Origin of the sequence: Deinococcus malanensis, assembly GCF_014647655.1 — a bacterium.
Lineage (GTDB): Bacteria > Deinococcota > Deinococci > Deinococcales > Deinococcaceae > Deinococcus > Deinococcus malanensis.
This window is the reverse complement of the sequence record NZ_BMPP01000001.1, coordinates 146,495-203,142: the sequence shown is the minus strand read 5'-3', so window position 1 is coordinate 203,142 and position 56,648 is coordinate 146,495. Positions and strand designations below refer to the sequence as shown.

51 protein-coding genes and 1 tRNA gene (2 of these 52 running past the window's edge) are annotated in these 56,648 nt (G+C 64.7%); 31 read left to right on the top strand and 21 right to left on the bottom strand.

Translation table 11 applies throughout. The features are described from left to right. From lipA to mntB, 3 genes are all read left to right on the top strand, one after another. A protein-coding gene (lipA, locus tag IEY49_RS01085; RefSeq protein ID WP_189003708.1) for a lipoyl synthase crosses the window boundary here: on the top strand, positions 1 to 833 show its 3' portion. 148 nt of this gene lie to the left of the window's left edge; only the last 833 of its 981 coding nucleotides appear in the window; its start codon lies off the left edge, out of view; the stop codon is at positions 831 to 833. A 110-nt stretch (positions 834 to 943) separates the two neighbouring features. Then, a complete protein-coding gene (gene mntA, locus IEY49_RS01080; RefSeq protein WP_189003706.1) occupies positions 944 to 1,666 on the top strand; it encodes a manganese ABC transporter ATP-binding protein MntA in 723 nt (240 codons plus the stop codon). A gap of 2 nt (positions 1,667 to 1,668) precedes the next feature. After that, positions 1,669 to 2,478, top strand: a complete 810-nt coding sequence (gene mntB, locus IEY49_RS01075; RefSeq protein ID WP_189003704.1) for a manganese ABC transporter permease MntB — start codon at positions 1,669 to 1,671, stop codon at positions 2,476 to 2,478. A gap of 348 nt (positions 2,479 to 2,826) precedes the next feature. On the opposite strand, the gene IEY49_RS01070 is transcribed toward mntB, so the two are convergent. The 3 genes from IEY49_RS01070 to IEY49_RS01060 form a co-directional block, all read right to left on the bottom strand. Next, a complete protein-coding gene (locus IEY49_RS01070; protein ID WP_189003702.1) occupies positions 2,827 to 3,297 on the bottom strand; it encodes a transcription elongation factor GreA in 471 nt (156 codons plus the stop codon). A gap of 416 nt (positions 3,298 to 3,713) precedes the next feature. Further along, on the bottom strand, positions 3,714 to 4,790 hold the full coding sequence (locus tag IEY49_RS01065) for a phosphohydrolase (protein ID WP_189003700.1): 1,077 nt from the start codon (positions 4,788 to 4,790) through the stop codon (positions 3,714 to 3,716). Further along, positions 4,783 to 5,580: an enoyl-CoA hydratase/isomerase family protein gene (locus IEY49_RS01060; RefSeq protein WP_189003698.1), complete on the bottom strand. Its 798-nt coding sequence runs from the start codon at positions 5,578 to 5,580 to the stop codon at positions 4,783 to 4,785. The genes IEY49_RS01065 and IEY49_RS01060 overlap by 8 nt, the downstream gene beginning before the upstream one ends. A 580-nt stretch (positions 5,581 to 6,160) precedes the next feature. On the opposite strand from IEY49_RS01060, the gene IEY49_RS01055 reads away from it, so the two are divergent. The 3 genes from IEY49_RS01055 to recJ all read left to right on the top strand — a co-directional run bounded on the left by IEY49_RS01055 (position 6,161) and on the right by recJ (position 9,928). Continuing rightward, positions 6,161 to 7,366 carry an S-layer homology domain-containing protein gene (locus IEY49_RS01055; RefSeq protein WP_189003696.1) on the top strand — a complete coding sequence of 402 codons (1,206 nt, stop codon included), beginning with the start codon at positions 6,161 to 6,163 and terminating at the stop codon, positions 7,364 to 7,366. A gap of 76 nt (positions 7,367 to 7,442) precedes the next feature. After that, entirely contained in the window at positions 7,443 to 7,790 is a 348-nt protein-coding gene (locus IEY49_RS01050) for a lipopolysaccharide assembly protein LapA domain-containing protein (RefSeq protein ID WP_189003694.1), read from the top strand. A 71-nt stretch (positions 7,791 to 7,861) separates the two neighbouring features. Then, positions 7,862 to 9,928, top strand: a complete 2,067-nt coding sequence (gene recJ, locus IEY49_RS01045) for a single-stranded-DNA-specific exonuclease RecJ (RefSeq protein ID WP_229780587.1) — start codon at positions 7,862 to 7,864, stop codon at positions 9,926 to 9,928. 276 nt (positions 9,929 to 10,204) lie between these two features. Here recJ and IEY49_RS01040 read toward each other — a convergent pair whose 3' ends face one another. Together IEY49_RS01040 and IEY49_RS01035 are read right to left on the bottom strand one after the other, a co-directional pair. Then, positions 10,205 to 11,224, bottom strand: a complete 1,020-nt coding sequence (locus IEY49_RS01040) for an SIS domain-containing protein (RefSeq protein WP_189003690.1) — start codon at positions 11,222 to 11,224, stop codon at positions 10,205 to 10,207. Between the two features lie 181 nt (positions 11,225 to 11,405). Next, positions 11,406 to 11,482: transfer RNA gene (locus IEY49_RS01035), tRNA-Arg, on the bottom strand. 40 nt (positions 11,483 to 11,522) lie between these two features. On the opposite strand from IEY49_RS01035, the gene IEY49_RS01030 reads away from it, so the two are divergent. The 3 genes from IEY49_RS01030 (at position 11,523) to IEY49_RS01020 (ending at position 15,267) form a co-directional block, all read left to right on the top strand. Further along, on the top strand, positions 11,523 to 13,412 hold the full coding sequence (locus tag IEY49_RS01030; protein WP_189003688.1) for a peptidylprolyl isomerase: 1,890 nt from the start codon (positions 11,523 to 11,525) through the stop codon (positions 13,410 to 13,412). A 77-nt stretch (positions 13,413 to 13,489) separates the two neighbouring features. Continuing rightward, on the top strand, positions 13,490 to 14,488 hold the full coding sequence (gene trpS, locus IEY49_RS01025; RefSeq protein WP_189003686.1) for a tryptophan--tRNA ligase: 999 nt from the start codon (positions 13,490 to 13,492) through the stop codon (positions 14,486 to 14,488). Next, complete coding sequence (locus IEY49_RS01020; protein WP_189003684.1) at positions 14,488 to 15,267, top strand: segregation and condensation protein A; 780 nt, start codon at positions 14,488 to 14,490, stop codon at positions 15,265 to 15,267. The genes trpS and IEY49_RS01020 overlap by 1 nt, the downstream gene beginning before the upstream one ends. A 49-nt stretch (positions 15,268 to 15,316) precedes the next feature. Here IEY49_RS01020 and argC read toward each other — a convergent pair whose 3' ends face one another. The 3 genes from argC to argF are packed head-to-tail and all read right to left on the bottom strand — an operon-like array spanning position 15,317 to position 17,840. Further along, positions 15,317 to 16,243 carry an N-acetyl-gamma-glutamyl-phosphate reductase gene (argC, locus tag IEY49_RS01015; RefSeq protein WP_189003682.1) on the bottom strand — a complete coding sequence of 309 codons (927 nt, stop codon included), beginning with the start codon at positions 16,241 to 16,243 and terminating at the stop codon, positions 15,317 to 15,319. Next, the gene (locus IEY49_RS01010) at positions 16,240 to 16,755 is read right to left on the bottom strand and encodes an NUDIX hydrolase (protein ID WP_189003680.1); all 516 of its coding nucleotides are present in this window, start codon (positions 16,753 to 16,755) and stop codon (positions 16,240 to 16,242) included. The genes argC and IEY49_RS01010 overlap by 4 nt, the downstream gene beginning before the upstream one ends. 29 nt (positions 16,756 to 16,784) lie before the next feature. Further along, the gene (gene argF, locus IEY49_RS01005) at positions 16,785 to 17,840 is read right to left on the bottom strand and encodes an ornithine carbamoyltransferase (RefSeq protein WP_189003678.1); all 1,056 of its coding nucleotides are present in this window, start codon (positions 17,838 to 17,840) and stop codon (positions 16,785 to 16,787) included. Between the two features lie 112 nt (positions 17,841 to 17,952). Here argF and IEY49_RS01000 point away from each other — a divergent pair, with 112 nt between their 5' ends. From IEY49_RS01000 to IEY49_RS00965, 8 genes are all read left to right on the top strand, one after another. Then, a complete protein-coding gene (locus IEY49_RS01000; protein ID WP_189003676.1) occupies positions 17,953 to 18,858 on the top strand; it encodes an EamA family transporter in 906 nt (301 codons plus the stop codon). A 10-nt stretch (positions 18,859 to 18,868) separates the two neighbouring features. Then, a complete protein-coding gene (gene hisJ / locus IEY49_RS00995) occupies positions 18,869 to 19,654 on the top strand; it encodes a histidinol-phosphatase HisJ (RefSeq protein WP_189003674.1) in 786 nt (261 codons plus the stop codon). Beyond that, entirely contained in the window at positions 19,647 to 21,353 is a 1,707-nt protein-coding gene (locus IEY49_RS00990; protein ID WP_189003672.1) for a DNA polymerase/3'-5' exonuclease PolX, read from the top strand. Before hisJ ends, IEY49_RS00990 begins: the two co-directional genes overlap by 8 nt. A gap of 153 nt (positions 21,354 to 21,506) precedes the next feature. After that, on the top strand, positions 21,507 to 22,673 hold the full coding sequence (locus IEY49_RS00985; RefSeq protein ID WP_189003670.1) for an ABC transporter substrate-binding protein: 1,167 nt from the start codon (positions 21,507 to 21,509) through the stop codon (positions 22,671 to 22,673). 95 nt (positions 22,674 to 22,768) lie between these two features. Beyond that, a complete protein-coding gene (locus tag IEY49_RS00980; RefSeq protein ID WP_189003668.1) occupies positions 22,769 to 23,743 on the top strand; it encodes a branched-chain amino acid ABC transporter permease in 975 nt (324 codons plus the stop codon). 51 nt (positions 23,744 to 23,794) lie between these two features. After that, positions 23,795 to 24,724, top strand: a complete 930-nt coding sequence (locus IEY49_RS00975; protein WP_189003666.1) for a branched-chain amino acid ABC transporter permease — start codon at positions 23,795 to 23,797, stop codon at positions 24,722 to 24,724. Then, positions 24,721 to 25,488: an ABC transporter ATP-binding protein gene (locus IEY49_RS00970; protein WP_189003664.1), complete on the top strand. Its 768-nt coding sequence runs from the start codon at positions 24,721 to 24,723 to the stop codon at positions 25,486 to 25,488. The genes IEY49_RS00975 and IEY49_RS00970 overlap by 4 nt, the downstream gene beginning before the upstream one ends. Before the next feature lie 2 nt (positions 25,489 to 25,490). After that, positions 25,491 to 26,201, top strand: a complete 711-nt coding sequence (locus IEY49_RS00965) for an ABC transporter ATP-binding protein (RefSeq protein WP_229780566.1) — start codon at positions 25,491 to 25,493, stop codon at positions 26,199 to 26,201. A 329-nt stretch (positions 26,202 to 26,530) separates the two neighbouring features. On the opposite strand, the gene IEY49_RS00960 is transcribed toward IEY49_RS00965, so the two are convergent. Further along, positions 26,531 to 27,754, bottom strand: coding sequence for a tetratricopeptide repeat protein (locus IEY49_RS00960; protein ID WP_229780565.1), 1,224 nt, complete (start codon positions 27,752 to 27,754; stop codon positions 26,531 to 26,533). Between the two features lie 394 nt (positions 27,755 to 28,148). On the opposite strand from IEY49_RS00960, the gene coaE reads away from it, so the two are divergent. The 4 genes from coaE to IEY49_RS00940 all read left to right on the top strand — a co-directional run bounded on the left by coaE (position 28,149) and on the right by IEY49_RS00940 (position 31,558). Further along, complete coding sequence (gene coaE / locus IEY49_RS00955) at positions 28,149 to 28,787, top strand: dephospho-CoA kinase (protein ID WP_189003663.1); 639 nt, start codon at positions 28,149 to 28,151, stop codon at positions 28,785 to 28,787. A gap of 35 nt (positions 28,788 to 28,822) precedes the next feature. Further along, on the top strand, positions 28,823 to 29,851 hold the full coding sequence (locus IEY49_RS00950; protein WP_189003661.1) for a PIN/TRAM domain-containing protein: 1,029 nt from the start codon (positions 28,823 to 28,825) through the stop codon (positions 29,849 to 29,851). 65 nt (positions 29,852 to 29,916) lie between these two features. Continuing rightward, entirely contained in the window at positions 29,917 to 30,972 is a 1,056-nt protein-coding gene (locus IEY49_RS00945) for a CobW family GTP-binding protein (protein WP_189003659.1), read from the top strand. A gap of 127 nt (positions 30,973 to 31,099) precedes the next feature. Next, positions 31,100 to 31,558, top strand: a complete 459-nt coding sequence (locus IEY49_RS00940; RefSeq protein ID WP_189003658.1) for a GNAT family N-acetyltransferase — start codon at positions 31,100 to 31,102, stop codon at positions 31,556 to 31,558. Positions 31,559 to 31,567: 9 nt separating this feature from the next. Here the strand turns inward: IEY49_RS00940 and IEY49_RS00935 are convergent, their stop codons facing one another. Together IEY49_RS00935 and IEY49_RS00930 are read right to left on the bottom strand one after the other, a co-directional pair. Continuing rightward, positions 31,568 to 34,693 (bottom strand): DEAD/DEAH box helicase, encoded by a 3,126-nt coding sequence (locus IEY49_RS00935; RefSeq protein WP_189003656.1) that lies wholly within the window; start codon positions 34,691 to 34,693, stop codon positions 31,568 to 31,570. Between the two features lie 80 nt (positions 34,694 to 34,773). Further along, the gene (locus tag IEY49_RS00930; RefSeq protein WP_229780564.1) at positions 34,774 to 35,658 is read right to left on the bottom strand and encodes an ATP-binding protein; all 885 of its coding nucleotides are present in this window, start codon (positions 35,656 to 35,658) and stop codon (positions 34,774 to 34,776) included. A gap of 69 nt (positions 35,659 to 35,727) precedes the next feature. Between IEY49_RS00930 and IEY49_RS00925 the strand changes: the two genes are divergently transcribed. Together IEY49_RS00925 and IEY49_RS00920 are read left to right on the top strand one after the other, a co-directional pair. Beyond that, on the top strand, positions 35,728 to 35,871 hold the full coding sequence (locus IEY49_RS00925) for a PAAR domain-containing protein (RefSeq protein WP_229780563.1): 144 nt from the start codon (positions 35,728 to 35,730) through the stop codon (positions 35,869 to 35,871). Between the two features lie 193 nt (positions 35,872 to 36,064). Beyond that, a complete protein-coding gene (locus tag IEY49_RS00920) occupies positions 36,065 to 37,204 on the top strand; it encodes an NAD(P)/FAD-dependent oxidoreductase (protein ID WP_189003654.1) in 1,140 nt (379 codons plus the stop codon). A gap of 83 nt (positions 37,205 to 37,287) precedes the next feature. Here IEY49_RS00920 and IEY49_RS00915 read toward each other — a convergent pair whose 3' ends face one another. The 3 genes from IEY49_RS00915 to IEY49_RS00905 all read right to left on the bottom strand — a co-directional run bounded on the left by IEY49_RS00915 (position 37,288) and on the right by IEY49_RS00905 (position 39,311). Then, positions 37,288 to 37,911: a histidine phosphatase family protein gene (locus tag IEY49_RS00915; protein ID WP_189003652.1), complete on the bottom strand. Its 624-nt coding sequence runs from the start codon at positions 37,909 to 37,911 to the stop codon at positions 37,288 to 37,290. A 95-nt stretch (positions 37,912 to 38,006) separates the two neighbouring features. After that, positions 38,007 to 38,462, bottom strand: a complete 456-nt coding sequence (locus tag IEY49_RS00910; protein WP_189003650.1) for a TlpA family protein disulfide reductase — start codon at positions 38,460 to 38,462, stop codon at positions 38,007 to 38,009. A 57-nt stretch (positions 38,463 to 38,519) separates the two neighbouring features. Next, positions 38,520 to 39,311 carry a MerR family transcriptional regulator gene (locus IEY49_RS00905; RefSeq protein WP_189003649.1) on the bottom strand — a complete coding sequence of 264 codons (792 nt, stop codon included), beginning with the start codon at positions 39,309 to 39,311 and terminating at the stop codon, positions 38,520 to 38,522. Between the two features lie 169 nt (positions 39,312 to 39,480). Here IEY49_RS00905 and IEY49_RS00900 point away from each other — a divergent pair, with 169 nt between their 5' ends. Continuing rightward, a complete protein-coding gene (locus IEY49_RS00900) occupies positions 39,481 to 40,194 on the top strand; it encodes an AzlC family ABC transporter permease (RefSeq protein WP_189003647.1) in 714 nt (237 codons plus the stop codon). Further along, entirely contained in the window at positions 40,191 to 40,487 is a 297-nt protein-coding gene (locus tag IEY49_RS00895) for an AzlD domain-containing protein (protein ID WP_189003645.1), read from the top strand. Before IEY49_RS00900 ends, IEY49_RS00895 begins: the two co-directional genes overlap by 4 nt. 57 nt (positions 40,488 to 40,544) lie before the next feature. Here the strand turns inward: IEY49_RS00895 and IEY49_RS00890 are convergent, their stop codons facing one another. Then, positions 40,545 to 41,252 (bottom strand): histidine phosphatase family protein, encoded by a 708-nt coding sequence (locus IEY49_RS00890; protein ID WP_189003643.1) that lies wholly within the window; start codon positions 41,250 to 41,252, stop codon positions 40,545 to 40,547. 180 nt (positions 41,253 to 41,432) lie between these two features. On the opposite strand from IEY49_RS00890, the gene IEY49_RS00885 reads away from it, so the two are divergent. Both IEY49_RS00885 and IEY49_RS00880 read left to right on the top strand, forming a co-directional pair. After that, positions 41,433 to 43,121, top strand: coding sequence for a PASTA domain-containing protein (locus IEY49_RS00885; RefSeq protein WP_189003641.1), 1,689 nt, complete (start codon positions 41,433 to 41,435; stop codon positions 43,119 to 43,121). Positions 43,122 to 43,173: 52 nt separating this feature from the next. After that, the gene (locus IEY49_RS00880) at positions 43,174 to 44,307 is read left to right on the top strand and encodes a cysteine desulfurase family protein (protein ID WP_189003640.1); all 1,134 of its coding nucleotides are present in this window, start codon (positions 43,174 to 43,176) and stop codon (positions 44,305 to 44,307) included. Between the two features lie 247 nt (positions 44,308 to 44,554). Here the strand turns inward: IEY49_RS00880 and IEY49_RS00875 are convergent, their stop codons facing one another. After that, positions 44,555 to 45,325: a hypothetical protein gene (locus IEY49_RS00875; RefSeq protein ID WP_189003638.1), complete on the bottom strand. Its 771-nt coding sequence runs from the start codon at positions 45,323 to 45,325 to the stop codon at positions 44,555 to 44,557. Further along, complete coding sequence (locus IEY49_RS00870) at positions 45,325 to 48,546, bottom strand: hypothetical protein (protein ID WP_189003636.1); 3,222 nt, start codon at positions 48,544 to 48,546, stop codon at positions 45,325 to 45,327. The genes IEY49_RS00875 and IEY49_RS00870 overlap by 1 nt, the downstream gene beginning before the upstream one ends. A 594-nt stretch (positions 48,547 to 49,140) precedes the next feature. On the opposite strand from IEY49_RS00870, the gene IEY49_RS00865 reads away from it, so the two are divergent. Beyond that, positions 49,141 to 49,743 carry an HD domain-containing protein gene (locus IEY49_RS00865; protein WP_189003634.1) on the top strand — a complete coding sequence of 201 codons (603 nt, stop codon included), beginning with the start codon at positions 49,141 to 49,143 and terminating at the stop codon, positions 49,741 to 49,743. Positions 49,744 to 49,804: 61 nt separating this feature from the next. On the opposite strand, the gene IEY49_RS00860 is transcribed toward IEY49_RS00865, so the two are convergent. From IEY49_RS00860 to IEY49_RS00845, 4 genes are all read right to left on the bottom strand, one after another. Beyond that, positions 49,805 to 52,567 (bottom strand): valine--tRNA ligase, encoded by a 2,763-nt coding sequence (locus tag IEY49_RS00860; RefSeq protein ID WP_189003632.1) that lies wholly within the window; start codon positions 52,565 to 52,567, stop codon positions 49,805 to 49,807. After that, entirely contained in the window at positions 52,551 to 53,069 is a 519-nt protein-coding gene (locus tag IEY49_RS00855; RefSeq protein WP_189003630.1) for an NUDIX hydrolase, read from the bottom strand. Before IEY49_RS00855 ends, IEY49_RS00860 begins: the two co-directional genes overlap by 17 nt. Before the next feature lie 547 nt (positions 53,070 to 53,616). Beyond that, on the bottom strand, positions 53,617 to 54,351 hold the full coding sequence (locus IEY49_RS00850) for a hypothetical protein (RefSeq protein WP_229780562.1): 735 nt from the start codon (positions 54,349 to 54,351) through the stop codon (positions 53,617 to 53,619). Positions 54,352 to 54,432: 81 nt separating this feature from the next. Beyond that, positions 54,433 to 54,954, bottom strand: coding sequence for a DUF4388 domain-containing protein (locus IEY49_RS00845; RefSeq protein ID WP_189003628.1), 522 nt, complete (start codon positions 54,952 to 54,954; stop codon positions 54,433 to 54,435). Between the two features lie 66 nt (positions 54,955 to 55,020). Between IEY49_RS00845 and IEY49_RS00840 the strand changes: the two genes are divergently transcribed. From IEY49_RS00840 to IEY49_RS00830, 3 genes are all read left to right on the top strand, one after another. Beyond that, positions 55,021 to 56,013 (top strand): ADP-ribosylglycohydrolase family protein, encoded by a 993-nt coding sequence (locus tag IEY49_RS00840; RefSeq protein WP_189003627.1) that lies wholly within the window; start codon positions 55,021 to 55,023, stop codon positions 56,011 to 56,013. 93 nt (positions 56,014 to 56,106) lie between these two features. After that, entirely contained in the window at positions 56,107 to 56,325 is a 219-nt protein-coding gene (rpmE, locus tag IEY49_RS00835; protein ID WP_012692645.1) for a 50S ribosomal protein L31, read from the top strand. 202 nt (positions 56,326 to 56,527) lie between these two features. Next, on the top strand, positions 56,528 to 56,648 hold the 5' end (the start) of the coding sequence (locus tag IEY49_RS00830; protein ID WP_189003625.1) for a thymidine kinase. Its footprint extends 488 nt past the window's final position; the window shows 121 of its 609 coding nt (coding positions 1-121); its start codon is at positions 56,528 to 56,530; its stop codon lies beyond the right edge, outside the window.

Sequence of the window (56,648 nt, the reverse complement as noted above, 5' to 3'; positions counted from 1 at the left end):
GCCTGCACACCGTGTGCGAGGAAGCGATGTGTCCGAACATCGGTGAGTGCTGGTCCCGGGGCACAGCGACCTTCATGCTGATGGGGCATATCTGCACCCGCGCCTGCCGCTTCTGCGCGGTAGATACCGGCAATCCCATGGGCAGGCTGGACCTGGACGAGCCCCAGGGTGTGGCCCAGAGCGTTCAGCTGATGGGCCTGAAGTACGTCGTGCTGACCAGCGTGGACCGCGACGATCTGCCGGACGGCGGCGCCTACCACTTCGCCAAGACGGTGCAGGCCATCAAGCGCCTGAATTCTGGGACACGGGTCGAGGCGCTGACGCCCGACTTTGGGGGCAATACCCACTGCGTGGATCTGGTCCTGGACAGCGGCGTCGACACCTACGCCCAGAACCTGGAGACGGTGCGCCGCCTGACCCACCCTGTACGCGACATCCGAGCCGACTACGATCAGACGCTGGCTGTGCTGGCGCATGCCAAGCAGGCACGTCCGGACGTGATCACCAAAACCAGCATCATGCTGGGGCTGGGCGAGACCCGCGAGGAAATCAGTGAGGCCATGCGCGATTGCCGCGCCGCAGGCGTGGACGTTTTGACCTTCGGGCAGTACCTGCGGCCGACCATGCATCACCTGCCGGTGGAACGCTACGTCTCCCCTGCCGAGTTCGACGAAATCCGCGAGGAAGGCATGCTTCTGGGTTTCATGGAAGTTGTTGCCGGCCCCCTGGTGCGCAGCAGCTACAAGGCCGAGCAGATCGTGATGGACAAGCCGGGCAATCTGCCCGAGCATCTGGCTCACCTGGATGCCGGCAGCGAACTCAGCCTGATCTGAATACAGCGAGCAGTCGCGGCCAGGATAACAATCCTGGCCGCTTTGCTTTGGGTCCCGAAAATTTTGATTCCGCACTCGCATTATCACCTCGTGGCGGGTATGCTCCCTGGGTGCTTGGCGTGCAGAACCTCACCGTCCGCTACGGAACGCACGTCGCGCTACAGGACGCGACGGTACGCTTCGAGGCAGGGTCCTTCAGTGCCATCATCGGGCCTAACGGAGCTGGTAAAAGTACCCTTCTCAAAACCCTGGTGGGCCTGCTGCCTGACACAGATGGCCGGGTGACCTTTGACGAGGGCCATTCCGCCCGTCAGTGCATTTCCTATGTGCCGCAGCAGCAGACGCTGGACTGGGGTTTTCCGGTCACGGTGTGGGACGTCGCCATGATGGGCCGCACCGGACGGCTGGGCTGGCTGCGCTGGCCTTCGAAACGGGACCGCCAGCTGGTCGAGGACGCCCTGAAGGAAACGGGCGTCTATGAACTGCGCCACCGGCATATCGGGGCGTTGTCCGGAGGTCAGCGTCAGCGCGTGCTGCTGGCCCGTATGCTGGCGCGCCAGGGGCACCTGCTGCTGCTGGACGAGCCGCTGACCGGAGTGGACAGTGCCACCCAGGAACAGCTGATGGCCCTGTTGAAAGCGCAGGCGGCCAAGGGCCGTGCAGTGGTCATGGTGACCCACGACCTGGAGCAGGCCCGGCGCTGGTGCGATCACCTGCTCCTGATCAACCGCCGCATCATTGCCGACGGCTCGCCGGAGCAGGTCTACACTCCGGCCAACATCGAGGCCACCTTCAGCACCAGTCACCTGGGCCATACCCACGCGGAAGCCTGAACGTGGACTGGCTGACCGACCCCCTGCAATTCGATTTCTTCCGGCGTGCGCTCGCGGCCGTGGGGCTGGTCAGTGTGCTGTGTGCTCTGGTGGGTGCCTGGGTGGTGCTGCGCGGGCTGAGCTACATCGGGGACGCCATGAGTCATGCGGTGTTTCCAGGAATCGTCGCCGCCTTCCTGATAAAAGGCAATCTGCTGGTAGGCGCGCTGCTGGCCGCCGTTCTCACGGCACTGGGAATCGGCGTGGTCAGTCAGCGCAGCGGGCTGAAACAGGACAGTGCCATTGGCATCGTGTTCGTGGGGATGTTCGCTCTGGGGGTGGTGACGCTCTCCCGCGCACCAAGCTTTACCACCGACCTGAGCAATTTCCTGATCGGCAACCCGCTGGGCGTAACCCCAGCCGACCTCTGGGGCGCCCTGCTGGTCACAGCGCTGGTCGGCGGCCTGCTGACCGCCATTCAAAAGGAACTGCTGCTGGCCAGTTTTGATCCAACTGAAGCACGCGCCATTGGCTTGCCGGTCCGGCCACTGGAAAGCCTGCTGCTGATCCTGATCGGTCTGGTCGTCGTCCTGACTGTGCAACTGGTCGGCACCACCCTGAGCGTGAGCCTGCTGATCACGTCAAGCGCCGCCGCGCGATTGCTGGCCCGCAGCCTGAAAAAGATGATCCTGCTGGCAGCTCTGCTGGGCGTTGTGGGCGGCATTACCGGGCTCTACCTCAGCTATTTCCTGGACACCGCGCCGGGCGCGACGATTGTGCTGGTCAACACGGCACTGTTCCTGCTGGCCCTGACCTTCCGCCGCCGCGAGTAGGAGAGTTCCAGAGGCTCAGGGCACGTCTCAGAAAGCACAGAGCCCCCGGTGGGGACTGCTCCACGCATCTGGGCGCGCCTGACTGGCATGAGAGCCCCTGATGTGCAGGATGGCTGAACAACTGACATGAGTACCGCCTCCTAGCAATGCGATGTTGTTCCACCAGATGGTGTCTCATCCTGATGGAACTGGCTCAGGGATGGCCAGTTTTCAGATTGGTCCTCTGCCCCCAACTTTTCTTATGCCGTCAGGCGGCACCAGATCTAGGAACTTCTGCCGCGTCTGTGAATTCTGTGCAAAAAAAGGAGCGACGGAATTGTCCGTCACCCCACTGGTCCTCACTGACGCTCAGTCGTATTCGACGGCCAGAATCTCGAAGCGAGATGTTCCTTTCGGCAACTGCACACTCACACTTTCACCCGCGTGCTTCCCGGCCAGCGCCTTGCCGATGGGGCTGGCGTCACTGATCTTTCCTTTCAGGATGTCGACCTCATAGGTACCCACCAGTTCAAACTGATGCTCCTTGCCTTTGTCATCCTTCACCCTGATCCTGGCACCAAGGCCCGCGCCCCCGCCGGCATCTTCGGCAATGATCTGTGCGTGCTCGAGCTGGTACTCGATTTCTGCGATGCGCGCCTCGTTCTCACTCTGCTGCATACGCGCTTCGTCATAAGCTGCACTTTCCCGCAGGTCCCCGTCGGCGATGGCCTGGCCCATGTACTCGCTGATCTGTTCGCGGCGGGTGGTCTTAAGATGGTCCAGCGTCTCTTTCAGCTTGTCGTAACCGCGTTGGGTCATGGTGGGGCGGGGCTTGGTCATAGACAGTCAAGTATAGTCTTCGCCTCAAGCAATTGCTCTTCATGTGAGGCAGATTCCGGCACAATTACGGGTATTCCTGTCATCAGGATAGATCGAACCCCGATTCGGCAGGCACTCAGGGGACTCGTCGCGGGCTCCCGGGTTGCGGGGGCCCCGCTCCGGGTGCTGCCGCCGCTTAGAGTCCATGTATGTAGACGCTTTGAAAGCCCGGCAACAGCGTGATAAGACCACGGCTGCCACAGCGTCTTGGAGTCACAAGATCAACACCAGTGGTTTGTCAGGTGGCAGGTCGGTGCTGCACCATTCTCCGGCACAACGAAGCGCTCCCGGATTGACAGGATGCCTGACTCAGGGCGAAGTGACGCCCGACAAACCGTTCAGCATGTGCCATCCGGGCACACCTGCCGGCCCTCCACTCAGCGGCTGTCGTTCCCGATACCCAGGTTTTCAATAATGGCTTCCTGACTCTGTTTCTGGCTGTCCTTGACCTCCACAGCCACCTGTCCGCCCCCATCCAGATCCATCACAAAGGCGTCCCCTTCCAGGCGTACCCGAGACAGAATCTGCTCTTCGCCCGCTTCGCGCATGCTGGCCCGCAGTTCGACAAACCGGCGCAGGGGCGTGCGGATGACTTTCGGCGCCAGGATCTCCTCCACCTGAAAAATCCCACCTGAGTTGTTCATGGTCACGTTGATCAGCACTGGCTTGCTCTGCCCACGCTCGATCACGACCTCATCGACAGCCAGAGCGCTGATGCTGTGAATATCGACGCTGCCCAGCGAGAAGGCCTTACGTCCACGACCCTTGGTGATGTCCGTGCCGTCAGCCACCGCCGTGATGCCGCCCTCGATGGTCAGAGGCACCGGGTTCAGGTCGTGGCAGTTGATACAGCTCAGAATGAACGAGCGCACTTTGGTGCGCTTGAAAGGATCCGGATAGAGCGGCGCCATGATCCGGTCGATGATCGGAAGGGCCAGCCGGACCCCATGCTCCTCGTGGGCCACCCGGTGAACCTGATTCCCGATGTCGTGCAGCATGGTGCCCAGGATGACGACCAGATGAACGTCATCGGCGTCGCCAATCCCTGAATCCATCAGATCAGGTTTAACGCCTCCCTCAAGCAGCAATTCCGTAATGGCCAGACTGGCCGCGCCGGTGATGAAGGCATGAACGCGGCCGTGGTCGTTGTAGCCCAGCTTGCGCATGGTGATGTAGTTGGCCATGTCCCAGTGGGCCAGCGCCTCAGGATCATTGTGCAGGGCGGCGAAAGCCGCCATCGCGCGCGGATATGCCCTGAGATCGGTGCGAATGGCCTGACTCGCTTCCTCAATCAGCTTGGCGCGTGGTGTGGCGTACTCCACCACGCGCTGTGCGCCCTCGGGCTCCGGAGCTGCCGCATCAGCCTGGAGTCCGACGTCGCTGACATTTCCGTCCTCGACGCTGAGGCGGAACTTCTGCCCACCTTCGAGCGGTATGCGCTCTTCGTCACTCACCCTTGAACTCCGGGCGGCGCTTGCCCAGGAAGGCGGCGGTCCCCTCCTTGAAATCCTGCGTGGACATGGCCATACCAAACAGATCTGCCTCGACTTCCAGCCCGCCTTCCAGCGAGGCGTCCATGCCCCGGCGCACAGCTTCCTTGACCAGAGACAGGGCGATGGGTCCGTGGCGCAGCATGGTCTCGGCAATTTCGCGGGCTTTGCTCAGGGCATTGTCCGCCACGTAATTCACCAGACCCAGTTGCAATGCCTCCTCAGCGCCCACCTGACGCGCAGTCAGCATCAGGTCCAGTGCCCGGCCGACCCCGATCAGGCGAGAGAGCCGCTGCGTGCCGCCGTAACCTGGCAACAGCCCCAGCGTCACTTCAGGCAGGCCCAGGCGTGCTCCAGCCGACGCGACGCGGATGTCACAGGCCAATGCAAGTTCGAGCCCGCCACCAAGTGCGTACCCATTGATCGCGGCAATGACCGGAATGGGTAGGCTGCTCAGCTGATGCATCACGTCCTGACCCGCCAGTGAGGCTTCACGGCCGGCGTAGACACCGTCCAGAGCGGCGAGTTCCGTTATGTCAGCCCCAGCAACGAATGCCTTGTCTCCGGCACCAGTGACGATCAGCGCACCGATTTCGGCATTGTCCATAATCAGGTCGATGGCTTCGCTGATTTCACCGAATGTCTGTGCACTCAGGGCGTTGAGCGCTTTGGGCCGGTTGACCGACAGGACCGCCAGCGGACCGTGCTGGTCAATCTGGATGGTTTCGAATTCATGTTCATCGAGATATGTCATGGCCTCATCCTGACACGTCTTTTTCGCGTCCCATATCTGGAAGCATACGCAAACAGCGCTTAGGCCTGTCATTGACGGCTGTCCGGTGTAGGAGGGCTTCGCAGTGCGCGTAGCGCAAGGCGAGTCACATCCTCTGCCTGAGATGAGACCAGAACACACAGTCAGGAGGTCGCTAGTCCATCAATCACCACGCTGCCAAATGCCTCATCTCAGATGGACTGATGATGAGAGTGTGCCAGGAAACCCGGGAAGCCCGAACCTGATGCTCAACTGCGGCAAGTCCGAAGATCATATTCATGAGTTCTCACTCATGAGGAAGAAACATAAACCCTTCCTGGTGTTTCACATAATTACGCTGAAAGATACTTTCCTGACAGCACCAAATCCCCACATCCAAAAGCGGTCTTTCTCATAAGATATCCATTTAGAGGTTCTTTCAAGCAGGATTGCGAATCCTCATCCAAAAATAAATATGTCTTGGCATCACAATTCACAAGACCCTCACTGAGCCTGCCTACGTTGGCTGTAGGAAAACGGGAAGGCAGTTACAAACCACCCGTGCCGCTTCAAAGGAGAAACCATGCGCAAGTCCATGATGTTCGCATCCACCGTCGCTCTGATTATCGGCGCCGCTGGCGCACAGACCACCACGACCACCACCACGACCACGGCCGCCACTGCGACCCAGGTGACCCTCAATGACGTGCCCGCCGGGCACTGGGCGAAAGACGCTGTTGACCGTATTGTGCAGTGTGGCCTGATCCAGGGCTTCCCGGATGGCACTTTCCGCGGCAACGAAAACCTGACCCGTTATCAGGCTGCCCTGATCTTCTACCGTCTGCTGCAGACCGGCACGCTCAGCAACTGTGGGCTGAGCCAGACCGACATGACCGTCGTTGCCCGCGGCATGGCAGAAGTCAGCACTGAACTGGCTGCCATTGCCAACCGCGTAACCGACCTCGAGCGTCTGAACGCTGAGCAGCAGGCCCGTATTACGGCCCTGGAAGAACGCATCAACGCCATGGGCACCGGTGGAGCTGATGTCGCCGCCCTGAACGCCCGCATCGACGCGCTGGAAGCTGCTATCCGCAACATTCCTGCTGGCCCCGCTGGTCCTGCTGGTCCTGCTGGCCCCGCTGGTCCTGCTGGCCCCGCCGGTCCTGCTGGCCCCGCCGGCACCAGCGCCACCGTGGTAACGCCCCCTCCCGCACCTGCCCAGACGACCACTGTGGTCATCGGTGAGCCCGTAGTCAACGAGCCTGTTCGCAGCAATCTGTACGCTGGTATCAGCGTGGGCGCTGCAGGTACCAGCACTGACATTCCCTGCTACCAGGGGAATGCCTCTTCTGGCCGGACCACCAGCTACTGCGTAGCGGCCGGCGCCATGATCGGCAGCAAGAACATCCTGGGTCCCGTAGGCGCGCGCGTTGCGGCCGAATACGCTCCTGGCAAGAACGGGTTCAATGCCGATGTCACCGCCACTTACCACCTGGAAACCGGCAGTGCCATCACTCCTTACGTGGGCGCTGGTCTGGGTCTCAGCAGCAGCACTGGCCGTACCCGAAACGCCAACGGCACCGTTACCGGCTTTGCTGGTAACGCCACCGATACCTACGTGAACGTGCTGGCTGGTGTGGACTTCAACATCACTGACAGCATCGCTGCTTATGTGGAAGGCAATGGCCGCTACTACATGACCAACAACGGCACCGGCACCGGTCTGGCGAACACCGCCCGTAACGGCTTCAATGTCGCTGGCAAGGTCGGCCTGAAGTTCTTCTTCTAAACCCTGTCGTACTGGAGGGCCCCTTGATGGGGCCTTTCTTCGTTTTTTGCTGCGGGCGAAGGCGTAGACTGACTTGATGCGGCTCCTATCCTTTATTCAGGTACTGCTGCTGCTGGGCCTGACGGCCTACGTCCTGTTGGTGTCGTTGGAAAATCCAGCCCTGGTCCGCTTGCCCCTCCCGGGAGGCCGTGCCGAGCTGTCCCTCAGCCTGGGAATTGCAGTCGGGGGCTTTCTGCTGCTGGGCGGGGTGTATACCGCATTTCTGGTCCTGCCCATCTGGTGGCGCGAACGCCAGCGCCGCCAGCACGAAAGGCGACTGCGCCAGGAGCTTGAACGGCGCCTGGCCGACACCCTGCAGGCCCGGCTGGGGGCTGTGGGTGCTCCACCTGCACTGCTTCGCCAGAATCAGGAGGGAAGTCCGTGAGTCGCGGTGATCTTACAAAGACACAGTGGCTGCTTGCCCGACCGGCCAGTCGTGAGGCACTGCTGGAGACCATGCGCACCTGGGGCGTTTCTCCCCCGCTGGCGCAGGTGCTCTACGGGCGTGGTCTGACGCCTGCACTGCTGGACCCCCCACTTGTCCTGACGCCCAACCCAGCCCTGCGCGAGGCTGCCGGGCGCCTGGTTCAGGCGATCAAGGCATGCAAACGCATCCGGATCCACGGCGACTATGACGCGGATGGAGTCACCGCGACAGCGGTTCTGGTTCTGGGACTGAGGGCGCTGGGGGCAGACGTTCATGGCTTTATTCCGCACCGTCTGAACGAAGGGTATGGACTGCACCCCGACAAGATCGAAGAACACGCTGCCTCCTGCGATGTGCTGGTCACCGTGGACTGCGGTGTGACGAACCTGGAGGAGGTGCGGGAGCTCGTGGCAAGGGGCGTGGACGTGATGGTCACGGACCACCATGCACCCGGCCCGGACTTTCCCACTGCTCTGGTGGTCCACCCGCACCTCACGGATAATTACCAGCCGGATCTGCACAATCTGACGGGCGCCGGCGTGGCCTATCACCTGTTGTGGGCCATTCATCAGGTGCTTGAGCTTCCCGCTCCACAGGAACTGAGCGCCCTGGCGACCCTGGGAACGGTGGCAGACGTTGCCCCTCTGATTGGCGAGAACAGGGCGCTGGTCCGCGCTGGACTGCAGGCGATGGCCAGCACGGACCAGCCGGGCTTACGCGCGTTGCTGGATGCTGGACGTGTCGCGCGCCCGACTGCCCGTGATGTGGCGTTTATCCTGGCGCCCCGAATCAACGCGGCGGGACGAATGGGAGAGGCCGATGTGGCACTGGACCTGCTGACGACCGGCAGCACCCATGACGCGCGGCGCCTGGCGGAATACCTGGAAATCCGGAATCTGGAACGCCGCAAGCTGCAGGATGTGATGTTCGACCAGGCCCTGGCCATCGCGGACCCGTCGCATCCGGCCCTGGTCGTCACGCACCCGGAGTGGCACGCCGGGGTGATGGGCATCGTGGCCAGCAAACTGCTCGAGACGTATCACAAACCAGTGTTCATCATTGCCCAGGGCAAGGGCTCCGTGCGCAGCACGCCTGGAATCAGCGCGGTGGAGGGCCTGCGCTACAGTGCGGATCTGCTCAAACGGTTTGGGGGACACCCTGGCGCGGCGGGGTTCTCAATCCATGAAGAGCACGTCGACGCCTTTCAGAACCGGATTCATACCTTCGCCCGGCAGTTTCCGGTGCCCCGCCCACAGGTCCGGCTGGACGCCCCCCTGCCGACGCTGGGCGCGACGCTGGACCTGCTGACCGAAGCAGCGGCCTTCGAGCCGTTCGGCCAGGGTCACACTCCCCCTCTGTGGCATGTCCGAGACGTCCTGGCCGAAACCCGGCTGGTGGGCAAACGGGGCGACAGCCTGCAGTTCAAGGTGGGGCCATTGCGGGGGATCAAGTACGGAGAACGGGACGCCACTTCCGGCGAGCGTGACCTGGCCACGCACCTGACGGCCAGCGAGTGGCGAGGTCAGACACGGCTGGAATATCACGGGCAGGCTCTGCGCTCGCCTCAGGCCCTGCAACTGGAAGGAGCGGACATTCCAGGACCGCATCTGGCACGCCTGAACCCTAAGGCGGCAATGGAGCATCTGCGTGCTGGGGCCAGTGCTTTTGCAGACGGCGCGGTTGCGGCCTATCTGCGCGACAACGTGCCTGGGCTGACCCTGGTTCAGCCGGGCGAGGCCCACCCTGGTGGCGAGCTGATTCTGTATGCCCTGCCGTCTGAGGCGGACCTGCGGCGCTGGTTGGACGCAGGCAGGGTGGCCTTTGCCTTCGGACCCAAGACCCTGGCCGAACTGGAGGGCAGCCTGACCCGCCACCATCTGTCTCCCCCTCAGGTGACCCCTCTGACGGGCACGGACTCTGCTCAGATGCAGTGGGCTGCCGACGCCTACCGCAACTGGCAATGGGCCCACCACCACCGCACGCTCGATGATGCCGGCTGGACTGCCAGTGTGTATGCCATGCTGGGCCTGCCGGTCCCCGAAGCAGCGTTATTGGGTGTTGAAAACTCAGTACAGCCGGAAACTGTGTCTGCCTGAGCACACTCTTACGACACCACCGGACCCAGAACCAATCTTCAGGAATGGCGACACCAGCAGAAAACTACACTGTCACCAGAGACGAATCACAGCTCATGGGCGTGAATGACGGTTACGAACGCTCTTCGGTTGCACAGCCAGTGCCGGTGCATATTTGCCCGTGAGAGTTCTCAGACCTGCCAGCAGGCTCTTCTGCAGGCAGCGTCTTTCCTGGTCGTATCCCGACACCGTTCTGCTGCAGGTTTTCAGACAGAGCCCAGCTTGCCAGCCTGCCTTTCAGCGGTCATCAAGGTCATCGTCATCGCTGGCATCGAAAACTTCTTCAAGCTCCGCGTCTTCCCCGTCATCCTGCCAGCCACCGACCACGTCGGTGCGGCGCAGGTCATCCCGGCCCGCGTTGAAGTTCAGCCGGTCACTGTCCTCGCCGCTCAGAACCGCCTGTGCCAGCCCCAGGACCGCCGGGTCTGCGGGGTCAGTGTTGTAGCGCTCTGCCAGGTAGGCGGCGACCCACGCCCCGAAGTACCACAAGGCCAGTTGAGCGGCATAGCTGCTGGCGGCTCCTTCCAGGTAAGCCACATGAATCACTTCATCGACGCGGGTTTCCAGGATTTCACGTGTCAGGAGCAGGGCGGGGTCGGGATCACCCAGGAGCACCGCGACCTTGGCGTCGCCCTTCTCATGCTGCGCTTCGAAGGCACTGCTGACCACCGGCAGAGGGTCACCCAGAACCGGAATCGCCAGGGTTTTGCCCACGCGGGCCAGCAGGGCCTGCCAGGCATGCGGCAGCGCATCGGCATCCGGCGCCGCGAGCAGCAGCGGCATACGCCCCCACAGACTCCAGGCAAGGTCACGGGCGGGGTTGCCCTCTTCAATATGGGGCGCGCAGCGGGCGGCAAGATCGGTCATCAGGCTGTCGGCCGCCTGCGCCTGATCCCCGTGGCCGGTGGCGTGCGCGACATACTGGGCGAAATGGTAGGTGGAGAGCGGGCCGCCAGGCACCAGCACGTCAATTTCGCCTGGCGCCCCCCCGGTGCTGACGCGGCGTGTGCTCGCGCCGGCCACCTCGGCCAAGTCGCCGTAATCGGTGGCCGCGGCCTGGGCGTCAGGGCTACTCAGCACCAGCTGGGTACCACTGCGCGCCAGGACCTGCGGCGCAAAACCCTGGGTCAGGTGGGCGGCCAGTGTGCCCTCGCCTACCCCGACTACAGCGTGGGGGGCCTCTTCCGGGCGGGTGGGGCCGGCGTAGCTGCCGGGCAGAGCCAGCAGCAGGGACAGCAGGGGCGACGAAGTGCTCATGCGCCCAGGGTAACGCCCCGGCTGCAAACCCGGGCCCGGACAACAGGGGAATTGCGGCCCAGTGGTCATTTTTGCTTCACGCTGCTTTAACCTGACATGCTAGACTTCTGCGCGTGCGCTTCCGGACAACCCCCCCATGCGCGGGACAACAAAACGCCACCCCGTGGGGTGGCGTGTGGTGTGGTGCACTCGACTGGACTCGAACCAGTGGCCTTTGGCTCCGGAGGCCAACGCTCTATCCACCTGAGCTACGAGTGCAAAGCTCCGGTAACCTAGCACTTCGCCCCAAGGAGATCAAGTGAAGAAAAAGAAGGTCGTGAACGGTCTGTTGATCGTTCTGGCATTACTGCTCGTGGTAGGCATGGCCTACCAGTTCACCCCGTCGCTGGGATCGCTGTTCAGTTCACAGAACAAGGGCACCCCTGCCCTGGTCGTGAACGGCCGGACCGTCACTGCCGAGGAGCTCGACGCCGTGCGCCGCAGCAACCCGGTTCTGTCCAGCACCGACACCGGTATCCTGGGCGACGACTTCAAAACCTTTACCGTGACCCAGAAGGTCCGGCAGGTCCTGGTGGCCCAGGCGGCCAGCGATATCAAGGTCAGCCGCGACGATGTCAGCGCCGAAGTCAAGAAGATCCGCGAGGCCAACAACCTCACCGACAACAAAGCCTGGACCGACGCGCTTCAGGGCGTGGGCCTGACCGACGCCACCTACCGCGCGCAGTTGCGTGAGCAGCTGGCGGTCAACCGCAAGATCGAGGAACTGCGCAAGGCGGTGCCGGCCGCCACCGAGGCTGAAGCCAAGCTGCATTACGACCTCAACCCCGAGAAATTCCAGAGTGAGGCCCGCATCGTGGGCCGGCAGATTGTGGTGGCCAAGGAAGCCAAGGCCAAGGAACTGCTCGCCCAGATCCGTGGCGGCGCCGACTTTGCTGCCGTGGCCAAGGCCAACAGCACCGAGTTCGCTGACCGTGGCGGCTCGCTGGGCCCTATCGAGAACGGCAAGCCGCGCCCCGTGGCGCAGGTGGCCCTGCCCGCCGAGGTGGGAGCCGCGGCCTTTGCCCTGACCAAGGGTGGCGTAACGGACGTGGTGGCCAGCGGCGACAAGTTCTACATCGTCAAGGTCGAGCAGTATCTCGCGCCGGCCACCAAGCCCTTTGCTGAGGCCAAGGCGGACGCCGTCACGGCCGTCAACGAGCAGAAGAAGAACGCGGCCCTGGAGGAGTGGGTGGAGGGCCTGGAGAAAGGCGTCAAGATCGAGGTCAAGGACCCCAACTGGCGCACCGTCAACCCCACCGTGGCGACTGTCGGCGGTCAGAACGTCCGCCACTCTGACGTGATCGGACAGGTTGTGGGCAATGAACAGTTCGGGCAGCTGCTGCAGCAGGTCCCCGGGGATCAGGCGGCGCAGCTGGTCAACGGCATGCTCAAGCCCCAGGTGACCCAGCAGCTGATTTCCAGCTACGCGGCACCTCAGATTGCCCGCTCCCTGAAGCTGCCCGTCACCGGCACGCGCCAGGAGAAGGCAGCGGCCATCGCAGCCTACGGCTCGCGGAACGTCAAGGTCACAGACGCCGACGTGCAGGCCTTCTATGCCCAGAACCGGGCCCAGTTCGAGAGCCCGGCCACTGCCACGGTGGACGAGGCCAGCTTCAAGGACCGCAGCAAGGCACTGGTTTTTCGCAACAGCTGGAATGGTCAGGGCAGCTTTGCCTCGGCGGCCAGCAAGCAGGGAGGCACCGTCAGCGAGCGCGGCAGCGTGACCGCTGGTGACGGCAAGCTGGGTCAGGAGCTCAATGCCGCCGTGTTCAGCGCCCGCAACCTGAAGAGCGCCGGGGAAGGCAGCCTGAGTGACGTGATCAAGGTCGGCGAGCGCTACAGCGTGGCGTACGTGACGGACCTGAAGCCGGCCGCCACCCAGCCGCTGAGCGCCGTGCGTGACCAGATCGAATCCCAGGTGCTGGCCACCAAGCGCAATGCTGCTGGTCAGGAATTCCTGGCCAAGCAGGTGGCGAACCTGAACCCGACTGACAAGCTCAAGGAGGTCCTGGCGGCCCAGGAGAAGCGTGTGGCTGCCGCCGCCCCCAAGGCAGCTCCCAAGACCGACAGCAGCGCTCCCGGAACCGGGACGCCCGGAACAACCCCGGCAACAGGGTCGGACAGCGAGGCGCCTCCAGCCGAGAAGTAAGCACCTGCATTCCCCAGGCGGTCTCCCTTACCGGAGACCGCTTTTGTGTGGGTCCGGGCCGCTAGAATCCTGGGGTTATGCCACGCGTGTTTTCAGGAATCCAGCCGACCGGCGAGCCCCACATCGGCAACTACTTCGGGGCCATGCAGAACTATGTCAAGCTGGGCAACCTGTACGGCAAGAACAGCATCTACTGCGTGGTGGACCTGCACGCCCTGACCAGCCCTACGTCCTTTGACCGTGAACTGCTCTCCCAGCGGACCTTCGAGATGGCGCTGGCCAATTTTGCCGTGGGCCTCGACCCGCAGCAAGTGACGTTTTTCGTGCAGTCACACGTGCCGGAGCACCAGGAACTCAGCTGGATCTTTACCAACATCACGCCAGTGGGTGACCTCGAGCGCATGACCCAGTACAAGGACAAGACCGAGAAGCTTGAGAGCATCCCGGCCGGACTGCTGATGTACCCGGTGCTGATGGCCGCCGACATCCTGCTGTACAAGGCCGACACTGTGCCGGTGGGCGAGGACCAGACCCAGCACATCGAACTGACCCGCGAGATCGCCAGGAAGTTTAACCATGCGTTCGGCGAGACCTTCCCCGAGCCCAAGGCGGAATACAACCGCCAGGCCCTGCGCATTCCGGGTGTGGACGGCAACGGCAAGATGGGCAAAAGCAAGGGCGAGAGCAGCACCATCGGCCTGCTGGAGCCGCTGGACAGCATCTGGCAGAAGCTGCGGGTCGCGCCGACGGACCCGGCACGTGTGCGACGCACCGATCCTGGTGACCCCGACAAGTGCCTGATTGGCGACTACCACAAGCTGTTTTCCGACCTGCCCACCATTGACCTGGTGTATCAGGGCTGCCGCACGGCCGGGATCGGCTGCGTTGACTGCAAGAAGCTGCTGCTGCAGAGCATGACCGGGCACCTGACGCCCATTCAGGAGCGGGCCCAGGAACTGCGCGGCGATCCGGATTACGTGCGTGACGCGCTGGCCCAGGGAGCGCGTGAGGCGCGGGCCATCGCCGCACCCATTATGGAAGAGGTGCGCACGAAGGTCGGCTTCCTGAAACTCTGATGCACCTGCTCCTGACGGCGCCTCCGCCGGTCCCCGTCACTTCAGGCTCCGGATTTACCGTGCGCCTGGACGCCTTCGAGGGCAGCCTGAGTGAGCTTGCCAGTGCGCTGCGCATGGGCCGCCTCATCCCTTCCGAGGTGCCGTTGCTGCGGCTGACGCGTGAGGTGCTGGCCTGGGTTCAGGAGGTCACCGGGCAGAATCCGGCCTCGTTCGCCGAAACCCATCCGGACCTGCTGCCGACCCTGGCGAACGTGATAGCGCTGAAAGCCCGCCTGCTGCTGCCACAGCCAGAGCCGGACCCGGACAACGACCCTTTCGAAGACGCGCCCGACGACCCCTTGGACGACCTGCTGCAGGGAGTGGAGGCACTGGCGCAGCTCGACGCCCTGGTGGGCTTCCTGGCGGTAAGGCGGCGGGAGCGCGAGGGCATCATGCCCGCCCGGCCCGCCCCACTGAACCTGCCTCGCCGTGAGCGCAAACGCAACCCACAGGGCAGCCTGGCCAGACTGGTCAAAGCGGCCCAGAATGCGGTCCGGCAGGTTGAGGTGCCACTGCTGGCCCGTGACCGCCTGACCCTGGCGGACGCACTGGGGGCCCTGAAGGCCTTCGGTGAGCGGCTGCGCACTTTCACCTTCCGGGGGATTCCGGCGCAGGACTGGGGCGAGCAGACCACCTACTTTGCGGCCCTGCTGGAAGGGGTCAAGGAAGGCACCTTCAGCGTGCAGCAGGATGAATGCTACGGGGACATTCAGGTGGTGGCCCGGCTGGCGGAGGAGTAACTGCAAAGAGGGCAGCACGAGTCCGCCCCCTTTGCAGCTATCCGCAGGTTCAGGTGTCAGGCAGACCCAGCATCAGATTGAGGTTCTGCACGGCCGCGCCACCTGCACCTTTCCCCAGGTTGTCCAGCCGGGCCACCAGCAGGGCGCGTTCGCCATCCTGACTGGCATACACGAACAGCTCCAGATCATTGGTGCCGTTCAGCGTCTGGGGATCGAGAATCTCCGGATTGGCGTCCATGGAGGCTACACGCACGTACTTCTGTCCGGCGTAGTGAGCGGCCAGAGCCCCATGAAATGTCTGGGCGGACACACCCAGATCGCCCAGATGCAGCGGAATGGTGACCGTCATGCCCTGAGCCCAGGCGCCGACGTTCGGCGTGAAGATGGGGGTGCGGCTCAGCCCTCCGTAACGCATGGTTTCCGGGATGTGCTTGTGGCCCAGCCCCAGCGCGTAGCTCAGGAACGGTCCGCGCATGGGGTGAGCTTCTCCCTTCTCGTGGGCGTCCACCAGGGCCCGCCCGCCTCCGGTGTAGCCGCTGTAGCCCTGAATACTCACGCGGAAGTCAGCCGGCAGCAGACCCGCCGTGGTCAGCGGGGCAAGCAGTGCGATGGCGCCGGTGGAATAGCAGCCGGGATTGGCAACGTACCGTGCGGCCCGGATCCGGTCTGGTTGCCGTGCCTCCAGTTCGGGAAATCCGAAGACCCATTCGGGGTGGACGCGGTGCGCTGTGCTGGCGTCGAGCAGCCGGGCAGCAGGATTGGTGGTCAGGACCACCGCTTCGCGCGCCGCATCGTCGTGAAGACACAGAATGCTGACGTCGGCCGCGTTCAGCAGTTCAGCGCGCGCCTGCGGGTCCTTGCGGCGGGCCGGATCGATGCTCAGCAGTTCGAGGTCGGTACGCCCGGAGAGCCGGGCGCGGATCTGCAGGCCGGTGGTGCCGGCCTCGCCGTCGATAAATACGCGGGGTTTGGTCATGTCAGTTGGTCTCCGTAACACAGGCGCACCAGCTCGGCCAGGTCACCCTTGGCCGGGTCTCCAGCCTCGATCCGCCCCAGCAACTCGCGGGGCGTCAGCCACCATGCCTCGCTGAAGTCGTCCGGGTTGAAGTCAGGAGCCCTGTCGGTGCGGATTTCGTACACGCGCATGAAGCCACTGAGCGGCGTCTCGAAGGGTGAGAACGCGGCGATTTCTCGCCAGGGCACGGTATCGAGGTCCAGATTCAGTTCCTCGCGGCTCTCTCTGCGGAAAGCCGTCAGGTAGTCCTCGCCACTGTCCACATGGCCACCCACGCTCATGTCCAGGCAGCCGGGAAACATACGCTTGTGAAGGGTACGGCGGGGAATCCATAGCTGCCCACAGCTATTGACCAGAAAGGCATTGATACCCCTCACCACCCACCCTTTTTCCCACGCCTCGTCTCGGGTGACGCGGCCGATCACCTCGTCGTGCTCGTTTACCCGGTCCAACCACTCCACGCCCGCGGTCATGGCTCCGATTGTCCCATGCGGGGCAGCACTCACCACCGGGGTTTGAGGTTACCCATCAGGTGGTACATCAGGGCCTTCTGGGCATGCAGCCGGTTCTCGGCCTGATCGAAGACCCGGCTCTTGGGGTGCTCGGTGGCTTCCGGCACGGTCTCCTCGCCGTAGTGCGCAGGCAGGCAGTGCAGGAAGATGCCGTCCGGAGCAATGGTATCCAGCATGGCTGGGGTGACCTGATACCCGCGGAAGGCCCGGCGACGGATGTCAGCCTCGGCCTCCATACCCATGCTGATCCACACGTCGGTGTACAGCACGTCGGCCCCCTCGATGGCTGCAAGATCGTTGGTCAGGGTCACGTTTACACCTGCACGTACGGCGTCCATCAGCACGCCGGCATTCGGTTCGTAGCCCACCGGCGTGACGATTGTTACTTCGGTGCCGGTCAGGATGCCCATGTGGATGTGGCTGTTGGCCAGGTTGTTGCCGTCCCCGATGTACACCACCCGGCGGCCCCGCAGGTCCGTGCCGAATTCTTCCTCGATGGTCTGGTAGTCGGCCAGCAGCTGGGCCGGGTGAAGCATGTCCGACAGCCCGTTGATCACCGGAATGCTGGCGTGGTCGGCCAGTTCGTGCAGCGTCTGCTGCAGGTAGACGCGGCCCATCACGCCGTCCACCCAGCGCTCCAGGTTGCGCGCCACGTCACTGACACGCTCGCGGGTGCCCAGGCCGATCTCGGTGTTGGACAGGGTAATAGCGTGGCCGCCCAGTTGGTACATGCCGACGTCGAAGGTGGTTCGCGTGCGCAGGCTGGCCTTTTCGAATACCAGCGCCAGACTGAGGCCCGCGAGCGGCTTGACCTCCCGCCATTCGCCGCGTTTCATGGAATGGGCCGTGTCCATCACTACCCGGAGCTCGGCCACCGACATGTCGAGGTTGCTCAGAAAGTCTCGGCCTGCCAGCACCGGACGCGGCAGATCGGCAGCAGTCAGAAGTGTGTTTTTATTCTCTGCCCGCTGGCTGCCCTGTGCGACTTTTTTTGTGTTTCTGGCGGGCTTTTTTTCGGTTTTGGTAGAGCGGGCGACTTTCGTCATAGAGGGGAAGTATACACGATTGGCGTGTAAGTATGCATCAATCTGGTGCAGTGTCCAGCAGTGATGCGCATTCTGCGGGAAGTGTGACCCGGGCCGCAGTACACTCCGCCCGATGACTGCCGCGCCCATGACCCTGCGAAGCCTGGGGCTGGCCCTCCTGATCACCTTTATCTGGGGGGTCAACTTTGTGGTGATCCGCTGGTCGGTGGATGACGCTCCACCGCTGCTGGTGGCCGCGCTGCGTTTTCTGGTGGCGGCGCTCCCCGCCGTATTTTTCGTGCCACGCCCGGCGGTGCCGGCACGCATTCTGTGGGGCTACGGGCTGGCCGTGGGCGTGGTGCAGTTCGGACTGCTTTACCTGGCCATTTCGCTGGGCATGAGCGCCGGCATGGGAAGTCTGCTGATGCAGACCCAGGCATTTTTCACGGCGCTGATGGCCGCGCGAGTGCTGGGAGAGAAGATCGCGCCCTGGCAGGCCGCCGGCATGACACTGGCCTTTCTCGGGATGGCGGTGATTGGCGCCGTGGCCGGTGGAGATGTGCCACCCTTTCCGCTACTGCTGACACTGACAGCTGCCCTGGGCTGGTCCGCCAGCAACCTGCTGGTGCGGGCCTCAGGACAGGCCAACGTGTTCTCGCTCGTGATCTGGAGCAGTCTGATTCCGCCCATTCCACTGGCACTGCTGGCAGGACTGACCAGCGGATGGGACACGCTGGCCCAGGCCCTCGCCAACGGAGGAGCCATGTTCTGGGGCGCGATCCTGTTCATGGGACTGGGAAACACCGTGCTGGGCTTTGGTATCTGGGCCGCGCTGATTCAGCGCCACGGGGCCTCGCGGGTGGCGCCGCTGTCGCTGCTGGTGCCGGTCTTTGGCATGCTGGCCAGCGCACTGGTGCTGCAGGAGGCGTTTCCACCGGGCAAGGTTGCCGGCGCCCTGCTGGTGCTGGTGGGCCTGTTGCTGCACGTCTTCGGCGCGCGATTCTTTACCCGCGCGCCGCTGACTGGGCCTCAGGGGTAGCCTGGGAGGCATGACCTCTACCCTGTTCGATTCGCACATGCATACGCCCCTGTGCGGCCACGCGACGGGCACGCCACGGGAATACGCCAAGGCTGCGGTGGACGCAGGACTGACGGGTGTGTGCTTTACCGACCACATGCCCATGCCCGCGTGGTATGACGCGCCGTGGCGCATGCGCCTGGGCCAGTTGGAAAGGTACGTTGAGGAAGTCCGGCAGGTGCAGGCCGATTTTGCCGGCGAGCTGGATGTGCGCCTGGGCCTGGAAGCCGACTTTCACCCCGGCACCGAGCGCTTCGTGGAAGGTGTCCTCCGGGCGCACGACTGGGACTACGTGATCGGCAGCGTGCATTACCTGGGCGCCTGGGGGTTTGACAACCCCGAGTTTGTCGCCGAATACGAGGCGCGTGACCTCACCCAGCTCTACGGCGACTATTACGCCCTGGTCGAGGATGCTGCCCGCACGGAACTGTTCGACGCGATCGGGCACCTGGATCTGCCCAAAAAATTCGGACACCTGGATACCGATGGACACGCCGCGCTGCACGCGCTGGACGTGATCGCCGAACGCGGCCTGAGCCTGGATTTCAACACGGCCGGGTGGCGCAAGCCGGTGGCAGAGGCCTACCCCGCGCCGGACCTGACCCGGGCGGCGGCGGCCCGGGGCATTCCTTTCGTGCTGGGCAGCGACGCCCACCGCCCCGACGAGGTGGGGCACCGCTTTGCAGACGCCGTGAAACAGATTCATGACGTGGGAGGCCGCACCGTCACCTACCTTGCCCGGGTGCGCCATGGCTGAGGTGACCCGCAAAGCGCTGGTGGGCGTCCTGAAAACCACCGCCGACCTGCTGGATCTACTGCACCAGGAAGCCTTCCGGGCACAGGCCTACCGCAGCGCCGCGCGCAGCCTGGAAGCCATTGAGGCTGAGGTAGGTGCGCTATTGGACTCTGGTTTCGCGGGAGTGCCCAAGGTGGGCCGGACCATTGCGTCCGAATTGCAGGCCTACGCGGCGTCCGGGGCCTTCGCGCCGCTGGAGGAGGCTGCCAGTCAGGTCCCGCCCGGCGTGCTGGGGATGTTCCGCGTACGGGGGCTGGGGCCCAAGAAGATCCGCACGCTGTGGGACACCGGCATCGATTCGCTCGAAACCCTGCGCGAGGCCTGCCGCGACGGCCGGGTGGCGGCCATCAAGGGCTTCGGAGCCAAGAGCGCGGCGACCATCCTGGACGCGGTGGAGTTCGCACTGTCAGCTCAGGAACGCCAGTACCTCAGCACTGCGCTGGATGTCTCCGAGATGCTGACGGCGCAGCTCGAAGGCCTGGACCCACGCGTCTCGGGCGAGGCCCGCCGGGGTCTGGAGACCGCCGGGACTGCCCTGGTGACCGTGACCGCGACAGCCAGCGATCTGGACGGCCGTCTGGCAGGTCTGGTCGAGGACCTGCAGGCGGATGCGGACCAGCCCATCCTGTCCGGGCGCATCGACGGCGTCCCGTTGCAGGTGGCGTATGCGCCCGCCGAGGCGCGCGGCGCCCTGAACCTGCTGATGGACAGCCCCCAGCCCTACCGTGATGAACTGCGGGCCCGGGCCCGGACGCGTGGTCTGGACCTGAGCACGCAAGGCCTGCACCGGGGAAGCACTCTGCTTCCCACCCCGACGGAGGCGGACGCTCTGCGAAAACTGGACCTTCCCTGTCGCCCGGCCGAGTACAGAGAGCCGGAGCACGACGGCTTGTGGGAAGCCCTGCCGGGGCCAGGCGAACTGGTGACAGCAGCTGACCTGCGGGGCATGCTACACACCCACTCGGTGTGGTCGGATGGCGCGGCGACGGTCGCCCATATGGCCGAGGAGGCACTGCGTCTGGGCCACGACTTCCTGGGCACCGGGGACCATTCACGCGCCGCGCACTATGCCAACGGGCTCAGCATCGAGCGCCTGCGTGCCCAGTTGCGCGAGGTCCGCGAGTTGCAGGCAGCCGGTCTGCCCCTGGTTGCCGGCGCCGAGGTGGACATCCTGGAGGACGGCTCATTGGACTACCCGGACGATGTGCTGGCTGAACTGGACTACGTGGTGGCCAGCGTGCACAGTTACTTCACGCTGGACGCGGCGCGGCAGACCGAGCGATTGATCCGCGCGGCCTCGCATCCGCTGGTCACCATCCTGGGGCATCCCACCGGGCGACTGCTGCTGCGCCGTCCCGGATATGCGATGGATCTGGACGCGGTGCTGGGAGCCTGCGAAGCGGCCGGCACCGTGGTAGAGATCAACGCCAACGCCTACCGCCTGGACCTGGACTGGCGTGACGTTCTGCGCTGGCGCGGGCGCCTGACCTTTGCCATCAACACGGATGCCCACGTGCCCGCCGGTCTGGCGGACACCCGCTATGGGGTGGTGGTGGCACGCAAAGCCGGGCTGACTCCGGCGGAGGTGGTAAATAACCTGAGCAGGACGGAGTTTCTGGCTTTTGTGCAGCGGCAACGGGAAAGCCGCATGGCACCCTGACAGGCTGCCCCGGCGTATCCCAGGCAACACCGCCCCAGACAGGCTGGAGTCAGGCCCTCAGATTTCTGTTGACTTCCCTGCGGGCCACGCCCATAGTGAACGACACTTAACAGTTCATCTGAGCGGCCGTTCGCGGTCCGTGTGGAGGCATTCATGAAACCAATGGGTTATGTCGGGGCACTTATCACAGCGGCGCTGGTGGCGTCGGGGGGCGCGCAGAAGGTCGAAACGCCCGTCAAGATCGGCGTGGCCGTGGCACAGACCAGCAACACCGCCCTGCTGGGCCAGGAACAGGTGATCGGCGCCCGCTTCGCGGAGAAATACCTGAACGCACGTGGCGGCATCAACGGCACGCCTTTCAAGCTGGTGTTCCAGGACGCGGCAGGCGACGAGAACAGCGCCATCAACGCCTTCCAAAACCTGATCAACAAGGAGCGCGTGGTGGGCATTGTGGGGCCGACGCTCTCGCAGCAGGCCTTCGCCGCCGATCCCATCGCCGAGCGCGCCAAGGTACCGGTCCTGGGGCCCAGCAACACGGCCAAGGGCATTCCGCAGATCGGAGACTTCATCGCGCGCGTCTCGGCGCCGGTGGCCGTGGTGGCTCCCAACGCCGTGAGACAGGCGCTGAAGCTTGATCCCAAGATCAAGAAGGCGGCGGTGCTGTACGCCCAGAACGACGCCTTCTCGGTCTCGGAAACCGGCACCTTCCAGGAAACGGCCAAGGCCCAGGGACTGACCCTGGCCACCGTGCAGAAATTCCAGACCACCGACACTGACTTCACCACCCAGGTCACGGCTGTGCTGAACGCCGACGTGGATCTGGTGATCATCTCCGGTCTGGCGGCCGACGGCGGCAACCTGGTCAAGCAGCTGCGCCAGCTGGGCTACAAGGGCCTGATCATCGGCGGCAACGGCCTGAACACCAGCAACATGTTCCCGGTCTGCCAGAGGCTGTGTGACGGCGTCATTATCGCGCAGGCCTACAGCCCGGCCCAGCCGAGCGCGGCCAACCAGGTATTTGTCAAGGACTACCGCGCCCAGTACAAGAAAGACCCGCCCCAGTTTGCTGCCCAGGCCTATGCCGGCGTGCAGGTGATGGTCGAGGCCCTCAAGGTGATTGACCGCAAGAAGAAGCTCAGCACCTGGGACCTGGACGACCTGCGCGTGGCGCTGAACAAGCAGATCCTGGTCGGCAAGTACAACACGCCGCTCGGGCCGATCAGCTTCGATAAGGAAGGCGAGCTCAACCAGCGCGAATTCTATGTCGCGCAGATCCGCATGAAAGACGCCAAGACCGGCTCGTTCGTGTACCTGAAGTAAAGCGGTGACCAGGGTGGGCCGCCAGCCTTCGCGCATGAAGCTGGCGGCCTCGCTTTGAATACAGGCCTCAGGCGAGGCCTATGGCCGGAGGTTGCATGGAATTCAGTCAACTCGTTCAGAACATCATGAACGGCCTGGCGATCGGGAGCGTGTACGCCATTTTCGCGCTGGGATACACCCTGGTGTTCTCGATTCTGGGCATCATCAACTTTGCGCACGGGGCGGTATTCACGCTGGGCGCTTACTTCACGTACACCCTGGTGGTGGGCCAGTTCGAGAACAACGGTCTGCTCAAGGGCATCAACCTGTTTCCGGACGGGTCTCCCCTGTCCGGCAATCCATTTACTTTTGCACTGGCGACCCTGATCGGCGCGGTGCTGGCCGGGCTGGTGGCCGTGCTGATCGAGCGGCTGGCCTTCCGGCCCATGCGCTCGCGGGGTGCCGACCCGCTGCTGGCACTGGTCAGCAGCCTGGGGGTGGCGCTGGTCATCGTGAACCTGATCCAGCTGCTGGTCGGCGCCGAGATCTACAACTTCCCCTCCAACGCCTACGGGGAGGTCAGGCCCGCACTGGCCTTCCAGATCGGGGACAAGACGGTGGTGATCCGCACCGTGCAGATCATCATCTTCCTGGTGAGCCTGGTCATGCTGACGATCCTGGGCTACGTCATTGGCCGCACCAAGATCGGCAAGGCGCTGCGTGCCGTGGCCGAAAACCCGGGCACTGCCAGCCTGCTGGGCATCAGCGTGGACCGCTTTATCCTGATCACCTTCTTCCTGTCGGGATTCCTGGGCGGTCTGGCGGGAACGCTGGTGGGCACAGCCTTCGGCGTGGCCGGACCATACTTCGGGGTGACCTACGGGCTCAAGGGCCTGGCGGTGATCGTGCTGGGCGGTCTGGGCAGCATTCCCGGTGCGGTGCTGGGAGGCCTGGTCATCGGTCTGGCCGAGGCGTTCGTGCCGGCCGATTACAGTGCCTACAAGGATGCGGTGGCTTTCGCGCTGCTGTTCGTGATTCTGCTGGTGCGCCCCCAGGGCCTGCTGGGCAAGCCCGTGATTCAGAAGGTCTGATTCCGGTCGGCCTGTGCGCCCCTTTGATCCGGCACTATTTCCAGAGGTGAAATGAACGACTTTGTCTCCACCTACGGCTTTCTGATTGTCACGCTGCTGCAGGCTGGCCTGCTGGGCCTGAGCCTGTACTTCCCGCTGCAAGCCGGTCAGCTCAGTCTGGCCAGCCCTGGATTCTACGCCCTGGGCGGATATGTGGCCGCCATCATGCTGACCCATCCGGCGTTTTCGGGCGTACGCGACGCGCTGGGACACGGCGTCTTTCCCCTGACCTGGGTGATGGCCGCACTGCTGTCCGGAGTTTTGGGTCTGGTGGTCGGGGTGCCGGCGCTGCGGCTGAGGGGCATCTATCTGGCGCTGGCGACCATCGCCTTCGTCGAGATTCTCCGTGTGCTGTCACTGAACCTGCAGATCACCGGCGGCGCCATTGGTATCTTCGGAATTCCGCAGGCCTTCGGGTTCCAGGACCGCTGGCAGTACGTGTTTCTGTTCGGACCGCTGCTGGTCCTGACGCTGCTATTTGCCTACCAGCTGGAGCGGTCGCGGGTGGGCCGCGCCCTGCGCGCCATTCGCGAGGACGAACTGGCTGCCGACGCCATGGGCGTACCGCCGACCCGCTACAAGGTGCTGGCTTTCGTCATCGGTGCGGTGCTGGCCGGCATCGTGGGGGCCATGAGTGCGCCGTTCCTGAACACCTGGAATGCCAAACAGGGCACGTTCGACGCCTCGATCGCCATTCTGGCCTTCGTGCTGATCGGAGGATCACGCAACATCTGGGGTCCGGTGGTCGGTGGAGCGCTGCTGACCGCCGTGCCGGAAGTGCTGCGCTTCCTGGCGGACTGGCGCCTGATCATCAATGGGCTGGTGCTGGTGGTGGCCAGTCTGTACCTTCCCCAGGGCATCGTGGGTGCATTAGAACGCCTGCGCCGTCCCCGGCCTCCTGAGCGCCCGGCCGCGCTGCCCCCCGCTGAGGTGCACCCATGAGCGCCCGCAACGTGGTGCTTGAGGCCCGCAACATGACCCGGCGCTTCGGCGGTCTGGTGGCGGTCAACAACGTCAGCTTCGATGTGACCGAGGGAGAGATCTTCGGTCTGATCGGTCCCAACGGCGCAGGCAAGACCACCCTTTTTAACCTCATGACTGGCCTTACGCCCCCCAGCACCGGCACGCTGACCTACCGCGGCCAGACCGTGACCGGCCTCGCGCCGCACCGGGTCGCCCAGGCTGGCCTGAGCCGCACCTTCCAGAACATCCGGCTGTTCCGGGGCCTGACTGCGCTGGAAAACGTAAAAATTGCCCAGCATGCCCGCACCCACGCCGGCATCTGGCAGGGCGTCTTTGGCCGGGCCCGCGCCGAGGAGCAGCAGGTTGAACGTCGCGCCTGGGAGCTGCTGGACCTGGTGGGGCTGAGCGACCGGGCCGGCGAAAGCGCGGGGAACTTCAGTTACGGAGACCAGCGCCGCCTGGAAATTGCCCGCGCTCTGGCCACCGAACCGCGGGTGCTGCTGCTTGACGAACCGGCAGCCGGAATGAACACCGCCGAGAAGGGGACGCTCACGGCATTTATCCGCGAGGTCCGTGATCAGTTTGACCTGACCGTGCTGGTGATTGAACACCATGTGCCGCTGGTAATGGGCCTGTGCGACCGCGTGGCCGTGCTGAACTTCGGAGAACTGATTGCCATCGGGGACCCCGTCAGCGTGCAGCGCGACCCCAAAGTGATTGAAGCGTACCTGGGAGGCGAGTAAACGTGGCCCTGCTGGAAATTGAACAGCTCAGCGTGAACTACGGAGCCATCCAGGCGGTGCGGGGAATCAGCCTCCATGTGGACGAAGGCGAGGTCGTGACGCTGATCGGCGCCAATGGAGCCGGCAAGACCACCACGCTGCGGGCCGTCTCACGCATGATGCGGCCCGTCTCCGGCCGGATTACGTTTGCGGGCCGGGACATCACGCGCATTCCGGCCGATGAGGCAGTCAAAATCGGGATTGCCCAGAGTCCTGAGGGCCGTCAGGTGCTCGCACGTCAAAGCGTGCAGGACAACCTGGAACTGGGGGCCTATACCCGACGGGAGCAATCAGAGGTGAAGAGCGATATCGGCCGGATGTATGAGCGTTTTCCGCGTCTGGGCGAACGCCGCCACCAGCTGGCCGGCACGCTTTCGGGAGGAGAACAGCAGATGCTGGCCATTGCGCGCGCCATGATGAGCCGCCCACGGCTGCTGCTGCTGGACGAACCCAGTCTGGGGCTGGCGCCCATTATCGTGCGGGAGATCTTCTCGATTATCCGTGAGCTCAACGAGCAGGGTACGACCATTCTGCTGGTCGAGCAGAATGCCAAGCTGGCCATGAACAGTTCCAACCGCACGTACGTGCTGGAAGCCGGGCAGATGACCTTCACCGGCGAGAGCGCGCAACTGGTCAATGATGAACGCGTGCTTCACGCGTACCTTGGTGGATAGGCCACCTCTGCCACAACCTTGCAGGCGGACCGGGCGGACTCCCCTCACAGAGCCGCCCGGTCCACATGTCACTGCGCTGATGGGCACACCCAGTCCGGGCGCCCGGCCTCTGTGAGGGGAGTCCGCGATCCGGTCCCCAGCCCTCTGGACGGTTTCAACCGCCTGCTGGCCCCCAGAGGCACCATGAGGCCTGCCCCTGAAGTCACTTCACATTAAGTGATCGAATCTGACAGAGACCTGTCCGACATGACGATTGTTACAGCAGCTGGCTATACATCAAAAACAGACTGGCCCCAGAAGGGCCAGCTGTGCGGGATGATCAGAAACGATCAGCGAATACGGTTGAGGCCTTCCTGGGCCGCCCGGTGTCTGGGGTCCAGACGCAGAGCCTGCTCGTAGTTGGCCCGGGCCTTCAGACGGTCGGGGGCCGCACCAACCGCTCCGCGCTCATAGGACAGGCCCAGGTAATAGGCGTATTCCGCTGTGTTGCTGCCCAGCGCAGCGGCGCGGGTCAGGTTGTCCCGGGCGGCTCGCAGTTCGCCACTGTCCAGGCTCAGGCGGCCCAGGTAGTAGTAGAACTCCGGGTAACGCAGCGTGTCGAGCTTCACGGCCTGCGTCAGCTGGGCGCGCGCCGTGGCGGCGTCCTTGGCCAGGTAGCTGACCACGCCGTACTGTCCCACCGCGTAGGCGTTGGTGGGAGCCAGACGTGCAGCCTGCGCAGCTTCGGCACGGGCGGTAGCCACATTGCCGCTCAGGGCCAGCAGCTTGGCGTAGTAGGCCCGGTTGTAGGGGTCGCCGGGATCGGCGATTACAGCCTGCTGCAGGAAATCCAGTGCCATGGGCAGGTTGCCGCTGGCGTAGTACATATCGCCCAGGTTGTACAGGATGATGCTGTTGTCGGGGTTCAGGCTGCTGGCCTGCTTGAACGCCTCGATCGAACGGGTGACTTCGCCCTGCAGTTTGTAGACGTAGCCGCGCTCGTTCCAGATCTTGCTGAGGTTCAGGTTGCGGTCGGTGGCCTGCGCCTGCACCACCGTTTCGGCGGCCGTCAGCACACGCAGGGCCTCGGTCAGGTTGGCCGCTACGGTCTGGCGGTCACTGGTGCCGATGTACTGCTGCTGGTACGCCTGCGAAAGGGCAATATACGCCGGCACATTGCGGGGATCGAGCGCGACCAGACCCTTCAGCGTGGCAATAGCTGGCCCGTACAGCCTCACCCGCACCTGCGAGCGACCCAGCAACAGCAGCGCCTCGGTGTTGGCCGGATCGATCTCAGAGGCGGCCCGGAACGCCACGTAGGCCTGATCAAAATTGCCCCGGTTGTAGTAGAAGATCCCCAGGGCAATGTAGTTGGCCACTGGTCGTACAGCGGGCGCTGGTGCAGGCTGAGCCGGAGCAGTCTGGGCGGGGGCCGCAGGCGCTGGCGTCGCAGGACTCTGGACCGGCTGGGTCTGCGTCGGCGGGGTCGGGCTGGGGGGGGTGGTCTGCGCGGTGGCGCCACCAAGGGCAGCGGCCATAACCAACAGGCCGAGGGTGCTAAAGCGTGAATTCACTCGGAAACCTCCGTGAGGCTGGGGTGGGGCAACGGTCCATTGCAGGCGCTGCCGCGAAACCTGGCCCTGCCCGCAGAGGGGCAATGTTCATGATAGAGGAAATTGAATGACGCCCACGTGAAGTGCCTGTGAGAGCCCAGCCGTCGCGGGCGGCGCGGTGGGGGTAGAGCACCCCGGTTGCAGTGTCCCGGCCCCGCATGATTGTCAGCTGACGTCCATCTTTTACGCAGGGCTTCACCTCGCTTTACGTACATTGTGAGTCGATCCGCCGGCCCGGTTGTCACGTTACAAACCAGATTGCAGCTCCTCTGTGAGCATCTCCACGTCCACCCCCCGGAAGCTGGCCAAACGGCACCATCTGCACGCTGCCATGGGCTGCCCTAAAGTGACCCGTATGGGCAAACATCCTGCAGACCCGCCCGCACCGGTGCGGCGCCTGGGACTGACCGGCAGTATCGGTGCCGGCAAAAGCACCGTGACCGGGCTGCTGCGTGCCCGTGGTCTGACGGTGCTCGACGCCGATGAACAGGCCCGGCAGGTGACCGAGGAACCCGAAACGCTGGCTCGTCTTGAAAAAGCCTTTCCAGGCACGGTCCAGGAAGGACGCCTTGACCGTGCGGCCCTGGCTGCCCTGGTGTTTACAGACCCCTCGCGGCTGGCCGAACTTGGCGCCATCACCCACCCCAAGGTCCGGGCACGGATGCAGGCCCTGGAATCCCAGGCCGCTCAGGCCGGTGCGCTGTGGGTGGTGCATGACGTGCCGCTGCTGTTTGAAGGGGGACTGGACGCTGGCATGGATGCCATTCTGGTGGTCGACGCGCCACTGGACATCCGGGTACAGCGTGTGATGTCGCGCAGTGGCCTGAGCCGTGAGGAGGTCCTGGCCCGAGACGCCCGGCAGTGGCCGAGTGCGCAGAAACGCGCCCGGGCCACGGCCGTGCTGGACAATACCGGCGACCTGGCGCACCTGGAACGGCAACTGGGCCATGCTCTGAAGAAGCTGGGCATTGTACCTTCCGTGTCGGAAAGCTGAGTCGTCCGCAGGCGACAGCAGGTACACTGCATAGCGTGCTGGCCATCCGACTGCTGATCGTGCTGCTGGGCCTGACCTTGGGCCTGCTGGCCGGGCAGACTCTGGCCCTGACGCTGCCTTCCGAGGTCGCCGTGGTCAACACCCTGAGCCTCATGCTGGCCGGCGTGTTGACCTCGGTGCTGCTGCTGGCCCGACTGGAGCGGGTAGTTGCAGGCTGGCTTGACGGTTTTGACCGCTGGTACGCGGGACTGGCACCGCGCACGGTGGCCGCGGCCACGGTCGGGCTGATCGTCGCCCTGCTTCTCAGTGTGCTGCTGGGCAATCTGCTGCGGGGTCTTCCTTTCTATTCCTGGGTTCTGAGCATCACGGTCACATTGCTGCTGGCGGTGTTCTTTGTCGGCTTCGCCGTGCGTCATGCCGACACTTTCGGTGTCTTCACGCTGCCTCAGGTCAGGCGCAGAACCGGCCTGAAGATCCTGGATTCCAACGTCATTATCGACGGGCGCCTGCTGGATCTCGTGCGCGCTGGTTTCGTGGAGGGGGAGCTGGTGGTTCCCGGCTTTGTGTTGCGGGAACTGCAGACCCTGGCCGACCATGCCGATCCCCAGAAACGCACTCGCGGTAAGCGCGGACTGGGTGTTCTGGAAGAGCTTCGGACCGTGCGTCCCCTGCAGGTCAACGACTGGGACGATATCAATGTCCCCACCGTTGACGACAAGCTGATCCGTCTGGCCCGCGAGACCAGCGGCAAGCTGGTAACCAACGACACCAACCTCAGTAAGATCGCCAAGCTTCACGGCCTGGAGGTGCTCAGCATCCATGAGGCGGCGGTGGCCCTCAAGCCGCAGGTACAGGCCGGCGATCAGCTCATGGTGACCATCACCAAGAGTGGCCAGCAGCAGGGCCAGGGGGTGGGCTACCTGGAAGACGGCACCATGGTCGTCGTCGAGGACGGGCTGAAGTACCGTGGCCGGGCGGCCCGCGTTCTGGTGGTCAACAACGTGCAGACCAACGTGGGTCGCATGATCTTCGCACGCGTAGACCGCAGCAGCGACGCGGCCTGAGGGAGGTACTTTCTTCCGTAGGCCTTCGCTTGCCTCTTTATTGATAATGAATTATCTTTTTCATTATGACAAAGCCTACCTCCGCTTCTCTTCCCATCACCGTGCTGTGCGGCTTTCTCGGAGCCGGAAAAACCACGCTTCTGAATCATCTGCTGCATCAGAACGAGGGGCGCCGGATTGCCGTCATCGTCAATGAGTTCGGAGCCGTCAATGTGGATGCCAGTCTGGTCGTGCAGACCGGCGAACAGACCATCGAACTCAGCAACGGCTGTATCTGCTGCACGCTCCGTGGTGACCTCCTGCACGCAGTGCATGACCTGCTCGAAACACGCGACCTGGACGGCATCCTGATTGAAAGCACGGGCATCGGCGAACCGCTGCCTATCGCGCAGAGCTTCTGCCTGACGCCCGAGGACCTGGACCTGGACGCCGAGCCGGGTCAGGACCCTATTCCAGACCTGACTGGCCGGGCGCACGTGGACGCCATGATCACCGTCGTAGACAGCGCGCAGTTCTTTCCACTGTGGGACCGTCAGGACCTGATTCCCGGAGATGATGCGGGGCGCGGCTTTGGGGAACTGCTGGCCGAGCAGATCGAGTTTGCCGACATTGTCGTGCTTAACAAGACTGACCTCGCTGCTCCTGAGGACATCACGCGCCTGAGAGAGCTGGTGGGCATTACCAACCCCTTTGCCCGGGTGCTGGTGGCCACACGTGGCGAACTGCCCAGTGAGGAGCTGCTGGACGTGCAGCTATTCGACATGGAGCGCGCCATGCAGATGGACGCCTGGATGACCGAACTGGAAAAGGAACATACTCCCGAAAGCGAGACATATGGCCTCGGTACCCACATTTACCGCAGCGACAGGCCCTTTGACCCGCAACGGTTTCACGCGGCCCTGACCAGCGGCCTGCCCCAGAACGTCATCCGCAGCAAGGGCTGGGTCAATCTGGGCGACGGCATGGCCACCCTGTGGAATCACACCGGGCGTCAGCTGGCCCTGGAACAGGCCGGCCACTGGCACGACCCTGAACTGGCCTTCAGTGAGATCGTCTTTATTGGACCTGACCTTGATCCCACGCTGCTCGATGGCCTGCTCGACAGCGCCCTGACTGCCTGACAGCCTGCAGGTCCGGGCTGCAGAAATCACATCTCAATTTGCGTCCCGGATGGGAACACGAGCGGTGCGCGATTGTGCATCCAGTCAGAACAGTTCCCGGCAAGTGCGGCCCTTCTTACAATGACCCATGCCACCTGTGCCGACCCCGCCGACCGACCCCCGTGCCCAGCACCTGATGAACGAACAGCAGCGCGAACTGCGTCGCCTGTACAACGACGAAGACAGCCGCACCGAGCCCTTCGATCCGCAGACGCTGAGTGGCGAGGGCAGCCTGCTGCTGACCCTTGAGGAAGACGGACGGCTGCTGGCCTGCGGCGCCCTGAAAAAGCTGGAGGCAGACACGGCTGAGATCAAACGGATGTACACCGTGCCCGGCGCCCGGGGCCGGGGTCTGGGCCGGGAAATTCTGTCCGCACTGATTCAAGCCGGGCGGGAGGCAGGCTACGCCCGGCTGGTTCTGGAAACCGGAAACCAGCAGCCCGAGGCCGTCCACCTCTATGAGCGTGCCGGGTTCAGGCGAATCCCGAATTACGGGTACTACGCGGACATGGAAGACAGCCTCTGCTTTGAGCTGCCGCTGCGCTGAGCGTTCAGATCACCCGAAGTAACCCAGCAGGTCAATCAGCGTGCGGGCATAGTCATCGGGCCTGATGCCACGCTTTTCCAGCTTCACGGATGGTGGAAAGGTCTGGACCTCGGTCCTGAGCGGAAAACGCTTGAGGCCGGCGGCGTCGTAGTCCAGCCCCTTGTAGGCAAAGGTCACCTGCAGGTGGGTCATGGTCTCCCCCACGCTCAGAACCCGCTTGGCTAGAGCGGTCAGGCGCAGCTTGGCCAGATCGATGAAGTTCTGCACCTCGGGCGCCGGCGGGCCGTACTTCTTGCGCAGGTCGCGCTCCACCCGGCTGATGGCCTGCAGGGTCCGAGCCTCGGACAGGCGGCCGTAGGTGGCGATGCGGGCCTCCTCGTCGTGCTCGAAGTACTCCGGAGTCAGGCGGGCACTCACTGGCAGGTCAATGGAGACGCTGGGCGGAGCTTCCAGTTTCTCACCCTTGAGTTTGGCGACCGCCTCCGAGAGCAGCTCGGTATACACGTCAATGGACACGGCCTGTACATGCCCGTGCTGCTCCTCACCCAGAATATTGCCTACCCCGCGGATCTCCATATCCTTCTCGGCCAGCAGGTGTCCGCTGCCCAGGTCCTGCAGGTCGGCAATGGCCCACAGCCGGCGCTGGGCGTTTTCGGTCATGCGCGGCGGGTAGAACAGATAGGCGTAGGCTGTCTGCGCGCGGCGGCCCACGCGGCCCCGCAGCTGATACAGCTGCGCCAGGCCCAGGCGGTCAGCCCGCTCAATCAGGATGGTGTTGGCCTCAGGAATGTCCAGGCCAGTCTCGACGATAGTGGTCGAAAGCAGCACATCAAAGGCGCCCTGCTCGAAGCCCAGCATGATCTCTTCAAGTTCTTCCTCGTTCATGCGGCCGTGGGCCACGCCGATACGCGCTTCGGGCACCAGATTGCGCAGGTACAGGCTGCGCGCCCCGATGCTGGCGATCCGGTCATGAATGTAGAAGACCTTGCCGCCGCGCTCGATTTCGTTCAGGATCGCGTCGCGGACCGTCACCGGGTCGAAAGGCGCCAGAATGGTCTGAATGGGCTTGCGGCCCTTGGGCGGCGTCTGGATGGAGCTCATGTCGCGCAGGCCAACCATGCTCATGTACAGCGTGCGCGGAATGGGGGTGGCCGACAGGGCCAGGGTGTCGACCGCGCGGGCCTCGGGTGGCAGTTCCAGCCTGCCGTCAGTCATGGCCGGCAGACCCCGCAGGGCGCGCAGCTTCTCCTTCTGCGAGACGCCGAAGCGGTGCTCCTCGTCCACGATGATCAGGCCCAGGTCCTTGAACTCGATATCGCCGGACAGCAGGCGGTGGGTGCCGATCAGAATGTCCACCTTGCCGGCCTTCAGGTCGTTCAGGATACTTTTGGCCTGCTGGGGGCTGGTGAAGCGTGACAGGCCCTCGACCCTTACTGGCAGCCCCTTGAAGCGCTCCACGAAAGTCGAGGTGTGCTGCTCGGCCAGCAGCGTGGTGGGCACCAGAATGGCGACCTGCCGGCCGTGACCGACAACTCGGTGGGCGGCACGCAGAGCCACCTCGGTTTTCCCGAAGCCCACGTCTCCGCTGATTAGGCGGTCGGCGGGGTTGGGCTTTTCCAGATCCCGCATGGTTTCTTTCAGCGATGTCTTCTGGTCACTTGTCAGCTCGAACTTGAAATTCTGCTCGATCTGTTCGTCCCATTCCGGCTGGGGCGGGAAGGCGTTGCCGGGAGTCACCTGCCGCGCGGCGTACTGCACCAGCAGCTTACCGGCCACTTCCTCGGCATTCTTGCGGGCGCGTTCCTTGGCCTTGGCCCAGTCCTTTTTGTCGAAGGAACTCAGGACCGGCGGGTCGTCGGTGGTGCCAGGGTGGCGGCGCAATACCGGCAACTGCTCGATGGGAACGCTCAGGCGCGCACCTCCCCGGTACTCGATGTTCAGGTAGTCGCGCGTCACACCCAGGACCTTGCGGGTCTCCAGACCCTCGAACCGACCGATGCCGTGCTCGGGATGAATCAGGAAGTCGCCCACGTGCAGGCCCAGTGCGTCCGTGACCGGCCGGCCAGTCAGTTTCTTGCCCCGCAGCGCGCTGCCGCCCTGGAAGCCGTAGATCAGGTCCTCGGTGATCACGACCGTGCGGTGCTCGGGAATCACGAAACCGCCCTCGCCTGCAGCGCGCAGGAAACCTAATCCGCCCTCGGGCAGCCGGGGAATGCTCAGCCACGGGATCTCGTGGCTGCCCAGCAGCTTGTCGGCCAGATAGGCCGCAGTGCGGTCATGGCGCACCAGGACAAATACCCGGTAGCCGGCGCCGCGCCACTCCAGCACATCACGTTCCAGATCCGAAAGGCGGGCGCGGTAGAAGCCCAGCGTCTGCAAGCCGGTGTGCAGGTCCGGCAGCTCCAGCGGAGCCCGGCCAAAACTGGTGACCTCCCGCGCGGCCAGCCGGGGCCACAGCGTTTCGGCCAGGACGCCCAGGGAGGAGGCATAGAACTCGGGGGAATCCAGGAACACCCGGCCCGGCAGCAGGTCCAGCCGGGTGGCGTCCCACTTGACGTCGGTCAGGTACTCGCCGGTCGGCTCCAGCGTGAATGAAGTGGTCTTCGCTCCGGTCAGTTCACCCGGCGCCAGGGTCCGCAGGGTATCGAGTTCATCACCGAAGAATTCGGCGCGCACCCACAGGCCTTCCTCGGCGTCGGCCGGCAGGCCGGTTCCAGGCTCCAGGCGAAGTTCCAGCGTGTCACCACGCAACTCAAAGCCAGGTTCCTCGCCACGTTCGTACCCCAGCCGTTCCAGGCGCGAGAGCAGGGCTTCACGCGGGTAGGTCCCGCCCACCTTCAGGGTCAGGGCGTGTTCCTCAGGGTTGCTGGGGAACAGGTCAAGCGCGGTGTTGACATCCAGCACCACGTGCTCGTGCCGCGCGTCCCAGTCGCGCAGGCCCGGGTTCACACTGACCGGCGCGCCCAGTACCCCCGACGAGGCATAACTCGCGAGCCGGTCGGGGGTGGTCAGCAGGACCGCCGGCCCAGGATAGGAGGCGAACAACGCCGCGCGCGCGATCTGCGGCAGCAGCAGCAAATTACCGGGCGGCGCAGGGTCAAGCAGTTTCGATAGATTGGGCGCGGCGAGGGTCACTCCGGGATTGTACGCGTGTGTTCCCGGCCACGCGGAGAGCAAAAAGACCTAATGGCCTTCAGGATTTATAGCTTCAGCATTTAGAGAACCAGCCGCCCCAGCTTGCGGTACTCCAGGTGCAGGGCCTCGGTGACCAGGTCCTGGCTGAGATTCTCGTTTCTGGACACAGCCATAAACACGGCGTTCATGGCAATGCTTCGGATATTGCCGCCCGAGACCTCTGCCTGGGCCAGGGCGCGAAAGTCCACGCCCGTGGTGTCCAGCGCCTCAGGAAAGGCCAGCCGCCACAGCCGCTCGCGCTCGGCAGGCTGCGGCGGGCGGAAGTTCAGCACAAACTGGATACGGCGCATAAAGGCCACGTCCATGCTGCTCTCCAGATTGGTGGTCAGTACCGCCAGACCGTTGAAGGTTTCCAGCCGCTGCAACAGGTAGTTGACCTGAATGTTGGCGTAACGGTCGTTGCTGTCGCGCACCTCGCCACGCTTGCCGAACACGCTGTCGGCTTCATCGAACAGCAGAATACAGCCGCCCTGGTCGGCCGCGTCGAAAATGCGCCGCAGGTTCTTCTCGGTCTCGCCGATGTATTTGCTGACGGTGCTGCTCAGGTCAATGCGGTACAGGTCGAGGTTCAGATCCGTAGCCAGCACCTCGGCGCTGAGGGTCTTGCCGGTGCCGCTGGGCCCGCTGAACAGGGCCGTGAGCGCCCGGCCTCGCCCGGGGCGGGCCATGCCCAGCTGCTCGTACACCTGCGAGCGGTGACGCACATGCGCCGCGATCTGCCGCAGCACCCCGGCCTCGGAGGGCGGAAGAATCAGGTCCTGCCAGCTGGCGCGCGCGTCCACCCGTTCGGCCAGTGTGCCCATCAGGCGGCGGTTGGCGGTGCGGGTGGTGTCCCACGCCCGCTCGATACGGGTGGCGTGACTGGCGTTTCCAGGCAGCGACAGCCGCGCTTCACGCGCCAGCACACTGATCCGGTCCAGGCTGAGGCGGTCATCATTGCGGGGGCGCCGGCCGCTCGGGCAGGTGATCCGTGCGTGTGCACCGGACCACCGGACATGATTGTCCGGGGCAGTGGCACCGTACTGATCAACGGCCGGCCAGCTGCGCGGCTGGGAGACCCCACCACCCACGGTGGCGTAATCGTGGCCGGGGCACCCACCGTGAATATCGGTAGCTGAGCGGCAGTTCCCCTTGCCGGAGCCACCACATAACCGGCGGAGATGTTTAGCAGGGGTCCGTCTACAGGGTTTCCTGGTCTTGGTGTGAGGTGTACACTGGTCGTTGTGTCGGGTGAAAGCCCCGACGATTTTTTGCGGATTGGCAGGCTTACCCTGCAGCCAGTTCGTGAATTCGTTCACAGGAGACCTTGCAATGAAAACCCTGATCCTTGGTGCTGGTTACGCGGGCCTTGCCGCCGCCACCAAACTCAAGCCCACGCCCGGCATGGAAACTCTGCTGGTCGAGCAGAACGCCTACCACACCTTTGAAACCCGTCTGCATGAGGCAGCGGCCCACAACACCCGCGTGACCCTGCCTCTGACCCCGCTGCTGCGGGGAACCGGGGTGAATCTCGAGCAGGCACAGGTTGACACGGTCAGTCTGGACGAGAAGGAAGTGCGTCTGAAAGATGGCCGCGTGCTGACCTACGACACCCTGGTCGTGGGCCTGGGTAGCGTCACCAACTTCTACCGCATTCCCGGCCTGGCCGAGAATGCCTCAGAGCTCAAGGATGTGGCTGACGCCGACGAGATCTTCACTTTCGTCAACCGGGCCTACTCGGGTGACTATGTGGGCAACCGTGACATCGTGGTTGGCGGCGCTGGTCTGACCGGTGTGGAACTGGTCACCGAACTCGCGCAGCGCGCTGAGCTGTTGACCAAGGCGCGCGGCCTGCCGCCCTTCCAGATTCACCTCGTTGAGGCCGGCCCGAAGATCCTGCCTGTACTGGACGACGCGCTGCGGGCCAAGGCCCAGCGCACCCTGGAAGGCTACGGCATCAACGTGCTGACCGGACACCGCCTGATGCAGGCCACGGCCGACAGCGTGACGGTGCAGACCGCCGAGGGGGAGCAGAAGATCATTGCCGCCGGCAAGATCATCTGGACCGGGGGCATCCAGGCCCGCGACATCGTCCGGGGCGAGAAGCTGGAGAAAGGCCCCGGTGGCCGCATCGCCGTGGACACCGAATTGCGCGCCAAGGGCTACCCGGACGTATTTATCATCGGGGACATGGGTCTGGCGCTGAACCAGGAAGGCAAACCGGTACCCACCACGGCCCAGCATGCGGGCCAGCAGGGTCGTCTGACGGGCAAGAACCTGATGCATTTGGCCAAAGGACAGCCGCTGGAAGCCTATGAACCTACCACCCTGGGAGAGTTCGTCAGCCTGGGTGGCCTGATGGCCGTGGGCTGGATGAAGCTGCCCTGGAACCAGAAACTGGCCATCACCGGCGGGATCGCTCACGTCATGAAACGTGCCAGCGAGTGGCGCTGGCGGGCCAGCATCGACTGAGGTCAGTAGCGGTCAGGCCGGGGGCAGCTTCGCCTCCGGCTTTTTTTACGCGCCGCGGGGCACTGGAGCAGGTCGGTTCTTCCCTATTCCCAGTCGTCAACCCTCAGGTGTTGAGCACAGCGCAGCCTGACCGCCCTCCACTGTCGGGCCGTGCCACGAAGTTCAGAGATGGCACCATTGGCATGGCGGAACCGTCCGTCGGCCCAGGCTGCGGCGAAGTCGGTTGCCAGCAGGCCGCACAGCAGGATCTGAAGGGCCAGCCCATGCGAAACGATGATTGGGGTGCCGCCCTGGTTCAGAATCTGCGTAAGCGCCTGGCAGAGCCGGCGCTCGACCTCGGCTCGGCTCTCCCCGCCTGGAAAGCCGAAGTCTCCGTTGCCGCCGAACAATTCATGCCCGTGAGTGTTCAGGTCATCGTGGGGGCGCCCGTACCAGTCCCCTGTCTCCATTTCCTGCAATCCGTCTACGACCGTTACAGCGATCCCCAGTGCAGCAGCCAGGGGATGAGCCGTCTGCTGCGCCCGGAGAAACGTGCTGGCATAGACGGCTGGCCGGTTCAGACGCAACGAGGCAAAGGTTGTCCCGCACCGGGCTGCCTGCCGGTGACCGCGCTCACTGAGGACGTCACTCTGGCTCTGTCCGCCACGCAGCACTTTGGGTCCCATAACCAGCGTTTCGGCATGCCGGACCAGAAAGAGTCGTTCCATCAGCCGACGGTACCCTCGAAGAACCCGCGTAAAAACCGACGAAAGTTGGCGTGACAATTTCGGTACACGTGACCGCTCAACTGCCCTTCTGCCAGTTACCGCCCGGCATCCTCCCCGGCCCACTCCTGGAGCAGGTACTGGAGGCGCGTCTGCGCATTGTCCTGGCTGCCGTAGACGCTACGAAGCAACTCGCCGCCCGGCGAGAAGGCCAGCCAGTGGGGGGTGCCTTCGGTCCTCCAGTGCCGGGCGAACGCGCCGTCCAGGTCCAGGGCGACGGGAAAGGGCAGCCGCGCAAAATCACGGGAGAACTTCAGCAGGGTCGGTTCGACATCCTCCCGGGGCAACCGGCGGTGCCCGAAACTGGTATGAACTGCCAGCAGTTGCACCCTGCTCCCGAATTCTGCGTGCAGACGTTTCAGAAACGGAATGCCCCGTGACACACAGCCCGAGCATTCGAGATTAAAGGTCATGACCAGTCCGGGTGCCGTCCAGTGCGCGGGGGGTACCACCGGGTCACCATGCACGAAGTCCTCCTGCAGGGGCCATTCCATGCTGCGAGCGTACAGGGCGGCGCAGGGTTGGACACGGCGCCCTTCTTTCCCAAAAATTTACTCGGACTTTCCGACCTGACTGCCGGCCCACGCTGTCACGGCGGAGCTCTGATAGGCGGCGAGCCCTGGCCGCGCCCGGTCGATGTTGTGGGTAAACCGTTCGTCCTGAATCCACATCAGCGCCAGGGAACGCATCATGTCGGGTGAGGCGTTATAGAACCAGCGTTGAAAATACGCCCGAGGGTGTGCCGCCACCTGCTGCGCCTGCACACCCTCGGGCAAAAACCCTCTGTCCATCAGGGTCAGATATGCCGACGTGAGCTTCTCGCCCTCTTCCTTCAGCTGTGCCCAGTCAGCCCTGGTGTAGTTCCGGGTGCGCTCGTCAGTTTGTCTGCAGGCGTCAGTGTCGCCCCATCGCTCCTGCACCTCGGACTCGTACTGGGCAGGGTCGAATCCATCAAACATGTCACGTAAGTCCTGACTGCTCATGGTGAAACCTCCTTTGTCACGCTCTGCGGCCTCCAGCAGAGACATCACGGTGCCCAGCCTCCGCTGCGCGCGGCTCGCCTGCTCCTGCAACAGGGCCGCCTGCAGCCGCAGCGCACTCAGTTCGGCCTCCGGACCCCCGCCGAGCAGCCGGCCGATCTCCGAAAGGGGGAATCCCAGCTCGCGAAAAGTCAGAATCCGCCACAGCCGAGACAGATCATCGGGGGCATACAGGCGGTAGTTCGCCTCACTGCGGACCGACGGCATCAGCAGGCCCAGGGCGTCGTAGTGATGCAGGGTCCGGACGCTGACGCGGGTCAGCTCCGCCACCTCACCAACCGTCCAGAGTTGTGTACCGGTCATTGGGCACCTCCCCGGCCCAAAGCGTAGGGGCTGACGCAGGGCGAGGGTCAAGAGGGGGAACACAACTGCCCTCACCTGTAGCACCTCCAGGTGCCGATCTGAGGCTGCGCCACATGCCCCGGCCCGTCAGTGTGCTGGTGGACTGGACCCAGCCCCTAGACTGACCTCAATGGCGGCAGCTCCTTTCTGGCCCGCGTTCTGGCGGGGATTCCGGGCACTCGTGCCGCTGTGGCTGGGCATGGTGCCGTTTGCGGTGGCCTACGCGGTGACGGCGCGGGCAGCTGGTCTGGGAGTCTGGGAGACCCAGCTGATGAGCCTGACTGTCTTCGCGGGCGCCAGCCAGTTCGCGGCGGCCGGCCTGTTTGCGTCCGGGGCTTCTGGACTGAGCATCGTAGCCACCACATTTCTGCTGAACGCGCGGCACGTGCTGTACGGCCTGAGCCTCTCGCGCCAGCTGCCCCTGACCCCCAGGGAGCGCGCCCTGGCCGCGCAATTCCTGACCGACGAGGCCTATGGAGTCAGTGTCGTGCATGGGCCCCGCGACCCCACGGGTCTGAGTTTTGCCTTTCTGCTGGGCGCCGAACTGAGCCTGTACGTGATCTGGAATGCCTCGACCCTGGCCGGCGCCCTGGCTGGTGCGGTGCTGCCCGACCCGCAGGCACTGGGCGTGGGTGTGATTTTCCCCCTGGCGTTTCTGGGCCTGCTGGTCCCGCTGCTGGCTGACCGCCTGAATCTGCTGGTAGCTGCGGCTTCCGGGGCAGCAGCATGGCTGCTCTCACGTGTGCTGCCCGGGGGACTGGTGGTGCTGCTGGCTGGCGTGGGCGGAGCGCTGCTGGGGGCCTGGCTCCTGACCCGCCGGGAGCAGCCGGAGGCGCGCCCGTGAGTCCGGCGCTGATCATCCTGATGATGTGGGCCGTAACCTACCCGGCGCGCCTGCTGGGCCTGAGTCTGGGCCGGCTGCACCTGCCGCCCTTCTGGCTGGCGTTTCTGCAGTTTGTACCGGTCAGTGTGTTTGCCGCCCTGGTGGTGCCGGACGTTCTGGGCAGTCCGGAATGGGCCCGGCGGCTGGTCGCCTGCGTCGTGGGCGGCGCCCTGATGTGGCGCACCCGGCACCTGGGGATGGGGCTGCTCGGAGGTTTCGCGGCCTATTGGGCGGCCAGAACACTGGGCTTGTGATGTCACCCCCCATCGGCTCGGGCACCAGCGCCTTTGAGGCGTGGCCTTAGACAGGTATCAGCCCGTTATGAGATCCGGAGTCAGATGAGGGGCAGAGTTGAGCCAGTGGACCACACGCTCCTGCGTACCGCTGGCCGTAGTACGCAACTCAAGAAAAGTGGTGGCGGTATTCTTCAGCCGGAACGTGAGCGCCTCGCCGTTCAGCTCAGGCAACGCCAGCAGATCGCCGATAAGGAACTGGGCGAAGTCATGATGGGTGACCAGAGCCAGCACGTCTCCCTCAGCCGCAGCTGTTCGCAACTGGGCCTTCACGCGGGCTGCGCGTGCGGCGAAGTGCCCATGATCCCAGGGTTCATAGCCGCCGTCCCAACCCTGGCCGTGCAGTTCCGCCGGCCACAGCAGAGGTGGACAGTCCGTCAGCAGCGAGGCGTGGTCGCGGCCGGGAACGGGCGCAAATTGCCCTTCCGGGCCGGTGTTCAGCCCTCCACATTCATAGGCGTCCTGGAGCCCCTGCACCTTGAGTCCCATTGCCTGGGCCAGCGGCGCAGCGGTCTGGACTGCGCGGGTGGTGAGGCTTGAATAGAGGTGCGTGACGCGCTGACATTGTGCGTTACCGACGACCCAGGTGGCCAGCCGCCGTGCCTGCTCGTGACCCAGTTCCGTCAGAGGTGGATCTGCCTGCCTCCCCTCGTAGCAGGGACTGGCGGTTTCCTGCTCCAAGAGGTTATTCACGGACTGTCCGTGTCGGATCAGCAGCAGCTTCACGCGGGCAAGGCTAACACGCTGCAGGAGCCGCTTCCGGTGCACAACTGCGCCAGCGAAGTCACTTACCGCTCTACAGGGTAGGCATAGATACACCGTTACTAGACCTCCCGAGCCCTGAGCGCGCTCCTATCCCCGAGGCCGTCACCCAGGCCCCGGCCCCCGCGCTATGCTGAATGACGCATGACGGGGCAGGCCGGACTACACAAGCTGATCGATGGGAAATACGAGATCGTGCGCGAGATCGCACGGGACGGTCATGTCACCCTCTGGGAAGTTCGCGCCGGCGAGGGAGTGACCCGCCGGGTCGCGTGGTTCGATGTCACGACTCCCGCTGACCGCCAGGCCTTTCACGCCTACCGCACGGCCGTTCGCGCCTTGGCTCCGGCCGGGCTGACCGACGTGGTGGCCCGGCCCGGGGCCTACTACGCCGTGTGGCAGCCCGTCGCTGGAACCCCGCTGGAAGAGTTCCTGGCCCAGCCGGTCAAGCCCGAGGAGACGGTAGAGGCAGTGCGCCATCTCGCGGCACGTCTGGCGATACATAACTTCGCTGTCAGTGACGCGGATATCGTCGTGGAGGGTCACGAACCCCGCGTGGCCTATCTGCGCCCGGTCACCCGGACGCCCGATGACATTGCTCTGCTTAACGCGCCAACCCTGGCTGCACTGAGTGGCGGGCGCGTTCGTCCACGCCGGCAGCCTGGAGCCTGGCTGTCGTTCGTGCCGGGTCTGCTTTTCCTGGGTGGCGCGGTCTACCTGGGTGCCCAGGCAGCCCAGATTTACCTCAATCCACCAGTACAGGAGGTGGTCAGTGTCACCGGCAAGGAGGCCAAGGAGGCCACCCAGCAGCTGGTCCGCGCTGGTTACCGCGTGCAGTACACCGAGGGTCAGGCCGGCAGCCTGCCCATCGGGTCCATCATCCGCCAGGACCCGGCGGGCGGCACGTCCCTGCCGGTGGGGCGCCTGATTACCCTGACTGTCAACAATCCGCCGGCCATTCAGGTGCCGCGTGTTGAAGAAATGACCCTGGCTCAGGCCAAAGCCGCCCTGAAAGACGGCGCACTTACCCTGGGGAAGGTGCTGAAAGTCGATGGCACGCTAACCAATACGGCCGTGGGCCATGTGATTGCACAGATCCCGCAGCCCGGCGCCCAGACCCAGCCCGGACAGTCGGTCCAGGTGATGGTCAGCACCGGCGTGCAGGGCAAGGACACCTGGATTCCCAACCTGACGGGCATGACCTATGAGCAGGCCCGTGACCATGTACGCGCCGCAGGTCTGGTCGTGACCCAGGTGCGCGAAAAACCCAGTGACGAGCCGGAAAACAGCGTGCTGGAGCAGACTCCTTCGCCCTATGTTCGGGTGGCGGTCGGCAGTCCGGTGACCCTCACGGTGGCCACGGCCCGTTACAGCCCGCCGACCCAGCCGGCCGGTAGCCTGCCGTTACCCCCGGTGTATGTTCCGCCCACCCCAACTGCCCCTGAGGAAGCCCCGGAGGACCCCAGCGCCGCCCCCACGGACAGCCCGGCGACAGGGCCTACCGGGCCTGAGACGGCTCCAGCTCCCACTCCGCAGGAGATTCCGGCCACGCCACCGGTCACCGGTCCCAGCCCAGCTCCCGAGCCCCCACCCAGCGCCGAGTTGCCTACCAGCAGTGTCAGCTTCAATTATCAGTTTCCCGAAGATCTGCCGGACGGAACCTACACGGTGGTCGTGCGTGACGCGGACGGCGAGCGTGTGGTCCTGGCACCCACCGAGGCCGGGCAGCTGCGCGGCGCCACAGCCACCAGCGACAATGCCCTGACCGTTCGCGGAAGTGCGGTGTTCGTGATCCGGCGTGACGGCGCAGAGTATGCCACGGTCAACCCCTGAACCACGTATTGGGCCAGGTGCTGGGCCGCCGTTCCACTGACGCTCTTCCAAGATGATCTACCTCGATTACGCTGCCACGCACCCCATGACCCCCGAGGCCCTGGCGGCCTATGCCCAGGCTGCCGCTCTGCCGGGCAACCCGGCCAGCGTTCATGCCGCCGGACAGGCCGCCCGCGAGGCCATGGAAGAAGGCCGGAGCCGCGTGGCAGCCGTGTTGGGGGTAGATCCGCGGACCCTGACGGTCAACAGCGGCGGCACCGAGGGAGACAACCATGTCCTTCTGGGTACGGCCCTGGCATGGCACGAGACCCACGGCCGGGCAGGTCACCTGATCACCACCCTGACCGAGCATTCCGCGGTCCTGGCCCCCGCCCGCTGGCTGGAAAAGCAGGGCTGGGCCGTCACCTTCCTGGAACCGGACCGGCATGGGCGTTATGCCGCGGCCCAGCTGGAGGCCGCGCTGCGTGATGACACCGCTCTGGTGTCAATCCACCACGCCAACAACGAACTGGGCACCGTTCAGGACACGCCGGCTCTGGCAGCCATTGCGGCAGCACGTGGCGTGCCGTACCACACCGACGCGGTCCAGGCACCGGGCGTGCTGCCGGTCCATTTGCCCGGCTGGGGGGTCACCTTCGCCACTTTCAGTGCCCACAAGTGGGGCGGGCCGCGGGGCGTGGGCTTTCTGTATGTCCAGCGCGGGACTGTGCTGCCTCCGCTTGTTTACGGAGGCGGACAGGAAAGTGGGCTGCGGCCCGGCACCCAGAACACGGCTGGGGTCTATTCCGCCGGGGTCGCCCTGACGCATGCCGAAGCGCAGCGCGAGCCAACCCTTGCGCATCTCAGCCGCCTTCGCGAACGCTTTGTACAGGCAGTGACCGATATTCCGGATGTGCACGTCAACCATCCGCTGGAAGGAAGCCCCAAGGTGGCCAGCCTGACGCTGCCGGGCACCGACGGCGAAGCCCTGCTGATGAATCTGGACATGCTGGGCATCTGCGCCAGCGCCGGCAGTGCCTGCTCGGCCGGCACCATGCAGGCCAGCCATGTCCTCACGGCCACCGGCCTGAGTGAGGCCGACGCCCGCAGCACGCTGCGTTTCAGCTTCGGTGCTGCCACGACCGAGGCAGAAGTGGACGCAGCCGCTTCTGCGCTGGCCCAGGCCGCGCAGTGGAGCCGGAGCTGATTGATCACACCGCCAGTGGCAGCGTGGTCCACCGTCAGAAAGATGCCCTGGCGGTCGTTCTGTAGCCAGGCCTGGAAAGCGCGGGGCTGTCCGGACAGGCAGGAGGCCCAGGCGCAGTTCGTTGGCGGCGGTCCACAATCTACGCGTCCTTGCCTGGTGTTCTGTTTGAGGCAGGTGAACCCTGTAAGTTCGCGGGTCCGGCTGGAAGCCCTCTGCCGCACGCTGGCAGGCTGAGCCTGGGCACCTGCTACGACACAGACACGGCAGGCCAGTTTGGTCCCGGCTTTTTCAACAGAGACCTGGAGTAATCGCCCATCAGACCCTGCGCGGCAAGAGAGGAATTGATCCGCTGCATCTGGCGGTACAGGACTTCAAAGGATGCGTCCCAGGGGCGCTGAGTGAGGTCGATCCGAACTGCATTCCCGGGCAGTTCGACGACGTGGGCGCCCAGGTCCTGCAACTGCCTGAAGTCGAACCGGTCCCTGATTTCCGGTCCGACATAGTTCCGCACGGCTGCACTTTCGAACCCGTACTTGTGAACGGTGCGGGTTCGCAGCATCTGATTGAAGGCCGTCACCTGCTCGGACTCCCCTGGCCAGTCGAAGGCCAGCCCGCCGTAGACCGGCTGGAACAGGGCACACAGGTCGTCCGCAAAGCGAAACAGGTCTTCCAGGCTGCGCGGCCCGCTGTCAGAAAACACAGCGAACGGAGAGAGCCTCGGACGCACCAAAGAACCGACCGAGAACTCGTAGGCCGGTGCCGTACGACGGAAGAATACCGGCAGAGCGTGCGCGTCAGAATCTGCCAGAAGCCGTATAAAGTGCTCCTCGTCAAAAGGCACGTTCCGCTTTCCGGAATCCGGGTCGTCGTACAGGTCAAACTTCTCGGGAGGCAGGTCATGGGCCAGCAGCAGGGCCAGCAGCTGCTCAAACACGGCCAGGTCCGCCAGCCGGCCTTCCTTGCCGTGGCGGGCCTCCTCCAGCGAGATGGCAACACTGCCCAGCTGTTCCATGTGCATCATTGTCCTCCAGCCGTCTGCGGGTCCACGCTGCCCGAGCCCACCAGCTGGCGCACGTCCTCAAGCGGCACCGGCTTCCAGGCCATCCGGTCCTTTCCGATCGATTCCCAGTTGTACCACTCACCAGAAGCAGGGTCACGGCGCAGCACAATCAGATCCTCACCCGCCGCCTCACGGGCCAGGGTTCCGCTGGGGCGGACCTGAGGTGAGTCGCTGGAGAGAACGACGATAAATTTCTTGCCTTCGCTCAGGGCCCCCTCGTATTCGGCACGCAACTGCCGGGTGAAATGCTGAACATCCACGTCCCCGGACAGCGCCTTGATGTCGGCCCACACAGTGTCGGACACGGCGTCGGGGCGCACGGCGACCTCTACGCCGTCCACGCTGGTGGTATACACCACCGGCTTCCTGGAATCTCCATCGCGCGTGGTGTTGTAGTTGTTGTTCTCCATCCCGGTGGCGTCAATGGCCGCGTTCTCCTGCATCAGGCCGCGCAGCTGGTTGGCGTGGGCACGCTGGGCTCTGGGCAGCCAGTTTTCAAAGGACTCCGCACTCTGCCTCGCGTTGAGCTTGTTCTTCTGGTAGCGCTCGTACCGGATGGGCCACACCTCGGTCGGTCCAGCCTGATCGATGCGGTTGCGGAAGGCAGCGTATTCCTCAGGAGATAGGTGCGGAAAATCGGCATTTTCGATGATGCCCATTCCCACACGGTCTCCGGCGGTCTGCGCGCGGGCCAGATAATTGGCTTCCTGACGCCGCAGGCTGCGCGCTTCAGCGCTCAGACGCTTCGTATCGGGGTGATCCTTGCCCAGGCGCTGCGCCTCAGCCTCGCGCCAGGCAGCCATGTCACCATGTTTGCGGGCCTCGATTTCCAGTTCCCACCGTCGGCTGCCCACCGTGGTCACGTCGTCACCCGTCAGGCGCTGTACGCGGTTCTTCAGCTGCCCGGGCACGCTGGTATCCGCACGCGCTTCGACCGCGTGGCGCTGATGGATGCGGACGTCATTCGGGTGGGCCGTGAGCGAATGGGCGACCTGGGTCCGGCCGAAGTGAAACCCGGTGATCTCGCTGGAATTGCCGGGCAGGTGCGGATCGGATGCGGTCGGCATCACACCCGCACGGTTTCCGGTCACGTTGTTGACCCGGTCACCGGCCCGAGTCCCAAGAGCGCTGCCCGCCTTGTGCGCCCTGACCTGCACCCGTCCGGCAGCGCCTGGAAGACGGGTGCTCGCCGCGCCTACACCGGTCCCGATGGCCAGCATCATCAGGGCTTCGGGACTGGTGAGGTTTTTCAGCGCCGCGCCCAGAGAGGCGCCGCCGATCATGTCGCCCACCACGTTGCCGCCCAGGTCGAAGCTGGTGCTGATGGTAAATCCTGCTGCCTTCTGGGTCAGCCCACTGCCGATCAGTCCGGCGCTGCCCAGCTTCCCTGCAATCAGGCCACCTGCTCCACCCAGCGCACCCCCCGCCGCGCCAATCAGGGCTGCCTTGCCTACCCCGTCGAACAGGCTCTTGCGGTCTCCGTCAGCCAGACCGATGTTGTCCACCGCATTGTTGCCCATCTGCATCACGACGCCGCTGGCCGCGCCGACCAGCGCGCCGCCCACCACCGCTCCAATGGCCCCAGCCGCCGCTCCGGCGCCCAGTGCGCCCGCCATGGCACCCACCGCCGCAATGACTGCCGGTCCGGCCACCACGGCCACGACGATAATCACCGCGACCATCAGGGCGATCTTGACCCAGGACTTCCAGCGTGGCTGCACCTGCGCAGCTGCCTTTGCAGCGTTTTCACGGATGCTGACGTCTTCCTGCGCGAAGTTCTGTTCCAGGGCACCTTTCAGCGCAGGAACAGTGGCACGCAGCTCCGCAGGCAGGCCCTTCAAAGCGCGGGCGTACAGGGTCTCCAGGCCCTGACCAAGCTGTTCCAGAGTGGCACCGGTGGTCTGACTTTCCTGTGAAGTGCCCTGCTGATGCTCCTGCTGCAGGCGCTGAAACAGGGCCAGGGCCTGGGTCACGATGCCCTGCGCTCCCTGGTCAAACTGTCCGGCTGTCTGGGTCCCCTGAACCACGGCAGCCCGGGCTGTTTGCCCGAAACCCTGTTCTGCCTGCGCCGCTCCCTGGCTGAGTCCGGTGGTCACGCGGGTCAGGCCCTGGCGCAGGCTGAGCTGCGAGCGCTGCACGCTGCGGGTAATTCCCTGCTGGGTCCGCGCCAGGGCCGCGCGCAACTGCGACGGGTCCGGAGCCTGGCTCCCGCGGACCTGCCGGTCGAAGGCGCCCAGGCTGGCCTCCAGCTGGGCCGCGATCTGAGCCGCGCTGCGGTGCACAGCCGCCGTGGCATTGCCCACCTGTCCCTGAAGAGCAGCGGTCTGCGCCTGGGCCTGAGAGGCTATGACACTGATCTGTGCGCTCTCCACGGCACTCAGGCTGTTCAGTGTGCCTGCAAGTTGGGTCCGGATCGCGGCGCTCAGGCTCTGGTAGGCCTGCTGCGCCTGCTGCCGGGCCCGCCGCTCGCGCGCCCTCAGCCTTATGTCAGAGGCGTCCAGTTGCGAGCACAGCAGTTTCTCGGTGTCCTGTAGAGCCAGATCAATATTCTTGAGGTCCTTGCCCAGGCCGCCTTCAGGGCCCATCAGATGATCGGCTTCCTCGTCGGCATTCTCGCGGAAGCCGGGCTGGTAGGCCGCGCCCACATCACGCGCTGCGCCAGCCCTGGCCTTCCAGCGGTTGTCGGTCAGCGGACCATCGAGAAGACTGTCGTCCTTTCCGGTCACGTTGGCCTCGTAAGCCTGTGCCTGGGTCTCGGCGCGCTCCCGTGCCACCTGCCCGACCTGATCGCCCGCCTGCCCGTACAGCACCCTGACCTGCTCGTAGGCTGCCTGGACCTCTGTTTTCTGGGTACGCACCTGCACACGGGCCGCCTGAACCGTCTTTGTGTGCTGCTGCTGGTTTCTGACCTTTGCAGCCTGCGTCGCCAGCGGCAGGGCCGCGATGGCCCCCCCATGCCGTGCGGCAAGCTGTGCACTGGCCGCCGCCGCACGGGCGCGGGCACGTCCCTTTTGCTGCGCAACTCCAGTACGGACGACGCCCTGCTGCCTGGACGCCCCCGCGAGCACGCGCTTGTGGGCAAGGGCCGCATTCGTCCGGATCTGCCGGCTCAGGGACTGCGCCTGCCGCTGGACCAGCCGCACCTGAGCGCGGTTGCGCTTCAGGAAGGCACCGGCCATGACATTGGCTACCTTTCGCCGCTGTCCGGCAGCCTTCAGTGCCTTTCGGGCACAGACCCCTGCGGCTTTTAGCTTCCGGCGGTTCAGTTTCGGTGCAGCAAAGGCGGTCCGCGCAGGGCTTCTTGAGGGGGAAACCATGGGTTGTACAGGGAAACTCAGAGCCGCAGCCGACTTAGGCAGGACCCGGGGCTTTGGCACAGGCTGAATCCGCATTCCGGAAACGGCAGTCTTGCGGCCACTGACCCGCGGCAGGGTGGTCTGTGCGTACGCCTGAGGGAGAGCTTTCAGAGGGCCGACCGCCTGACGCTGGGCGGCCTTTACAGCCTGGGCATGCTGGGCAATCCCCGCTACCGGGCGCCTCGCGGGCACGACCCGCTTCACCTGTGAGCTGACGACCGGAGGGCGCCCAGGGAGGAGCGTGGCACCCTCTGGCAACTGCGCGTGGGCCCTGGCCGGTCCACCCTGACCCCCATCCTTCCGGCGCTGGTCAAACATAACCTATGTTACCGTTGCTCTTGCTGGCTCTTCCGGGCGTTTTCGCTTGCATTGGCAGCAAGGCCGGAGCAGGAAGCCCAGAACTGCCAGACTGACCCCATGAGTCTTCCGCCTTGCAGCGTGGCTGAACATCTTCTGCTCGAAGCCGGGCTGCTCAATCCCGGGCCCTGGGTCGCCCATTCGCGGCAGGTCGCACTGGCGGCCCGTCATATTGCCCAACGGCATCCTGAGCTGGATCCTGAGCGGGCTTACGTTCTGGGCCTGCTGCACGATATCGGACGGCGTACGGGTCCCAACCGGGACCGTCATATTCTGGACGGTTATGATTATCTGACCGGGCTGGGATTCACGGACGCCGCGCGCATCGCCCTGACGCACTCGTTTGTGCTGCCGGGCCTGGACACCCTGCAGGGCGAGTGGGACGGCACGCCTGAGGAACTACGCCGGCTGGAGATCCTGGTCGGGCAGGCACATCAGACCGAGGAAGACCGGCTGCTCCAGCTGTGTGATCTGCTTGCCCTGGCAGACGGCTTCTGCACGGTGCACGAGCGCATGGTGGACGTTGCCCTGCGTTACAGCGTAAACGCCCGGACGGCCGACAAGTGGCGCGCCCAGCTGAGCCTGAAGGCGCACTTCGATCAGGCCTGCCGCGTCAACGTCTATCGGCTGCTCCCGGGGCTCTGCGAGCGACTGCTGGCGTAACGATCGGCAGCAAGAGCAAAGAGCCCGCACCGAAGTGCGGGCTCCTCTTTCAGCTTCAGTCTTATTCGAACTGAGCCAGCACCTGTTCAAGACGCTCTTTCTGGGCACTGAAGTCAGTAACGCGGCGGCGTTCCTCCTCGATCACCTCGGCGGGGGCGCGGGCCACGAAGCCCTCGTTGCTCAGCTTGCCCTGCGCCTGCCTGATCTGCTTGTCCAGCTCCAGCAGACGCTTTTTCTGCTTACCGAGCCAGTCACCAATGTCCACGGTGCCTTCCAGCGGCGCACGGATAATCACGCCCTGTTCGACGGCGCTGAGGGTCCGGCCCTCCAGGCTGTCGACCACGGTCACCCGGGCGATGCTCTCGACCACACGGGCGTTCTCCTGCACCGTGGCCGCCTGGTCCCCTTCCACCATCACGCCCAGGCGGTCCTGGGGGCTCAGGCCCAGTTCACTCTTGAGGCTGCGCGCTGCGCTCACCGCGGCGCGCAGGGCGTCGAAGGCGCGGGTGGCTTCGGCGTCATGCAGCGCTTCGTTGACCTGAGGCCAGACCCGCAGGGCCAGCTGCCGGCGGTGCCCCAGCGCCTCGTACAGCTCGCTGGTGATAAACGGCATGAAGGGGTGCAGCAGCTTCAGGATGTGCTCCAGCACAGCTTTGAGGGTCGCCAGGGTACCCAGGCGGCCTTCGGCGAGCGCGGGCTTGGCGGCCTCGATGTACCAGTCGCAGAACTCGTCCCAGGTGAAGCTGTACAGCGTGCGGATGGCGGCCCCGATATCGAAGGCGTCGAGCTGCGCCGTCGCCTCCTGCGTCACCTCATTCAGTCGGCTGATAATCCAGCGGTCGGCCAGCGTCAGATCGTCGCGGGTCCGCAGCACACCCAGCACCTCCTGACTGCGCAGCAGGTCAGCGTTGCCGGGCACCACGGCGCGGCGCACGTAGGCACTCAGGTCATGATCGTCTGTCAGATTCGCCGCGGCCTCACCCAGGCGCATCAGCGCAAATCGGGTGGCGTTCCACAGCTTGTTGGCAAAGTTGCGGCCCTGCTCGAAGCGGCGCGGGTCGTGCTTGATGTCCTGGCCGCCGGTAGACAGGAAGGTGAAGGCAAAGCGGCAGGCGTCCACCCCGTACTGGTCGAACAGCTCCAGCGGGTCCACCCCGTTGCCCTTGCTCTTGGACATCTTCTGGCCTTTGGCGTCCAGATACAGGCCGTGCAGCATGACGGTCGAGAACGGCGCCTGACCGGTCAGGCCGTAGCCGGCCATCTGCATCCGGGCCACCCAGAAAAACAGGATGTCGTAGCCGGTCACCAGCACCTGCGTGGGATAGAACTTGCGGAAGTCCTCAGCGTCGGTGTCGGGCCAGCCCAGGGTGGAAAACGGCCACAGGTTGCTGGAAAACCAGGTGTCGAACACATCGGGATCGCGGCGCAGGGTCTGGTGGGCGTAGCGGGGGTCCTTGTCGCAGTCCAGATCCGGTTTCTCAGGGTCTGGCACGTAGATGTTGCCCTCGTCGTCATACCACGCCGGAATCTGGTGTCCCCACCACAGCTGCCTGGAGATGTTCCAGTCGCGGATGTTTTCCAGCCAGTCGCGGTTGACCTTGGTGTAGCGCTCGGGCGTGAGTCTGATCTCGCCCTTGTCCAGGCCCTGAAGCACCTGGTCGGCAAAGGGCTTCATGCGCACGAACCACTGGGTGCTCACGATGGGCTCAACCGGCACCTTGGTGCGCTCGCTGAGGCCGATGGCCGTGTCGTGGTCCTTCTCTTCCAGCAGTTCACCGGATTCCTGCAGGGCTTTGACCACCGCCTTGCGCGCGGCGAAGCGCTCCAGCCCCCGGAAGGCCTCCGGAACCAGCTCACCAGCCAGGTGGCCCTGCAGGTCAATGACGCTGGGCCGTGCCAGGCCATGCCGCTCGCCCACCTCAAAGTCGGTGGGGTCGTGTGCAGGCGTGATCTTCAGCGCACCGACCCCGAACTCCATCTCCACGGCTTCGTCCGCAATGATCGGCACGGTACGGTCCGTCAGCGGAATGCGCGCCTGCTGACCGATCAGGTGGGTAAAGCGGGGATCGGCCGGGTGCACCGCGATGGCCTGATCCGCGAAAATCGTTTCCGGGCGCACCGTAGCAATGCGGATTTCGCCGGCTTCACCATTGCTGGCCGCTGCACCGGGATCAGCCAGCCTGTACGACAGGGTGTACATCTTGCCCTTGCGCACTTCACGGTCGATTTCCAGTTCCGAGAGGGTGGTCTGGCTGGCCGGGTCCCAGTTCACGATGCGCTCGCCGCGGTAGGCCGCGCCCTCGTGGTACAGCCGCACGAACTGATGACGCACCGCCTTGGACAGCCCCTCGTCCATGGTGAAGCGCTCGCGGGTCCAGTCGGCGCTGACACCCAGCCGGGTCAGCTGGTTCAGGATGGTGCCGCCGGACTCTTCCTTCCAGGACCACACCTTCTCCAGAAACGCTTCCCGGCCCAGATCGTAGCGACTGAGCCCCTGTTCCTTAAGTTGCCGTTCCACGACCACCTGGGTGCTGATCCCGGCGTGGTCCGTGCCCGGCAGGAACAGCGCCTCGAAGCCCCGCATGCGCTTGAAGCGGATCAGGGTATCGATCAGGGTGTTGTCCAGCGCGTGTCCCAGGTGCAGGCTTCCGGTCACGTTGGGCGGCGGAATCACGATAGTAAAGGGCTCACGGCCGCTGCTGGCGTCAGCGCGGAACGGCTCGGTGCGCCAGCGGCTGGCCCACTGCGGCTCCACGCTCTGCGGCTCGAACTGCTTGGCCAGCGGCCCTTCGGTCTCGGTCAGGTGATCAGTCGTGTCGGTCATGTGCGTTCTCCTTGAGCAGCAGCCTGAGCTGTGGCAGGGCGGCTTCGTAGCCGTAGCCGGGAATAAGTTCGGGGTGATCGAGCGGCGCAAAACGGCACAGGAAAGTCATGCCCTGGTCGTCGTCCCCGCCGCTGACGTGATGTGCCCAACGGCTGGGGGTGTCCAGTGGCGCGCGCAGCCAGTAGTAGTGCCACACCTGGGACTTCTCTGCGCGGGTCCAGAGCCAGGAGGCCATATGGACAGGAGCATCCAGGTTCAGGCCGACTTCTTCATGCGTTTCGCGCCGCGCCGTGTGGTCTGGCGTCTCGTCAGGGTCCACACCACCGGCCGGCACCTGCACGCCTGCGTCCGGATATTCGGCAGTGTGCTCGAACACCAGCAGTTCGTCGTGCCGGCGGGTAACATACACCAGCACCCGTTCCCGCAAACCCCGGCCCTGCGCCGCGGCGCGCGCTTCCTGAAAGGGCAGCGCGTATCCCGTCTGTTCGACTGTCTGCGTCATCCGAACCTCCCGTGCGGGCCAAAAAAATCCCGTCCGCCGGAACCTGCCTTTGTGACAGGTTCTGTGCGGACGAGACGAATGGAAGAGTCCCGTGGTACCACCGCGTTTCCCCTGCATATCGTCAGGGGCGCTCTGGCGCGCTGTACCGGGCGCACCCGGACGGCTCTACTGGCCCCCGGTGTGACAGGGGCGTTCTTCCGTCGTGCTCGCGGGTGACGTTCTCCGGTGGCGGTCCGGCCCAGGCTCTCAGTCGCGGCCCAGGGCTCCCTGTCGGGGCCATCCCGGGTACTCTTCCCGGTCACTGCCCAGGAAGTCTACGGGTCTCGGGGTCCGGATTTCAATCGGCCTGTTGGCGGATGGTGCCAGCGCCCGTGCAGCGCAGCATCTGCAGGTGCACGACCCGGATGATTTTACCCGGTGCCACGGGCAGGTACGAGATACGCGCGGCCTCACCCTGAATCCACAAATCACCCTGCCGGGTATTCTCAGACAGCCAGACAGAGTAACCGGCAATGCAGTCAGGAAGCCACCGGTCGGCAGAACCGGTCTACAGTCTTGGCTCTTCCGGTCCCTGCAGCAGTTCAAAGCGGTACAGCATGGGCTTTTTCATCAGACCGCGCGAAACCGCCACCGTGGCCTGCCGGTAGGGCACGCCAGTCACGCCCGCACCACCCTGAAAGGTCAGCACCTCAGAGCCGACCCGCGCGCCGAGCTCCCCCATTTCCAAGACCCCTTCAGCACGGCTGAGCACGTCATAGGGATGCTCGATCAGGACCGTCAGCTTCACCGTCTGGCCAGCCAGGCTGCGCAGAGGGTTTCCGGCATGCGCAAAACTGGTCCGGACCTCGTCCGCCACGCGCTCGCGGGTCACTTTCAGGCTCAGGGCATACTCCCCGACCGGAAACAGCACCTCGCGGATCAATGTGACCCCGTCCCCCTCTGCAGCACGGAAGGCCACCAGCAGCGCTTCCCGGCGGTTGCGGATCAGCGTGACAGGTGCCGCCGAACGGCTCTGCATCGGAAAGTCGCCGCGCTGAATAATGCGCTCGGCGTGCAGCAGGGTGTCCTCCCGGGTGCGGTAACTGCGCTGAAGCACGCTCTCGTGCGGGTGCCAGTGTCCGGCTGAGTCACGGACCATCCAGTCAATCCACAGTTCAAAGCGGTCCTGAAAGCGCCAGGACGGGTGAGCAGCTGCCCTTGCCGGGCCTGCTGCCGCCTCGCGTCCTACGTCCTCACGTTCGCGCCGGGTATCGTCCGGGGTCCCTCGTGTAATGGCGCTCATGACTCCTCCGGGTACATCATGGAGCATGCCGGACCCGGCATGGTGGGAATGCGAGAACCGGGATCAGCAGGGCGCTGCGCATCAGGCAAGCTCGATCAGGCCCGCAGCCAGAAATGGGCGCAGCGTTTCGAGCAGAGTCCGCGGTGGTTGCGGACTGCGCTCGAGCAGACTGCGCACGGTCGTCCCCCCCTGCACCCGGCTCAGGGCCTCGTACTGCGCACGCGTGACAGGCTGCGCCTCGGTCCAGCGGGGAGTAAAGCGCAGGGTGCGGTCCCAGTCCGGGAATGCCTGAAGGAGGGGGGTCCAGCTTTCGTGGTCGTCCAGCATGCGCCTCAGGGCTGCGTCACGTCGTAAGGCCAGGGTGCGGTTGGGCGCGGGCTCGTCCGCCTCGAAGACAAAGGTGCCCTCGGTAACGCTGCACACCACCTGCAACCCGGCGTCTCCGCTCAGGGTCCAGGCCTGGGCGTGCACAAGCTCACCAGGGTCAAGCCACAGCTGTCCGCCACGTGGATGATCCAAGCTCAGTCTTCCTGCCCGGCCACTGGCGAGCAACATCTGCATCACGGACAGAAGCGGGAAAACAGTCAGATCGCCGCGTACCATATGCCCCGCAGTGTAATGCCGATTGCCCGCACTTGCATCTGGCAGACACATGCGACAATGCCGCCTATGCCTGACGCCGCGCTGTCCACGCTGCTTTCCCTGTGCGCCGCTGACGCCCTGGGCGCGGCCACCGAGTTCAAGACTCCGGAGGTGATTCATGCGCGCTACACCCTGCCCTTCGACCACTACCAGGAAGGCAGCGTGTTCGGGTTCGCTCCCGGCGAAGCCACCGACGACAGCCAGATGGTGGTCGCAACCCTGCTGGGGTACGCGCGGGGTGAGGGAACCGGTGGAGTGTGGAGGGCCCTTCAGGAGTGGCTGGCCACCGGTCCACCGGATGTAGGTGGCCTGACGCGAGCGGCCCTGCAGCACGCGGGACCGGACGGTGGGGTGCACGCGTGGGAGGCCAGCGGTTTCCAGAGTGCGGGAAACGGAGGCCTGATGCGCGTGGCTGCCGCCTGGATCGCGGGCTTCCGGGGCGATGACCTGGCGCGTGAATCCGCCGTCCTGACCGCCCTGACCCACGCGGACCCGCGCTGCGTGCATGCCTCGGTGGTGCTGACCGCCTGCATGGAGGCGCTGTCCAGCGGCGGCTCCTCTACCGATGCTGCTGCCCACGGCCTGCGGGTGATGGACGCCCTGAACGCAGAGGCCACGCTGCTGGACGCCGGACTGTTCAGCACTGCCACGCTGCGGGCGCAGATGGCGTTCCGCGGCCGCGACCGGGAGGCCCGAGCCAGTGTGCGGGGGCGCGTGCGTGCAGGCCTCGACGGTCTGCTTACCTCCCAGAGCGGCTTCGTACTCGATACCCTGGAGGCAGCCCTGAAGCACGCCAGGGCCGGGTCGTGGCTGGAATGCGTGCAGCCGGCGGTGCTGCTGGGCGATGACAGCGACACGGTGGCCTGCGTGGTCGGCGCCCTTGCCGGCGCGCGTGGCCTGCCTGTTCCCGGGCCGCTGCTTGCTCCATTGCGCCTGGGACACAGCTGGCCCGACTGGAAACGGGACTGGCTGTGCCTGGAGCATCTGCCTGACATTGTCCAGGCTGCCCAGCGGGCCTGAGACAACCTGCGGTCCTGGGGGTATGCTATATTTCTACGGTTGCCCGCTACGCACATCCAGGTCTTCCTGGCAGACGTGGCGGAGGAGGCAAATATGAAAAAGGATATCCACCCCAAAGCAGTTCCTACCAAGATCATCTACCAGGGCAAGGTCGTTATGGAAACCCTGAGCACCCGCCCCGAGATCCACGTGGATGTCTGGAGTGGCGTTCACCCCTTCTGGACTGGCGAAGAGCGCTTCGTGGACACCGAGGGTCGCGTGGACAAGTTCAACAAGCGTTTCGGCGACAGCTACCGCAACAAGAAGAAGTAATCCGGATCTTCAGCCGCCCCGCCGCCCTGGTGGGGCGGTTCTTTACGTATGTGGACGGCCCGGGAAGTGGAGGCCGGACACGTCCACCACCCTCAGGGGTGGAGCGCCCAGCAGACTTTGCAGAAGTTTGCCACGGGGTACGGCATCGCCCCAGGGCTTCCAGCCCATCCGCCATCTCAGGGCATCTGGCATACTCGCGGACGTGCTGAAGTCCCCCTATTCCGGCGGTCACCTGGAGGTCATTGTCGGTCCGATGTTCAGCGGGAAAAGCGAGGAACTGATCCGCCGCGTCACCCGCGCCCTGATTGCCCGGCAGCGGGTGC

Bases quoted from the DNA above. Each gene is read 5' to 3' on its own strand.
- IEY49_RS01070 (WP_189003702.1), bottom strand. From the start codon at position 3,297: ATGACCAAGCCCCGCCCCACCATGACCCAACGCGGTTACGACAAGCTG.
- IEY49_RS01060 (WP_189003698.1), bottom strand. From the start codon at position 5,580: ATGACATATCTCGATGAACATGAATTCGAAACCATCCAGATTGACCAG.
- IEY49_RS01055 (WP_189003696.1), top strand. From the start codon at position 6,161: ATGCGCAAGTCCATGATGTTCGCATCCACCGTCGCTCTGATTATCGGC.
- IEY49_RS01050 (WP_189003694.1), top strand. From the start codon at position 7,443: ATGCGGCTCCTATCCTTTATTCAGGTACTGCTGCTGCTGGGCCTGACG.
- recJ (WP_229780587.1), top strand. From the start codon at position 7,862: ATGCGCACCTGGGGCGTTTCTCCCCCGCTGGCGCAGGTGCTCTACGGG.
- IEY49_RS01040 (WP_189003690.1), bottom strand. From the start codon at position 11,224: ATGAGCACTTCGTCGCCCCTGCTGTCCCTGCTGCTGGCTCTGCCCGGC.
- trpS (WP_189003686.1), top strand. From the start codon at position 13,490: ATGCCACGCGTGTTTTCAGGAATCCAGCCGACCGGCGAGCCCCACATC.
- IEY49_RS01020 (WP_189003684.1), top strand. From the start codon at position 14,488: ATGCACCTGCTCCTGACGGCGCCTCCGCCGGTCCCCGTCACTTCAGGC.
- argC (WP_189003682.1), bottom strand. From the start codon at position 16,243: ATGACCAAACCCCGCGTATTTATCGACGGCGAGGCCGGCACCACCGGC.
- IEY49_RS01010 (WP_189003680.1), bottom strand. From the start codon at position 16,755: ATGACCGCGGGCGTGGAGTGGTTGGACCGGGTAAACGAGCACGACGAG.
- argF (WP_189003678.1), bottom strand. From the start codon at position 17,840: ATGACGAAAGTCGCCCGCTCTACCAAAACCGAAAAAAAGCCCGCCAGA.
- IEY49_RS01000 (WP_189003676.1), top strand. From the start codon at position 17,953: ATGACTGCCGCGCCCATGACCCTGCGAAGCCTGGGGCTGGCCCTCCTG.
- hisJ (WP_189003674.1), top strand. From the start codon at position 18,869: ATGACCTCTACCCTGTTCGATTCGCACATGCATACGCCCCTGTGCGGC.
- IEY49_RS00990 (WP_189003672.1), top strand. From the start codon at position 19,647: ATGGCTGAGGTGACCCGCAAAGCGCTGGTGGGCGTCCTGAAAACCACC.
- IEY49_RS00985 (WP_189003670.1), top strand. From the start codon at position 21,507: ATGAAACCAATGGGTTATGTCGGGGCACTTATCACAGCGGCGCTGGTG.
- IEY49_RS00980 (WP_189003668.1), top strand. From the start codon at position 22,769: ATGGAATTCAGTCAACTCGTTCAGAACATCATGAACGGCCTGGCGATC.
- IEY49_RS00975 (WP_189003666.1), top strand. From the start codon at position 23,795: ATGAACGACTTTGTCTCCACCTACGGCTTTCTGATTGTCACGCTGCTG.
- IEY49_RS00970 (WP_189003664.1), top strand. From the start codon at position 24,721: ATGAGCGCCCGCAACGTGGTGCTTGAGGCCCGCAACATGACCCGGCGC.
- coaE (WP_189003663.1), top strand. From the start codon at position 28,149: ATGGGCAAACATCCTGCAGACCCGCCCGCACCGGTGCGGCGCCTGGGA.
- IEY49_RS00945 (WP_189003659.1), top strand. From the start codon at position 29,917: ATGACAAAGCCTACCTCCGCTTCTCTTCCCATCACCGTGCTGTGCGGC.
- IEY49_RS00940 (WP_189003658.1), top strand. From the start codon at position 31,100: ATGCCACCTGTGCCGACCCCGCCGACCGACCCCCGTGCCCAGCACCTG.
- IEY49_RS00920 (WP_189003654.1), top strand. From the start codon at position 36,065: ATGAAAACCCTGATCCTTGGTGCTGGTTACGCGGGCCTTGCCGCCGCC.
- IEY49_RS00915 (WP_189003652.1), bottom strand. From the start codon at position 37,911: ATGGAACGACTCTTTCTGGTCCGGCATGCCGAAACGCTGGTTATGGGA.
- IEY49_RS00910 (WP_189003650.1), bottom strand. From the start codon at position 38,462: ATGGAATGGCCCCTGCAGGAGGACTTCGTGCATGGTGACCCGGTGGTA.
- IEY49_RS00905 (WP_189003649.1), bottom strand. From the start codon at position 39,311: ATGACCGGTACACAACTCTGGACGGTTGGTGAGGTGGCGGAGCTGACC.
- IEY49_RS00900 (WP_189003647.1), top strand. From the start codon at position 39,481: ATGGCGGCAGCTCCTTTCTGGCCCGCGTTCTGGCGGGGATTCCGGGCA.
- IEY49_RS00885 (WP_189003641.1), top strand. From the start codon at position 41,433: ATGACGGGGCAGGCCGGACTACACAAGCTGATCGATGGGAAATACGAG.
- IEY49_RS00880 (WP_189003640.1), top strand. From the start codon at position 43,174: ATGATCTACCTCGATTACGCTGCCACGCACCCCATGACCCCCGAGGCC.
- IEY49_RS00875 (WP_189003638.1), bottom strand. From the start codon at position 45,325: ATGCACATGGAACAGCTGGGCAGTGTTGCCATCTCGCTGGAGGAGGCC.
- IEY49_RS00870 (WP_189003636.1), bottom strand. From the start codon at position 48,546: ATGGCCGGTGCCTTCCTGAAGCGCAACCGCGCTCAGGTGCGGCTGGTC.
- IEY49_RS00865 (WP_189003634.1), top strand. From the start codon at position 49,141: ATGAGTCTTCCGCCTTGCAGCGTGGCTGAACATCTTCTGCTCGAAGCC.
- IEY49_RS00860 (WP_189003632.1), bottom strand. From the start codon at position 52,567: ATGACCGACACGACTGATCACCTGACCGAGACCGAAGGGCCGCTGGCC.
- IEY49_RS00855 (WP_189003630.1), bottom strand. From the start codon at position 53,069: ATGACGCAGACAGTCGAACAGACGGGATACGCGCTGCCCTTTCAGGAA.
- IEY49_RS00850 (WP_229780562.1), bottom strand. From the start codon at position 54,351: ATGAGCGCCATTACACGAGGGACCCCGGACGATACCCGGCGCGAACGT.
- IEY49_RS00845 (WP_189003628.1), bottom strand. From the start codon at position 54,954: ATGGTACGCGGCGATCTGACTGTTTTCCCGCTTCTGTCCGTGATGCAG.
- IEY49_RS00840 (WP_189003627.1), top strand. From the start codon at position 55,021: ATGCCTGACGCCGCGCTGTCCACGCTGCTTTCCCTGTGCGCCGCTGAC.
- rpmE (WP_012692645.1), top strand. From the start codon at position 56,107: ATGAAAAAGGATATCCACCCCAAAGCAGTTCCTACCAAGATCATCTAC.